This is a genomic window from Streptomyces sp. 1114.5, assembly GCF_003635085.1.
Classification (GTDB): domain Bacteria; phylum Actinomycetota; class Actinomycetes; order Streptomycetales; family Streptomycetaceae; genus Kitasatospora.
Genome location: NZ_RBXE01000002.1, coordinates 344,893 through 400,018 on the forward strand (window position 1 = coordinate 344,893; position 55,126 = coordinate 400,018).

57 protein-coding genes (2 of these 57 running past the window's edge) are annotated in these 55,126 nt (G+C 71.9%); 31 read left to right on the forward strand and 26 right to left on the reverse strand.

The features are described from left to right. From tgmC to BX285_RS24970, 4 genes are all read right to left on the reverse strand, one after another. Positions 1-857 carry the 5' portion of an ATP-grasp peptide maturase system methyltransferase gene (gene tgmC / locus BX285_RS24955; RefSeq protein ID WP_121178173.1) on the reverse strand. The gene continues 286 nt to the left of window position 1, outside the view, so 857 of the gene's 1,143 nt are visible here — the first part of the coding sequence; the start codon lies at positions 855-857; its stop codon lies off the left edge, out of view. After that, positions 854-1,135 carry a putative ATP-grasp-modified RiPP gene (tgmA, locus tag BX285_RS24960; protein WP_121178176.1) on the reverse strand — a complete coding sequence of 94 codons (282 nt, stop codon included), beginning with the start codon at positions 1,133-1,135 and terminating at the stop codon, positions 854-856. Before tgmA ends, tgmC begins: the two co-directional genes overlap by 4 nt. 91 nt (positions 1,136-1,226) lie before the next feature. After that, positions 1,227-2,177, reverse strand: a complete 951-nt coding sequence (locus BX285_RS24965; protein ID WP_121178179.1) for a hypothetical protein — start codon at positions 2,175-2,177, stop codon at positions 1,227-1,229. A 69-nt stretch (positions 2,178-2,246) separates the two neighbouring features. After that, positions 2,247-2,702, reverse strand: a complete 456-nt coding sequence (locus tag BX285_RS24970) for an ATP-binding protein (protein ID WP_183107214.1) — start codon at positions 2,700-2,702, stop codon at positions 2,247-2,249. 174 nt (positions 2,703-2,876) lie between these two features. On the opposite strand from BX285_RS24970, the gene BX285_RS24975 reads away from it, so the two are divergent. Further along, positions 2,877-4,151, forward strand: coding sequence for a helix-turn-helix transcriptional regulator (locus tag BX285_RS24975; RefSeq protein ID WP_121178185.1), 1,275 nt, complete (start codon positions 2,877-2,879; stop codon positions 4,149-4,151). After that, entirely contained in the window at positions 4,148-4,702 is a 555-nt protein-coding gene (locus tag BX285_RS24980; RefSeq protein WP_121178187.1) for a flavoprotein, read from the forward strand. Before BX285_RS24975 ends, BX285_RS24980 begins: the two co-directional genes overlap by 4 nt. Positions 4,703-4,874: 172 nt before the next feature. Here BX285_RS24980 and BX285_RS24985 read toward each other — a convergent pair whose 3' ends face one another. Further along, positions 4,875-5,855 (reverse strand): heme A synthase, encoded by a 981-nt coding sequence (locus BX285_RS24985; RefSeq protein ID WP_398901540.1) that lies wholly within the window; start codon positions 5,853-5,855, stop codon positions 4,875-4,877. A gap of 184 nt (positions 5,856-6,039) precedes the next feature. Here BX285_RS24985 and BX285_RS24990 point away from each other — a divergent pair, with 184 nt between their 5' ends. Continuing rightward, positions 6,040-7,350, forward strand: coding sequence for a choice-of-anchor A family protein (locus BX285_RS24990; protein ID WP_121178190.1), 1,311 nt, complete (start codon positions 6,040-6,042; stop codon positions 7,348-7,350). 318 nt (positions 7,351-7,668) lie between these two features. Continuing rightward, complete coding sequence (locus tag BX285_RS24995) at positions 7,669-8,358, forward strand: LPXTG cell wall anchor domain-containing protein (protein ID WP_121178192.1); 690 nt, start codon at positions 7,669-7,671, stop codon at positions 8,356-8,358. A gap of 85 nt (positions 8,359-8,443) precedes the next feature. Here BX285_RS24995 and BX285_RS25000 read toward each other — a convergent pair whose 3' ends face one another. Together BX285_RS25000 and BX285_RS25005 are read right to left on the reverse strand one after the other, a co-directional pair. Beyond that, positions 8,444-9,163 (reverse strand): ABC transporter permease, encoded by a 720-nt coding sequence (locus BX285_RS25000; RefSeq protein ID WP_398901542.1) that lies wholly within the window; start codon positions 9,161-9,163, stop codon positions 8,444-8,446. Between the two features lie 47 nt (positions 9,164-9,210). Beyond that, on the reverse strand, positions 9,211-10,137 hold the full coding sequence (locus tag BX285_RS25005) for an ABC transporter ATP-binding protein (protein ID WP_097235834.1): 927 nt from the start codon (positions 10,135-10,137) through the stop codon (positions 9,211-9,213). Between the two features lie 164 nt (positions 10,138-10,301). Here BX285_RS25005 and BX285_RS25010 point away from each other — a divergent pair, with 164 nt between their 5' ends. The 9 genes from BX285_RS25010 to BX285_RS25050 all read left to right on the forward strand — a co-directional run bounded on the left by BX285_RS25010 (position 10,302) and on the right by BX285_RS25050 (position 18,530). After that, a complete protein-coding gene (locus tag BX285_RS25010) occupies positions 10,302-11,144 on the forward strand; it encodes a metalloregulator ArsR/SmtB family transcription factor (protein WP_097235833.1) in 843 nt (280 codons plus the stop codon). 9 nt (positions 11,145-11,153) lie between these two features. Further along, positions 11,154-12,569, forward strand: coding sequence for a Fe-S cluster assembly protein SufB (sufB, locus tag BX285_RS25015; protein WP_097235832.1), 1,416 nt, complete (start codon positions 11,154-11,156; stop codon positions 12,567-12,569). A gap of 58 nt (positions 12,570-12,627) precedes the next feature. Further along, positions 12,628-13,857 (forward strand): Fe-S cluster assembly protein SufD, encoded by a 1,230-nt coding sequence (gene sufD / locus BX285_RS25020; RefSeq protein WP_097235831.1) that lies wholly within the window; start codon positions 12,628-12,630, stop codon positions 13,855-13,857. Between the two features lie 5 nt (positions 13,858-13,862). Continuing rightward, positions 13,863-14,180, forward strand: a complete 318-nt coding sequence (locus BX285_RS25025) for a non-heme iron oxygenase ferredoxin subunit (protein WP_030055938.1) — start codon at positions 13,863-13,865, stop codon at positions 14,178-14,180. Positions 14,181-14,186: 6 nt separating this feature from the next. Beyond that, positions 14,187-14,951, forward strand: coding sequence for a Fe-S cluster assembly ATPase SufC (sufC, locus tag BX285_RS25030; protein ID WP_097235830.1), 765 nt, complete (start codon positions 14,187-14,189; stop codon positions 14,949-14,951). After that, positions 14,948-16,210, forward strand: coding sequence for a cysteine desulfurase (locus tag BX285_RS25035; RefSeq protein WP_257032364.1), 1,263 nt, complete (start codon positions 14,948-14,950; stop codon positions 16,208-16,210). Before sufC ends, BX285_RS25035 begins: the two co-directional genes overlap by 4 nt. A gap of 20 nt (positions 16,211-16,230) precedes the next feature. Continuing rightward, positions 16,231-16,683, forward strand: coding sequence for a Fe-S cluster assembly sulfur transfer protein SufU (gene sufU / locus BX285_RS25040; RefSeq protein ID WP_097235829.1), 453 nt, complete (start codon positions 16,231-16,233; stop codon positions 16,681-16,683). Between the two features lie 120 nt (positions 16,684-16,803). Beyond that, positions 16,804-17,136: a metal-sulfur cluster assembly factor gene (locus BX285_RS25045; RefSeq protein WP_097239936.1), complete on the forward strand. Its 333-nt coding sequence runs from the start codon at positions 16,804-16,806 to the stop codon at positions 17,134-17,136. Positions 17,137-17,651: 515 nt separating this feature from the next. Next, complete coding sequence (locus BX285_RS25050; protein ID WP_121178198.1) at positions 17,652-18,530, forward strand: glycosyltransferase family 2 protein; 879 nt, start codon at positions 17,652-17,654, stop codon at positions 18,528-18,530. Positions 18,531-18,640: 110 nt separating this feature from the next. Here the strand turns inward: BX285_RS25050 and BX285_RS25055 are convergent, their stop codons facing one another. The 6 genes from BX285_RS25055 to amcB all read right to left on the reverse strand — a co-directional run bounded on the left by BX285_RS25055 (position 18,641) and on the right by amcB (position 23,006). Further along, on the reverse strand, positions 18,641-19,507 hold the full coding sequence (locus BX285_RS25055) for a hypothetical protein (RefSeq protein WP_259470776.1): 867 nt from the start codon (positions 19,505-19,507) through the stop codon (positions 18,641-18,643). 237 nt (positions 19,508-19,744) lie between these two features. Beyond that, the gene (locus BX285_RS25060; RefSeq protein ID WP_259470777.1) at positions 19,745-20,098 is read right to left on the reverse strand and encodes a hypothetical protein; all 354 of its coding nucleotides are present in this window, start codon (positions 20,096-20,098) and stop codon (positions 19,745-19,747) included. A 78-nt stretch (positions 20,099-20,176) separates the two neighbouring features. Beyond that, complete coding sequence (locus tag BX285_RS25065; protein WP_121178204.1) at positions 20,177-20,893, reverse strand: hypothetical protein; 717 nt, start codon at positions 20,891-20,893, stop codon at positions 20,177-20,179. 22 nt (positions 20,894-20,915) lie between these two features. Then, positions 20,916-21,602, reverse strand: a complete 687-nt coding sequence (locus BX285_RS25070; RefSeq protein ID WP_121178207.1) for a pentapeptide repeat-containing protein — start codon at positions 21,600-21,602, stop codon at positions 20,916-20,918. Between the two features lie 76 nt (positions 21,603-21,678). After that, complete coding sequence (gene amcA / locus BX285_RS25075; RefSeq protein WP_121178210.1) at positions 21,679-21,864, reverse strand: multiple cyclophane-containing RiPP AmcA; 186 nt, start codon at positions 21,862-21,864, stop codon at positions 21,679-21,681. Continuing rightward, positions 21,861-23,006, reverse strand: coding sequence for a cyclophane-forming radical SAM peptide maturase AmcB (gene amcB / locus BX285_RS25080; protein WP_121178213.1), 1,146 nt, complete (start codon positions 23,004-23,006; stop codon positions 21,861-21,863). The genes amcA and amcB overlap by 4 nt, the downstream gene beginning before the upstream one ends. Before the next feature lie 270 nt (positions 23,007-23,276). On the opposite strand from amcB, the gene BX285_RS25085 reads away from it, so the two are divergent. The 6 genes from BX285_RS25085 to BX285_RS25110 all read left to right on the forward strand — a co-directional run bounded on the left by BX285_RS25085 (position 23,277) and on the right by BX285_RS25110 (position 28,718). Beyond that, positions 23,277-24,497, forward strand: coding sequence for an XRE family transcriptional regulator (locus BX285_RS25085; RefSeq protein WP_259470778.1), 1,221 nt, complete (start codon positions 23,277-23,279; stop codon positions 24,495-24,497). Further along, positions 24,494-25,024, forward strand: coding sequence for a GNAT family N-acetyltransferase (locus BX285_RS25090; protein ID WP_259470779.1), 531 nt, complete (start codon positions 24,494-24,496; stop codon positions 25,022-25,024). The genes BX285_RS25085 and BX285_RS25090 overlap by 4 nt, the downstream gene beginning before the upstream one ends. Positions 25,025-25,292: 268 nt before the next feature. Further along, on the forward strand, positions 25,293-26,177 hold the full coding sequence (locus tag BX285_RS25095) for a glycosyltransferase family 2 protein (protein ID WP_121178220.1): 885 nt from the start codon (positions 25,293-25,295) through the stop codon (positions 26,175-26,177). A gap of 96 nt (positions 26,178-26,273) precedes the next feature. Then, on the forward strand, positions 26,274-27,680 hold the full coding sequence (gene tyrS / locus BX285_RS25100; protein ID WP_121178223.1) for a tyrosine--tRNA ligase: 1,407 nt from the start codon (positions 26,274-26,276) through the stop codon (positions 27,678-27,680). Between the two features lie 172 nt (positions 27,681-27,852). Then, positions 27,853-28,206 carry a MazG nucleotide pyrophosphohydrolase domain-containing protein gene (locus tag BX285_RS25105; protein WP_259470780.1) on the forward strand — a complete coding sequence of 118 codons (354 nt, stop codon included), beginning with the start codon at positions 27,853-27,855 and terminating at the stop codon, positions 28,204-28,206. Between the two features lie 98 nt (positions 28,207-28,304). Further along, entirely contained in the window at positions 28,305-28,718 is a 414-nt protein-coding gene (locus tag BX285_RS25110) for an NUDIX hydrolase (RefSeq protein ID WP_121178226.1), read from the forward strand. Positions 28,719-28,972: 254 nt separating this feature from the next. On the opposite strand, the gene BX285_RS25115 is transcribed toward BX285_RS25110, so the two are convergent. The 3 genes from BX285_RS25115 to BX285_RS25120 all read right to left on the reverse strand — a co-directional run bounded on the left by BX285_RS25115 (position 28,973) and on the right by BX285_RS25120 (position 31,166). Then, a complete protein-coding gene (locus tag BX285_RS25115; protein ID WP_121178228.1) occupies positions 28,973-29,407 on the reverse strand; it encodes an NUDIX hydrolase in 435 nt (144 codons plus the stop codon). Beyond that, on the reverse strand, positions 29,404-29,562 hold the full coding sequence (locus tag BX285_RS37515) for a hypothetical protein (RefSeq protein ID WP_183107216.1): 159 nt from the start codon (positions 29,560-29,562) through the stop codon (positions 29,404-29,406). The genes BX285_RS25115 and BX285_RS37515 overlap by 4 nt, the downstream gene beginning before the upstream one ends. Before the next feature lie 272 nt (positions 29,563-29,834). Beyond that, positions 29,835-31,166, reverse strand: a complete 1,332-nt coding sequence (locus BX285_RS25120; protein WP_183107217.1) for an MFS transporter — start codon at positions 31,164-31,166, stop codon at positions 29,835-29,837. 324 nt (positions 31,167-31,490) lie between these two features. Between BX285_RS25120 and BX285_RS25125 the strand changes: the two genes are divergently transcribed. Further along, positions 31,491-33,104, forward strand: coding sequence for a hypothetical protein (locus tag BX285_RS25125; protein WP_259470781.1), 1,614 nt, complete (start codon positions 31,491-31,493; stop codon positions 33,102-33,104). A 37-nt stretch (positions 33,105-33,141) separates the two neighbouring features. Here the strand turns inward: BX285_RS25125 and BX285_RS25130 are convergent, their stop codons facing one another. Next, positions 33,142-33,615, reverse strand: coding sequence for a VOC family protein (locus BX285_RS25130; RefSeq protein ID WP_121178234.1), 474 nt, complete (start codon positions 33,613-33,615; stop codon positions 33,142-33,144). A 149-nt stretch (positions 33,616-33,764) separates the two neighbouring features. Here BX285_RS25130 and BX285_RS25135 point away from each other — a divergent pair, with 149 nt between their 5' ends. Both BX285_RS25135 and BX285_RS25140 read left to right on the forward strand, forming a co-directional pair. Continuing rightward, positions 33,765-34,979: a hypothetical protein gene (locus BX285_RS25135; RefSeq protein WP_121178237.1), complete on the forward strand. Its 1,215-nt coding sequence runs from the start codon at positions 33,765-33,767 to the stop codon at positions 34,977-34,979. Positions 34,980-35,233: 254 nt separating this feature from the next. Beyond that, positions 35,234-36,733 (forward strand): alkaline phosphatase PhoX, encoded by a 1,500-nt coding sequence (locus tag BX285_RS25140; RefSeq protein WP_121178239.1) that lies wholly within the window; start codon positions 35,234-35,236, stop codon positions 36,731-36,733. Positions 36,734-36,775: 42 nt separating this feature from the next. Here the strand turns inward: BX285_RS25140 and BX285_RS25145 are convergent, their stop codons facing one another. Beyond that, positions 36,776-38,377, reverse strand: coding sequence for a CdaR family transcriptional regulator (locus BX285_RS25145; protein WP_257032360.1), 1,602 nt, complete (start codon positions 38,375-38,377; stop codon positions 36,776-36,778). Between the two features lie 282 nt (positions 38,378-38,659). Here BX285_RS25145 and pruA point away from each other — a divergent pair, with 282 nt between their 5' ends. Continuing rightward, positions 38,660-40,288: an L-glutamate gamma-semialdehyde dehydrogenase gene (pruA, locus tag BX285_RS25150; protein ID WP_121178242.1), complete on the forward strand. Its 1,629-nt coding sequence runs from the start codon at positions 38,660-38,662 to the stop codon at positions 40,286-40,288. Between the two features lie 210 nt (positions 40,289-40,498). Next, positions 40,499-41,428, forward strand: coding sequence for a proline dehydrogenase family protein (locus BX285_RS25155; protein WP_121178244.1), 930 nt, complete (start codon positions 40,499-40,501; stop codon positions 41,426-41,428). A gap of 69 nt (positions 41,429-41,497) precedes the next feature. Here the strand turns inward: BX285_RS25155 and BX285_RS25160 are convergent, their stop codons facing one another. Further along, the gene (locus tag BX285_RS25160; protein ID WP_121178247.1) at positions 41,498-42,091 is read right to left on the reverse strand and encodes a Uma2 family endonuclease; all 594 of its coding nucleotides are present in this window, start codon (positions 42,089-42,091) and stop codon (positions 41,498-41,500) included. A 148-nt stretch (positions 42,092-42,239) separates the two neighbouring features. Between BX285_RS25160 and BX285_RS25165 the strand changes: the two genes are divergently transcribed. Next, positions 42,240-42,932, forward strand: a complete 693-nt coding sequence (locus BX285_RS25165) for an RraA family protein (protein WP_121178249.1) — start codon at positions 42,240-42,242, stop codon at positions 42,930-42,932. Between the two features lie 5 nt (positions 42,933-42,937). Here BX285_RS25165 and BX285_RS25170 read toward each other — a convergent pair whose 3' ends face one another. The 3 genes from BX285_RS25170 to BX285_RS37520 all read right to left on the reverse strand — a co-directional run bounded on the left by BX285_RS25170 (position 42,938) and on the right by BX285_RS37520 (position 46,296). Beyond that, positions 42,938-43,426 (reverse strand): GNAT family N-acetyltransferase, encoded by a 489-nt coding sequence (locus BX285_RS25170; protein ID WP_121178252.1) that lies wholly within the window; start codon positions 43,424-43,426, stop codon positions 42,938-42,940. Positions 43,427-43,633: 207 nt separating this feature from the next. Further along, entirely contained in the window at positions 43,634-44,908 is a 1,275-nt protein-coding gene (locus BX285_RS25175) for a TerD family protein (protein ID WP_121179002.1), read from the reverse strand. A 212-nt stretch (positions 44,909-45,120) separates the two neighbouring features. Further along, a complete protein-coding gene (locus BX285_RS37520) occupies positions 45,121-46,296 on the reverse strand; it encodes a hypothetical protein (RefSeq protein ID WP_183107218.1) in 1,176 nt (391 codons plus the stop codon). Between the two features lie 329 nt (positions 46,297-46,625). Between BX285_RS37520 and BX285_RS25185 the strand changes: the two genes are divergently transcribed. After that, positions 46,626-47,126: an SsgA family sporulation/cell division regulator gene (locus BX285_RS25185; RefSeq protein ID WP_097235811.1), complete on the forward strand. Its 501-nt coding sequence runs from the start codon at positions 46,626-46,628 to the stop codon at positions 47,124-47,126. 42 nt (positions 47,127-47,168) lie between these two features. Here BX285_RS25185 and BX285_RS25190 read toward each other — a convergent pair whose 3' ends face one another. The 3 genes from BX285_RS25190 to BX285_RS25200 all read right to left on the reverse strand — a co-directional run bounded on the left by BX285_RS25190 (position 47,169) and on the right by BX285_RS25200 (position 50,351). Further along, the gene (locus BX285_RS25190) at positions 47,169-48,611 is read right to left on the reverse strand and encodes a helix-turn-helix domain-containing protein (protein ID WP_220783972.1); all 1,443 of its coding nucleotides are present in this window, start codon (positions 48,609-48,611) and stop codon (positions 47,169-47,171) included. Positions 48,612-48,783: 172 nt separating this feature from the next. Beyond that, positions 48,784-49,905, reverse strand: coding sequence for a M56 family metallopeptidase (locus BX285_RS25195; RefSeq protein ID WP_259470785.1), 1,122 nt, complete (start codon positions 49,903-49,905; stop codon positions 48,784-48,786). After that, complete coding sequence (locus BX285_RS25200) at positions 49,902-50,351, reverse strand: BlaI/MecI/CopY family transcriptional regulator (protein WP_097235809.1); 450 nt, start codon at positions 50,349-50,351, stop codon at positions 49,902-49,904. Before BX285_RS25200 ends, BX285_RS25195 begins: the two co-directional genes overlap by 4 nt. Positions 50,352-50,523: 172 nt before the next feature. On the opposite strand from BX285_RS25200, the gene BX285_RS25205 reads away from it, so the two are divergent. The 5 genes from BX285_RS25205 (at position 50,524) to BX285_RS25225 (ending at position 54,603) form a co-directional block, all read left to right on the forward strand. Further along, positions 50,524-51,192 carry a DedA family protein gene (locus BX285_RS25205; protein ID WP_143685687.1) on the forward strand — a complete coding sequence of 223 codons (669 nt, stop codon included), beginning with the start codon at positions 50,524-50,526 and terminating at the stop codon, positions 51,190-51,192. Continuing rightward, a complete protein-coding gene (locus BX285_RS25210) occupies positions 51,189-51,860 on the forward strand; it encodes a phosphatase PAP2 family protein (protein WP_257032357.1) in 672 nt (223 codons plus the stop codon). Before BX285_RS25205 ends, BX285_RS25210 begins: the two co-directional genes overlap by 4 nt. A gap of 184 nt (positions 51,861-52,044) precedes the next feature. Next, positions 52,045-52,560, forward strand: coding sequence for a pyridoxamine 5'-phosphate oxidase family protein (locus tag BX285_RS25215; protein ID WP_097235807.1), 516 nt, complete (start codon positions 52,045-52,047; stop codon positions 52,558-52,560). Positions 52,561-52,711: 151 nt separating this feature from the next. Beyond that, positions 52,712-53,833, forward strand: coding sequence for a TIGR03364 family FAD-dependent oxidoreductase (locus BX285_RS25220; RefSeq protein ID WP_121178257.1), 1,122 nt, complete (start codon positions 52,712-52,714; stop codon positions 53,831-53,833). A gap of 65 nt (positions 53,834-53,898) precedes the next feature. Further along, positions 53,899-54,603, forward strand: a complete 705-nt coding sequence (locus BX285_RS25225; RefSeq protein WP_097235805.1) for a phosphonatase-like hydrolase — start codon at positions 53,899-53,901, stop codon at positions 54,601-54,603. A gap of 78 nt (positions 54,604-54,681) precedes the next feature. On the opposite strand, the gene BX285_RS25230 is transcribed toward BX285_RS25225, so the two are convergent. Beyond that, positions 54,682-55,126: the 3' portion of a hypothetical protein gene (locus tag BX285_RS25230; protein WP_097235804.1), read on the reverse strand. 152 nt of this gene lie beyond the right edge of the window; only the last 445 of its 597 coding nucleotides appear in the window; its start codon lies beyond the right edge, outside the window; the stop codon is at positions 54,682-54,684.

The window sequence follows — 55,126 nt, forward strand, 5'->3', positions numbered from 1 at the left end:
GCGACCCAACTGCCCGTCCACGTGCCGATGATTTCCGGGTCGATCCGGGTCGGGCGTTCGTCGCCGGGGAGCAGGGCGAGGCTCTGGCGGGGCGGTCGGTCGTGGGGGCGGGCGATCATGAAACTGGTCGGGTCGGCGAGGAACCGACCGGTGGCCTCGCCAGGGCCGGTCACGTCGAGCAGCACGAGGGCGTTCGCGTAGCTCCACCCGGAGAGGGTGACCAGGATTCGACCGCCGGGCTTGACCTGGTGGAGCCACGAGAGCGGGATGTACCGAACCGAACAGGTGGCGATGAGTCGGTCGTACTGGCCCCCCGCCGGGTCGCCGCGCAACCCGTCACCGATGATCAACTGGGGGGAGAATCCGGCCGTCTTGACCGCCGATGCCGCTGCCGCGCCGACGGTGGGGTCGTACTCGATGCTGGTGAGGTTGGCGTCCCCGAGGCGGTGCGCGCCGAGGGCGGTCGAGTACCCGGTTCCGGTGCCGATCTCCAGCACGCGGTGCCCGGCCTCCGTGTCGAGTTGCTGCCACATGCGCAGCACCACGGACGGGAGGGTGGATGAGGATGACGGGATGCCCGTCACCGCTTCCCCGTTCACGTCCTCAGGCCAGATGCGGCCGTCGAGTTGGGTGACCAGCGTCTGATCGGCGTAGATCCCCTCCAGCCACCCGGGATCGCCCTCGCGGACGGGCCGGTAGCTGGTCGGAACGCTGCCGGCGACCGGAGTGAAGTAGGTTCCGACGAAGAGCTCTCGCGGAACGGCCCTCGCGGCGCTGTCCCACTCGCGTTCGGTCAGCGTGCCGTCCTCGGTGAGTCTGTCGGCCAGAGCGGTACGGAGTTCAGCCGGTGTGCTCATGCGTCACGGCCTTTCTGTAGCTGGTCGGCGAGGGCGTGGGCGATCACCTCGGTGGTGTCGGCGTCGGTCGGGGCGCCCGGCCTTCCGTCGGGTTGGGTCGTGGTGGGTGTCAAACCGCTGGTGCTGGTGCCGTGACCGCCCAACTCGACCGTACGGCCGTGCTCGTCCACGACCACGGCGATCTGCGTCTCCGGGTCGATCACGGGCGTGAGGGCGGGGATGGGGCTGGACTCGGGGTACGGGGCCATGCGGGTGGTGCCCCACGGTGCGGTGGTCATCTGGACTGTTCCTCCTGATCGGTGGAGCGGGTGGGCTCAACAGCCCGGCCAGTCGGCCGACTTCGGGCGGTGGTGGTTGGACCGGGGGGGCTCATCGCCCCCAGTTCCACGGCCGTCGGCGGGCGCCGCGCAGGCAGGCCACCTGGTAGTCGGCTTGTTGACGGGTGCGGGCGTCGAGGTGGGCTCGGCGTACCGTGCTCATCACCTCGGTGAGCACGATGACGTCGCGCACCACCTGGTAGTCCGGCCAGGCTCCGATGTGGCCGTAGGGCACCCCCACGTGGGCATCGGCGTGGGCGGAGTAGGCCTCGGTGTAGCCCATGGTGTCGTTCAGGTGGCCGAGGAGAAGGTCTGATCGCCAGCGTGCGGCGATCAGATCCCACTCGCGGTGCCCGTGCAGCAGCGGCTGCCGTAGGAGCAGACGCGGGAGCGTGCCGTCGGAATGGCAGCGCGCCGCGCGGTGGGCGCCGAGGATGGTGGTGGACGGCGTCGGCCAGTCGATGGCGGCCCATTCGTCGCGAAGTTGGTAGGCGCGGTCGCGAAGGAACGGCTTGCAGGGATCGAGCACCGGAGCGTTGTCGAGGCCGTCCAGCAGACCGTTGAACGGGTCGTGGTTCTCCCTCGCCAGCCACCGGACTGTGCCGGGGTCGATCCGGTGAATTCGGGCGGTCACCCGCGCGCTGGTGGCGGGGTCGTGTCGCTCACGGCCGGGGAGACGCCAGAAGGTGACGGCGCGGCCGCCTCCGGTCAGGGCGTCCGGGTAGCGCGGGGTGACGACGGGTACCCGGTGGTGTTCCAGCAGCTGAGCGCTCCTGAGCAGCGCGCGTGCCTCGGCGACGTCCGTGTGGACGAGGCCGAGCGCGTTCGAGCGGGGGAGCTCCCAGGCGTGTGTCGGGTGCTCGCTGACCAGTTCGGCCTCGACGGCGTTGTCGGCGGTGGCGACGCAGACCTGGGTCAGGGCCGAGTAGGAGGCCGTGATCGCTTGCCGGCGTGCCGTGCTGGTGGCCTTGAGCAGTGTTCTGGTGCGCGGTCCGGTGCTCACGGGCAGGGTCCTCAGGTACGGAGTCGATGGGAGGGCGGACGGCACAGGGGTGCTGGGCGTCCCCGTGCGTCAGGTGAGTCGGAGGCTGGCGTGGACGGTCTTGCCGCAGGCCTCCGGGACGATGCCCCAGCTGCCCCGGGTCAGCTTGTCGACCAGCCCGAGGCCGCGGTGGCACTCGTCGGCCTCGTCCGCCTGGAGCAGCACCGGCATGGCGCGGGAGCCGTCACGGACCGAGATGCGGATCGTCCGGGGGGTGATGCACTGGAGCCTCACGGTCATGTGCGTGAGGCAGCCGGTCTTGCAGGCGTTGGTGACCAACTCGCTGATGATCACGGCGGCGTCGTCCGACAGGTCGTCGAGCCCCCACTCCCGCAGCTTTGCGCACACGAACCGCCGGGCGGCGCCCACGGATTCGGGCTGGTAGGGCAGACGGATGGTTGCCAGTTCGGCAGGCGGGTGGACGTTCGCGTCTGGTCCCTGTCGGAGTACGGCGTCGCCTCTCACATCGTTCGAGAGGAGGGTCATCGGCGCTTCTCCTTGGCAGCGGGGTTTCTGACACGAACAGGCAACTGCACTTCGAGGCCTGGGGGCTGGGCGCCAAGCCCGCCGCGCATGATTCATGCAGATCCCGCATCACCGGTTGTCCTTGTGTGGCTACGCTCGGCATATCGGGTGTGATCGGTGCCGGCAGGAGGATCCATGTCGTGGATGGCCAAGGGGCACTCTGTGGAACTCGCGCCCGGCGAAGTGATTCGCCGGGCGCGAGTGCTCAGCGGCCGGTCCCAGGCAGCTGTGGCTTCCGAGTTGGGTTACCACCAGTCGAAGATCAGTCGGCTTGAGAGCGGTAAGGGGACGCAGGACGTGGGTGTCCTACGGGCGGTTGCAGCTGTGCTCGGGATTCCCCCGGAGAACCTCGGGCTTGCCTCTCCCGCCAGGGCGGACAGCAGGACGGACGACATGCACCGGCGTAACTTCCTGGCTGCGAGCGTTGTCGCGCTCGCAACCCCGGCGGGACCGCCCCGTGCGGGGACGGAGCTCGTCCGCGAACTCCTCCCCGGGCCGGTACTCTCCGATCGCCCACTGCAGACGCCGACGGCACTTGCGGCCCGGCTGTCTCAGGCCCGCAGGCACTTCTATTCCTGCCGGTACGCTGAACTTGAGGCGTCTCTGCCGCAACTGATCGCCGACCTCCGGCACGCCCAGAGTGCGGCGCAAGGTGATGATCAAACCCTCTCGGGCTTGCTTGCGACGGCCTATCAGACTGCTGTGAGTCTATTGCTCAAAATTGGCGATCAGGGCAACGCCTGGCTCGCGGTCGGCAGGGCCATGGCTGAGGCCGAGCGGAGCTGTGATCCGGTGGTGATGGCCTCCAGCGTTCGGGTCCAGGTCCACGTTCTCGCGCGAGACCGGCACACCGCACCCGCAATCAGCCTCATTCATCACACCGCAGACCAACTCGGCGGCGGCTATGACCGGAGATCGCCTCAGTACCTTGCCGCATTCGGGCTCATGCTCCTGCGTGGCGTGACCGCAGCAAGTGCAGGCGGCGAGCGGGCGACAGCAGCGGCACTTCTCGCCGAGGCCCGGAATGTCGCGCGCCACGTTGCCCTCGACAGCCCGGACTCCTGGGCGAACTTCAGCCCCACCAATGTCGCACTCCATGCAGTCAGCTCCGCCGTGGTCCTTGGCGATGCCGGCGCAGCGTTGGAAGCCGCCCAACCCCTGATGCGGCGCCGCATCCCCGTTCCTGAGCGGCGGGCCGCACTCTGGGTGGATGTCGCACGGGCCTACAGTCAACAAGACAAGCTGGTCGAGGGATACCAAGCACTCAGAATCGCGGAAAGGTGTGCGTCTGAGGACATCCGCCGACGTCCCAGCGTGCTGGAACTGGTCGGTGACATGGCCGCGCGGGACCGGCGCGGTACAGTCCCGGAACTCCGCCGTTTCTGCCACGAGTTGGGAGTTCGGATTTGACTGAGAACCACGATCCTTTCCTCTACGTCATCGTCTGTGCTTCGGGAATAGCCGACGGTGTGGGCGAACTGATCACGGCAGCCCATGCCGACGGCTGGACGGTTGGCGTGATCGCCACCCCCAGTGCTCTCGGCTTCATAGACCAGGAAGCCATCGAGGACCAGACCGGCTATCCGATCCGCTCCGCCTGGCGTACGCCGAGCATCCCGCAACCGTTGCCTCCCGCAGACGCCATCGCGGTAGCCCCCGCGACGTTCAACACCGTCAACAAGTGGGCCGCCGGTATCTCCGACACGCTTGCGCTCGGCATTCTCTGTGAGGCGTACGGGCTCGGCATCCCCGTTGCCGTCCAGCCCTACGTCAACTCTGCCCAGGCCGCTCACCCGGCCTATTCGGAGAGCCTGGCCCGACTGAGCCGCATGGGCGTCTTGATCGGCGACTACGTGCCTCACAAGCCCAAGTCCGGCGGAGGACGCGACAAGTACAGCTGGACCCACGTCCTTGACCTGCTCAGGCCTGCTCGCGGAAGCCGTCTGGAGTCGGCCACGTGACGAGGTGGCGGACCTTCGCGAACTGCTGGCCGCCGAGGCGCCGGCCCTTGCACGTCAGGGGCGTCGGCGGGCGCTGTCAGGAGTTGATCTCGACGGGCGTGGCGGGCGCCATCCTGTCAGAGCCGGGTACGGCGAAGGCCCCCATCCAGCGGATGGGGGCCTTCGCTGAGGGTCAGACGGCGGCAGTTTGTGGGGCCTGGGTCGGCAACTGTTCGGGGGTGTCCTCGGCCTTGCGGGTGCGGAGGGCGAGGGGGATGCGGAGGGCGGCGATCCAGGTCAGGCTGGCTCCCAGCATGTGGAGGCCGACCATGAGCTCGGGGGCATCCGTGAAGTACTGGATGAAGCCGAGGACGCCCTGGAGGAGCAGCACCGCGAGGAGTTCCTTGGTGCGGGACTTGGCGGGCTGGGGGGCCTTGATTGCGGCGAAGACGAAGATCATCGCAATGGTCAGGCCGACCGAAATGAACGCGAAGTCGGCGTGGAACTGCGCCAGGCGGTCGTAGTCCAGCGGGATGCGGGGGACGATCTTGTTGTCCCTCGGGGTGCCCGGGTGGTGGCCGGCGCCGGTGACCAGGGTGCCGGCTGCGACCAGCAGGCCGATGACCGTGACCAGGACGTAGGAGAGCTGGTGGATCGGGCGGGCCACCGCGAGCTTCGGCGCGGCGTCGCCCTCCTTCGCCCGCTCCCACATCAGCAGGGCGACCCAGACCAGGGCCATCGCGGCGATCATGTGCAGCGCCACGGTGTACGGGTTGAGGCCGGTCAGCACGGTGATGCCGCCGAGGACGGCGTTGCTCATCACCAGCCAGAACTGGGCCCAGCCGAGCTTGGTCAGGCTGCGCCGCCACGGCCGGTGGCAGCGGGCGGCCAGGATCGCCCAGCCGACGGCTGCGCTGAGCACGTAGGTGAGCATCCGGTTGGTGAACTCGACGATGCCGTAGTAGCCCATCTCGGGCGTCGGCGTCAGGCTTTCCGGGGTGCAGCGGGGCCAGGTGGAACAGCCGAGGCCGGAGGCGGTGAGCCGGACGGCGCCGCCGGTGACGACGATCACCACGCTCATCACCAGCGCGGCGAACGTGGCGCGCCGGACCATTGCGGCGGAGGGCTGCCAGCGCTCGGCGAGCAGGGAGAAGGGGGTACGCACGGGGTCAATCGTAGGTGGCCTTACAGGCGATCTTGGGGCGGGGCGCGGGCGGGGGTGGCCGGGACGTAAACGGATTGTTCGGACACGCCGGTCAATGGTCTTGACCAATTGCCCGTCTGGCCGAAAGAGTGCGGATTGGTCCATACCTGTTCTGGGGCCGCTTCCACTCCTCCCGTAAGCGGAGATCCTGCACATGCGCATATCCACTTCCGCCGCCGCGCTCGCGGTCGGCGGTTCGCTCGCCCTGGCCGGCCTCGTCGCGCCGGCTGCTCAGGCCGTCGGTGCCGATCAGGAGTGCCGCGGCCTCGGGGTCGCCAACCTCTACGGCGAGTTCATCGAGGGCGACGACACCCACACCCCCGACGCCGAGGGTGCGGTCGCGGTCGGCGGCAACGCCGACTTCACCGGTGGCTTCTCGGTCGGCCAGGAACTCACCCCCGCCGAGGTCGACGCGCTGCCCGGCAAGAACGCGCTGGTCGTGGCCGGCCGCATCACCGGCCACAACACCCAGGTGATGAAGGGCAACGGCGTCTACGGCTCCAAGGCCGACGGCGCGGTCGTCCAGGCGCACGCCGGCACCGTCAGCCAGGGTGCCTCGCCGATCGACTTCAAGGCGGAGTTCGCCAAGCTGCGCGCCGCCGCCACCTCGCTGGCCGCCGTGCCGCAGACGGTCGGTGCCACCGTCCAGGCCCAGGGCCCCAAGCTGACGTTCACCGGCGGGGACGCGAAGTACAACAGCTTCACCGTCGACGCGGCGACTCTGCAGGGCGCCAAGGAGGTGTACCTCAAGGTGCCGGCCGGCGCCGTGACCGTGGTCAACGTGACCGGTGGGTCGTACGACATGGCGGCAGCCGGGACCAGTGGGTTCTTCCTCTGGGATGCGGGCAAGTCGGCCTTCGTGCTGGACGACAAGGCGCAGAGCGCATCCGGCGGGGCGATCAGGGCCAGGCTGCTCTGGAACTTCCCGACCGCGACGAAGGTCGTGAAGAAGAGCGACGCCGCCTGGGCCGGCACCGTGCTCGCGCCGAACGCCGCCTTCGACCTGGGTAGCGGCGGCCCGGTCAACGGCTCGGTGATCGCGGCCTCGCTGACCGGCAAGGGCGGCGCGGAAACGCACCACTACCCGTTCACCGGCTGCCTGCCGGGCACCGTCGTCCCGACGCCGAACCCGACGCCGACCGGTACGCCGACCGTTCCGCCGGTGGTGACGCCGAGCGGTTCGCCGTCGGTGACGCCGAGCGGTTCGGCGAGCCCGTCGGTGACGCCGAGCGGAAAGCCCAGTGCGAGTGGTTCGGCGAGCCCGTCCGCCTCCGCCTCCGCCTCGACGACGGCGCCGGTGGCCTCCGGCTCGGCGAGCCCGTCCGCCACGGCGAACGGCGGCGGGAACCTGGCGCACACCGGCTCGGGCCCCGTGGTGCCGCTGGCGGTCGGCGGTGCGGTGGTGATCGCGGCTGGTGGCGGGATCGTGGTGGCTGCGCGGCGTAAGGCGGCCAAGAAGGCCTGACGGGAGGCCTGACGGGTCGGGAAGCGCTAATGATCGATGCGGCGCCCCGGGTGATTGAACCTGATCACCCGGGGCGCCGTTCTGTCTGAAAGGTGACGAAGTTCATTCAAGTCTGCCGAATCCGCATTCTGCGAGGTGGCGACTGTGATGGGCTGGTCATGCACATCGGAGAACGGACGGACAGACGAAATCCGGTCGTACGGCGGGGTGTGGCGGGATGCGGGAGTGCCGGTAGAGTCCCCCGGACAGTTCGTAGCGGGCCACCGCGATCCACTCAACACGCCTGCTGCGCAAGACCGTTCGGAGGGGAACAGCGTAATGGCGCGACAGCAGCGGCACATCGGGATCGGCGCGGCGGCACTTGCCGGTACAGCGGCGGCCGGTTTTCTACTTCCCTTGGCGCTGGCCACCGACGCCTCGGCGCACGTGCCGACGTGGTCGGTGACCTGCGACAAGGTCGTGGTCGATCTGATCAACTACAGCCCCAAGGCCGACGTGAAGAACACCGTCAGCCTGACCATCGACGGCGAGAAGGTCCTGGACGCCAAGACCTTCCCCGCGGAGTTCCACGGCACCTTCCCGGTGAAGGACCACGCCGCCCCGATCAAGGCGAACCTGGTGGTTTCCACCACGGAGAACCCGAACGAGAAGGGCTGGAACATCAACGAGACCAAGACCATCGAGCCGTGTCACACGCCGACTCCGACTCCGACCCCCACCAAGACCCCCACCCCCACGCCGACCCCGACCCCCACGCCGACGCCGACCGTGACGCCGACGAAGACCCCGACCCCCACGCCGACGCCGACCGGGACGCCCACCGTGAGCCCGTCGGTGCCCGCGCCGACCACCGCCGCCCCGGCGCCCACCCCCAGCGGCCCGGCGCTCGCCCAGACCGGTAGCAGCGACGCGACCCCGATGATCGCGGCGGCCGGCGGCGGCGTGCTGCTGATCGGCGGCGCGCTCGTGGTGCTCGCCCGCAAGCGCCGCGGCGGCAGCCAGGGCTGACGCCCCGTGCGCTGAACGAGCCGAACAGCGCGACGCCCCCCGGCCTCAAGTGGCCGGGGGGCGTTGTGCGTTCGTACGTCGCCGGTCACTCCCAGCGGAAGAAGCGGGCCGCTGCGGCCAGGCCGAGCACCGACCAGCCGGCCAGGATCCCGAGGTCCGACCAGGGCACCCCGGCGCCGCCCTGCAGCACCGAGCGCAGCCCGTCCGAGAGCGCCGAGATCGGCAGCAGCTCCAGCACCGACCGTACGGCGTCGGGGAACTTGCTCAGCGGCACGATCACCCCGCCGGCGAGCAGCAGCAGGATGAAGACCAGGTTGGCGGCGGCCAGCGTGGCCTCGGCCTTCAGGGTGCCGGCCATCAGCAGGCCGAGCCCGGAGAAGGCGGCGGTGCCGAGGACCAGCAGGGCGACGACGGCGAGTGGATTCCCGTGCGGGGACCAGCCCAGCGCCAGCGCGATCACCGACAGCAGCGCGACCTGCAGCGCCTCCGTCACCAGGACGCAGCCGGTCTTGGCGGTCAGCAGCGTCCAGCGCGGCAGCGGGCTGGCGCCGAGCCGCTTCAGCACGCCGTAGCGGCGCTCGAAGCCGGTGGCGATGGCCTGCCCGGTGAAGGCGGTGGACATCACGGCCAGCGCGAGCAGGCCGGGGGCCAGGAAGTCGACCCGCTTGCCGGGGCCCTCGACCGCGACGATGTCCACGGCGGAGAACAGCACCAGCAGCACGGTCGGGATGACCACGGTGAGCAGCAGCTGTTCGCCGTTGCGCAGCAGCATCCGGGTCTCGAAGGCGGTCTGGGCGAGCAGCATCCGGCCGACCGGTGCCGCCCCCGGCTTCGGGGAGTAGTCGGTCGAGGTCACGAGCGGAGCTCCCGTCCGGTCAGGTCGAGGAAGACGTCTTCGAGGCTGCGGCGCTGGACGGACAGCCGTTCGGGCAGGACGCCGGCGGCCGCGCACCAGCCGGTGACGGTGGCCAGCAGCTTCGGGTCCACCGGCGCCTCGACGCGGTAGCTCCCGGGGGTGGTCTCCACGGCGGTGGCGCCCTCGGGCAGCTCCTTGAGCAGCGGGCCCAGGTCGAGCCCGGGCGGGCCGTCGAAGCGCAGGGAGTCCTCGGCGCCGCCGCGGCAGAGCTCCTCGGTGGTGCCCTCGGTGATCACCTTGCCGCGGTCGACGATGGCGACGCGGTCGGCGAGCTGCTCGGCCTCGTCCATGTGGTGGGTGGTGACGACCACGGTGACGCCGTCCCGGCGCAGGTCGCGGACCAGGTCCCAGGTGGCGCGGCGGGCCTGGGGGTCGAGGCCGGCGGTGGGTTCGTCCAGGAAGACCAGTTCGGGGCGGCCGACCACGGCCATGGCGAGGGCGAGCCGCTGCTGCTGGCCGCCGGAGAGCCGCCGGTAGGTGGTGCGGCCGCAGGAGCCGAGGCCGAGGCGTTCGACCAGGGCGTCCACGTCCAGTGGGTGGGCGTGCAGCTTGGCGGTGTGCCGCAGCATCTCGACCGCGCGGGCGCCCGCGTACACGCCGCCGGACTGCAGCATGACGCCGATCCGGGGGCGCAGGGCGGCGCTCTGGGTGACTGGGTCGAGGCCGAGGACGCGGACGGTGCCGGCGTCGGGGCGGCGGTAGCCCTCGCAGGTCTCGATGGTGGTGGTCTTGCCGGCGCCGTTGGGGCCGAGGACGGCGGTGATCGTGCCGGCGGCGATGGTGAGGTCGAGACCGTCCACGGCCGTCTTGTCGCCGTAGCGCTTGACCAGCCCGGCGACCTGGACCGCGGGTACGGGGTTCATACCGGCGAGTCTAAGAGGCGCTGACGCGGGGGCCGGACGGCGCCCTCGGTGATCGTTTCCGCAGGCCAGGTAAGGCTTACCTGCGTGATCGATGACACCGGTGAGGCCTGGATCACGGCTTGTCCGGACGGAAGTAATTACGCAACACTGGTGTTGTGAAAAACATGCGCGAGCACGCCACGCAGCAGGAGGCCGAGTCGGCCCCCGGCTGTGACGTGCCCGTGACGGCGGCCGAGGTGCTGCTGGAGGGCCACCGCGCCACCCGGGACCGGGTCGCCCGCTCGATCCTGGACCACGGCCCCTCCTCCGCCGCCGACCTGGCGAGCCGGCTCGGCCTCACCGCCGCCGCCGTCCGCCGCCACCTCGACGGACTGGCCGCCGCCGGCCTGGTCGAGTCCCGCGAACAGCGGGTCTACGGCAGCCGCGGCCGCGGCCGTCCGGCCAAGGTGTTCGCCCTCACCGACGGCGGGCGGGACGCCTTCTACCAGGCCTACGACCAGCTCGCGGCCGACGCGCTGCGCTGGATCTCGGACTCGGTGGGCGGCGGCAAGGCGGGCGAGGAGGCGGTCGCCGCCTTCGCCCGGGCCCGCTTCGGCAAGCAGGGCGAGAAGTACCAGGAAGCGCTGCGCCGGGCCGACGAGGCCGAGCGCACCGAGGCACTCGCCGAGGCGCTGAGTGCGGACGGGTACGCTGCCACGGTGCGGCGTGTCCCGTCGGCCGCGGCCAAGGCCCCGGCGGGCGCCCAGCTCTGCCAGCACCACTGCCCGGTTGCGCACATCGCCGAGCAGTTCCCGCAGCTCTGCGAGGCGGAGACCGAGGTCTTCTCGCGGATCCTGGGCACCCATGTGCAACGGCTGGCCACCATCGCCCACGGCGACGGGGTCTGCACCACCTATGTGCCGGCACCCGGTGCCGCATCGTCGTCCGCCCGCCACACCGCGGGCCGGAACTCCGATGCAGTGCCGACTGCCGGTACGTCCACCGAAGATTCTGCGTCCGCGCGTTAGGAAGCTCGCATGACTGACACCGTTTCGCACCCGGAGCTTGAGGGCCTGGGCAACTACGAGTACGGCTGGGCCGACCCGGACGCTGCCGGCGCCGTTGCCAAGCGCGGGCTCAGCGAGGAGGTCGTGCGCGACATCTCCGCGAAGAAGAACGAGTCCGAGTGGATGCTGAACCTGCGGCTCAAGGGCCTCAAGCTGTTCGGCAAGAAGCCCATGCCGACCTGGGGCTCCGACCTCACCGGCATCGACTTCGACAACATCAAGTACTTCGTCCGCTCCACCGAGAAGCAGGCCGAGTCCTGGGAGGACCTGCCGGCGGACATCAAGGCCACCTACGACAAGCTGGGCATCCCGGAGGCGGAGAAGCAGCGCCTGGTCGCCGGCGTCGCCGCCCAGTACGAGTCGGAGGTCGTCTACCACCAGATCCGCGAGGACCTGGAGGAGCAGGGCGTCATCTTCCTGGACACGGACACCGCGCTGCGCGAGCACCCGGAGCTGTTCAAGGAGTACTTCGGCACCGTCATCCCGGCCGGCGACAACAAGTTCGCCGCGCTGAACACGGCCGTGTGGTCCGGCGGATCGTTCATCTACGTGCCGAAGGGCGTGCACGTCGACATCCCGCTGCAGGCCTACTTCCGGATCAACACCGAGAACATGGGCCAGTTCGAGCGGACGCTGATCATCGTCGACGAGGACGCCTACGTCCACTACGTCGAGGGCTGCACCGCGCCGATCTACTCCTCCGACTCGCTGCACTCCGCGGTCGTGGAGATCATCGTCAAGAAGGGCGGCCGCTGCCGCTACACGACCATCCAGAACTGGTCGAACAACGTCTACAACCTGGTCACCAAGCGCGCCGTGGCGTACGAGGGCGCGACCATGGAGTGGATCGACGGCAACATCGGCTCCAAGGTCACCATGAAGTACCCGGCCGTCTACCTGATGGGCGAGCACGCCAAGGGCGAGACCCTGTCGATCGCCTTCGCGGGCGAGGGCCAGCACCAGGACGCCGGCGCCAAGATGGTCCACATGGCGCCGAACACCTCCTCGCACATCGTCTCCAAGTCGGTGGCGCGCGGCGGCGGCCGGACCTCCTACCGCGGTCTGATCGAGATCGGCGAGGGCTCGCACGGCGCCAAGTCCAACGTGCTCTGCGACGCGCTGCTGGTCGACACGATCTCCCGCTCGGACACCTACCCGTACGTGGACGTCCGCGAGGACGACGTGTCCATGGGCCACGAGGCGACCGTCTCCAAGGTCAGCGAGGACCAGCTGTTCTACCTGATGAGCCGCGGCCTGACCGAGACCGAGGCCATGGCGATGATCGTGCGCGGCTTCGTCGAGCCGATCGCGCGCGAGCTGCCGATGGAGTACGCGCTGGAGCTCAACCGGCTGATCGAGCTGCAGATGGAGGGCGCGGTCGGCTGACGTCCGGCCGAGCACCCGCCATCCACTGATTCCGAGGAAGAGAGCACTACGAACAGCCATGGCTGAGCAGAACACCACCGGCTCCACCACCGCCGGCTCGATCGAGGTCGGCACCGCCGGCGCGGGCGCGCAGCTCGCCGGCCCCGGCACCGGCCGTGACACGGTCAAGCAGCCGATCGACGCGCGCGTCGCGGTCAAGCCGTCCTTCGACGTGAACGACTTCCCGGTGCCCACCGGCCGCGAGGAGGACTGGCGGTTCACGCCGCTGCACCGCCTCGGCGGGCTGCACGACGGCACGGCCGCCGCCGCCGAGCGGGGCGGGACCAAGGTCGAGTTCACGCTGCCGGACGGCGTCACCGCCGAGACCGTCGGCCGGGACGACGCCCGCCTGGGCAAGGCCGGCACGCCCGTCGACCGGGTCGCCGCGCAGGCGTTCAGCGCCTTCGACGAGGCGCTCGTGGTCACCGTCCCCAAGGACGCGGTGCTCACCGAGCCGGTCAAGATCGACGTGCACGGCGAGGGCGGCGTCCGCTTCGGCCACGTGGTGATCGACGTCAAGCCGTTCGCCGAGGCCGTCGTGGTGCTCAACCACACGGGCACCGGCATCCGGGCCGCCAACGTCGAGCTGCTGGTCGGCGACGGCGCGAAGCTCACCTTCGTCTCCGTCCAGGACTGGGAGCGCGACGCCGTCCACGTCGCCCAGCACAACGCGCTGGTCGGCCGGGACGCCACGTACAAGTCCGTGGTCGTGACCTTCGGCGGCGACCTGGTCCGCCTGCACCCGCGGGTCAACTACGCGGGCCCCGGCGGCGAGGCCGAGCTGTTCGGCCTGTACTTCGCCGACGCCGGCCAGCACCTGGAGCACCGTCTGGTCATCGACCACGACACGCCGCACTGCCGCTCCAACGTGGCGTACAAGGGCGCCCTCCAGGGCCAGGACGCGCACGCCGTCTGGGTCGGCGACGTGCTGATCCGCGCCGCCGCGCTCGGCACCGACACCTACGAGCTCAACCGCAACCTGGTGCTCACCGACGGCGCCCGGGTCGACTCGATCCCGAACCTGGAGATCGAGACCGGCGAGATCGTCGGCGCCGGCCACGCCTCGGCGACCGGCCGCTTCGACGACGAGCAGCTGTTCTACCTGCAGGCCCGCGGCATTCCGGCGGACGAGGCCCGCCGCCTGGTGGTGCGCGGCTTCTTCGCCGAGCTGCTGCAGCAGATCGGCGTCGCCGAGGTCCAGGACCAGCTCATGGAGAAGATCGACGCCGAGCTCGAAGCGGCGGTCTGAACGCGATGACCTTCCTCCGTGCCTGCGCGCTCAGCGACCTCCAGGAGGACGTCCCCAAGCGCGTGGACCTCAACGGCGTGCCGGTCTCCGTCGTCCGCACCGACGAGGGGGTGTTCGCGATCAACGACATCTGCTCGCACGCGAACGTCGCACTCTCCGAGGGCGAGGTCGAGGACTGCATGATCGAGTGCTGGCTGCACGGCTCCAGCTTCGACCTGCGCACCGGCAAGCCCTCCGGCCTGCCCGCCACCAAGCCGGTCGCTGTCTACCCCGTAAAGATCGAAGGGGACGATGTGCTCGTCTCCGTCAACCAGGAGTCCTGAGTACACATGGCAACCCTTGAAATCCGCGACCTGCACGTCTCCGTCGAGGCCGAGAACGGCCCGCGCGAGATCCTGAAGGGCGTCGACCTGACCGTGAAGCAGGGCGAGACCCACGCCATCATGGGTCCGAACGGCTCCGGCAAGTCCACCCTGGCCTACTCGCTGGCCGGCCACCCCAAGTACACCGTCACCGGCGGCTCGGTGCTGCTGGACGGCGAGGACGTCCTGGAGATGTCCGTCGACGAGCGTGCCAAGGCCGGCGTCTTCCTGGCCATGCAGTACCCGGTCGAGGTCCCCGGCGTCTCGGTCAGCAACTTCCTGCGCACCGCCGCCACCGCCGTCCGCGGCGAGGCCCCGAAGCTGCGGCTGTGGGTGAAGGAGGTCAAGGAGGCGATGGCCGCCCTCCAGATGGACCCGGCCTTCGCCGAGCGCAACGTCAACGAGGGCTTCTCCGGCGGCGAGAAGAAGCGCCACGAGATCCTGCAGCTGGAGCTCCTCAAGCCGAAGATCGCGATCCTCGACGAGACCGACTCCGGCCTGGACGTCGACGCGCTGCGGATCGTCTCCGAGGGCATCAACCGGGTCCGCTCGACCGGCGAGGTCGGCACCCTGCTGGTGACCCACTACACCCGCATCCTGCGGTACATCAAGCCCGACTACGTCCACGTCTTCGCGGGCGGCCGCATCGTCGAGTCCGGCGGTGCCGAGCTGGCCGACAAGCTGGAGGACGAGGGCTACGAGTCGTACGTGAAGGGGGGCGCTTCCGAGTGACCCGTACCCCGCTGTCGGGACTGCTCGACACCGATGCGATCCGCAAGGACTTCCCGGTCCTGCAGCGGCTGCTGCACGACGACAAGCCGCTGGTCTACCTGGACAACGCGGCCACCTCGCAGAAGCCCCGCCAGGTGCTCGAAGCGCTGAACGCCTACTACGAGCGGCACAACGCCAACGTCCACCGCGGCGTGCACGTGCTCGCCGAGGAGGCCACGGCGCTGTACGAGGGCGCCCGGGACAAGGTCGCGGCGTTCATCAACGCGCCGAGCCGCAACGAGGTGATCTTCACCAAGAACGCCTCGGAGTCGCTCAACCTCGTCGCCAACATGCTCGGTTGGGCCGACGAGCCGTACAAGGTGGACGCCGACTCCGAGATCGTCATCACGGAGATGGAGCACCACTCCAACATCGTCCCGTGGCAGCTGCTGTCGCAGCGCACCGGCGCGAAGCTGAAGTGGTTCGGGCTGACCGACGAGGGCCGGCTCGACCTGTCGAACATCGACGAGCTGATCACCGAGAAGACCAAGGTGGTCTCCTTCACCCTGGTCTCCAACCTGCTCGGCACCGTCAACCCGGTGGAGACGATCGTCCGCAAGGCGCAGTCGGTCGGCGCGCTGGTCGTCATCGACGCCTCGCAGGCCGCGCCGCACGCGGTGCTGGACGTGCAGGCGCTGGAGGCCGACTTCGTCGCCTTCACCGGCCACAAGATGCTCGGCCCGACCGGCATCGGCGTGCTCTGGGGCCGCCAGGAGCTGCTGGAGGACCTTCCGCCGTTCCTCGGCGGCGGCGAGATGATCGAGACCGTCACCATGGGCTCGTCCACCTACGCCCCGGCGCCGCACAAGTTCGAGGCCGGCACCCCGCCGATCGCCCAGGCGGTCGGGCTCGGCGCGGCCATCGACTACCTGACCGGCATCGGCATGGACCGGATCGCGGCGCACGAGCACGCGATCACCGAGTACGCGGTGGAGCGCCTGCTGGAGATCCCCGACCTGCGGATCATCGGCCCGCGCACGGCCGTCGACCGCGGTGCCGCGATCTCCTTCACGCTGGGTGACATCCACCCGCACGACGTGGGCCAGGTGCTGGACGAGCAGGGCATCGCCGTGCGCGTCGGCCACCACTGCGCACGGCCGGTCTGCCTGCGGTACGGAATTCCGGCGACCACGCGGGCGTCGTTCTACCTGTACTCGACGCCGGGCGAGGTCGACGCGCTGATCGACGGCCTGCACCACGTCCGGAACTTCTTCGGCTGACGGGACGGGGCAGGACGACCATGAAGCTCGACTCGATGTACCAGGACATCATCCTGGACCACTACCGCAACCCCCACGGCAAGGGGCTGCGGGACGGCGACGCCGAAGTGCACCACGTCAACCCGACGTGCGGCGACGAGATCACCCTGCGGGTGAAGCTCGACGGCACGACGGTCGCCGACGTCTCGTACGAGTCCCAGGGCTGTTCGATCAGCCAGGCGAGCGCCTCGGTGCTGAACGACCTGGTCGTCGGCAAGTCCGTCGGCGAGGCGCAGGCGGTCCAGGAGGCCTTCCTGGAGCTGATGCAGAGCAAGGGCCAGGGCGAGGGCGACGAGGAGGTGCTGGAGGACGCGGTCGCGTTCGCCGGCGTCTCCAAGTACCCGGCCCGGGTCAAGTGCGCCCTGCTCAGCTGGATGGCCTGGAAGGACGCCACCGCCCAGGCGCTCGCCCAGCACCCCGCCGTGAACGACTGAACCTGCAGAGGAGGACAAACCATGAGTGACGAGAACACCACCGTCGACGCCACCGCCTCCGCTGCGGCCGACGCGACGGCTACTGCTGCGGCTTCGGCTGCCGACGAGCAGCCGGCCGGCATCATCGTCGGCACCACGGCCGGCACCGTCTCGGTCGAGGACCTGACCGAGGCCCTGATGGACGTCGTCGACCCCGAACTGGGCATCGACGTCGTCAACCTGGGCCTGATCTACGGCATCCACATCGACGAGTCCGACGTGGCCACCATCGACATGACGCTCACCTCGGCGGCCTGCCCGCTGACCGACGTCATCGAGGACCAGGCCAAGACGGCCACCGACGGCCTGGTGAAGGACCTGCGGATCAACTGGGTCTGGATGCCGCCGTGGGGCCCGGACAAGATCACCGACGACGGCCGCGAGCAGCTTCGGGCGCTGGGGTTCAACGTCTGAGGCATTGGCCGGACGATCGTTTTTCCGCTGCCGCGTGCACCCTTGGGGGCGCGCGGCAGCGGCGTTTCCGGGGTGAATACCCGCGCGTGATCTGCTGTGTTGGGCGGGTTCTCCGCCGTTCCCCACCATCCACCCCCCACCCGCCTGCCGGCGGGTGCCCGCCCCGGGCCTCGCCGCTTGCCGGCCGGCCGGGCGGCACGCGGCGCTGATGGTGAAGGGCGACTTACCTGTGGGCGAGCACCTGGGCGCCGTGGCGTACGCCGTGGATCGAGGCGGCCGTCTCCGTGCGGGCGAACCAAAAGCCATCCGGTATCAGCAGCAGCGGCCGGTGTGGCACTCTGGCCCGGCACCCGGACCAGCGGGCCGGTGGCGGGCGATCCAGTCCGGCGTCGGCTGGTCCATCACCTGGTGGTCCGACAGACAGCCGGTACTGGCCAGCTTTCGCAGCGACGGTACACCGCCGGACCGGGGTGTCGGCGAGATCATGAGGGGTTCCTCGATTGGGATCGGGTGCGATGGGCGTCACGCTGGGCGTGGTGGTGCTGACGATGGGAAACCGGCCTGCGGAGCTGACGGCGCTGTTGGACTCGGTACGGGCCCAGGACGGCGGCGACAGCGGCGTTCGGACCGTGGTGCTCGGGCAGGGGGTGAAGCTCCCGGAGCTGCCGGAGTGGGTGGACGCCGTGGAACTGCCGGAGAACCTCGGCATCCCGGGTGGCCGGAACGCCGGCGTCGAGCGGCTGTGCGAACTCGGCGGGGTCGACGTCCTGGTGGTCCTGGACGATGACGGCCTGCTTCCTCGGACCGACACCTTCGGGCTGATCCGCGAAGCCTTCGGGCAGGACCCTCGACTCGGGGTGGTGAGCTTCCGGATCGCGGACGAGACCGGGTTCACCCAGCGCCGCCACGTGCCCCGCCTCGGCGCCTCGGACCCGCTGCTGTCCGGCGAGGTCACCACCTTCCTCGGCGGCGGCCACGCCATCCGCATGAGCGTGATCGAGCAGGTCGGCGACTTCCCCGCCCCGTTCTTCTACGCGCACGAGGAGACCGACTTCGCCTGGGGTGCGCTGGACGCGGGCTGGCGCATCGACTACCGGGCCGACCTGGTGCTCCAGCACCCCCGCACCGACCCGGCCCGGCATGCCGCCTACAACCGGATGACGGCCCGCAATCGGGTCTGGCTGGCCAAGCGCCACCTTCCCGCCGTCCTGGTGCCGATCTACCTCACCTCCTGGGCGCTCTACACGCTGGTCCGCCGGCCGCCGCTGTCCGGGCTCAAGGCGTGGTGGTCCGGCTTCTTCGAGGGCGTGCGAACCGGGTGCCCGCCGCGCCGGCCGATGCGCTGGGGCACGGTGTGGCGGATGACGAAGCTGGGCCGACCGCCGGTGTTCTGACTGACCGCCGGCCCAGCGCGGCGCGGTCAGGTCCAGGCGGCGTGGAGAGCGTCGATGACGCGCTGCACGTCCGCACTGGTCATGGCCGGGTAACCAACGGGCCGCTTGTCTCAGGCTGCGACGTGTGCGGGCCGACTGCCGGTCATGGCAGAGCGCAGGGCGGTCCGGACGCGGGCGGCGCCTGCGGTTGCCACGTCCGCCGCGTTGTTGATCGTGGGGGTTCGGGTGGGCAGGCCGGCGCATGGGCGGCAGATGCCCGGTCGGGGCACGGGGTCGTGGCACTTGGCGCACTCGGCGTAGCGGGCCCTTGGCCGTGCGGTGGGCCGTGCGGGCGGCATCTTGTGCTCCAGCCGGTAGCGGAGCACGGCCGCCGCCGAGTGCATCGGCGTGGGCAGGCCCGGCAACAGCGCGTTCGCAAGGTCGACGTGGGTCGCGCCGCGCTGCAGCCACTGCGCGACGAGGGGCGCGAGTTCGGCGGCTTCGGCCTCGCCCAGGCGCAGGCGCGGTTCAGGCCGGATCACCCGGAACAGGGTGGCCACGGCTTCGCGGACCTCTTCGGTCGCGGAATCCTCCTCCCGCCCGTCCGGTTCGACTTCATCGGCTGGACTGCCGGGGAGGGTGGGTTCTTGGCGCCGGTTCTTTACAACAGGCGTGTCAGCGCTGCGGGTAGCCGCTCCACCGGGCGCCGGACGGGTGGCATTCGGCGCGAACCACGGAGTGTCGTACACGTGGGTCTCGGTGCGGATGGTGCCGTCCGGCAGGCGGATCTTCTCGACGCGATAGAAGCCCGCGTCGGTCAGTTCCTTCAGGGCCTTGCGGATCGCGCCTCGGCCCTGCGGGCTGGAGTCGGCCATGTGCCGACCGTCCTCACGCCAGCCGTCGGGGCGGGAGAGGAGGTCCGCGAGCAGGCCTCGGGCGGTGTAGCTCAATCGCCGGTACTGGAGCAGGGCGTTGGGCAGTACGGTGAAGTTGCGCACGTGGGCGCTACGATGGACGCGCATCGGGAGTTCTGGCTCCTGCTGCCGGACCCCGGGGTGTTGGTAGCACCGCCGGGGTCGCCTATGTTCGGTTGGATTACGGAACGTACCACGGCACTTGACGCAAGGTGAGACGTTTACGACATTCGGTCCGCGACCAACGCGGGCCAACCCCGGTTGGGCTGCCCCGAGCCCGCCGCGTCCGTCACGGCCCGCTCGCGTCAGCAGGCCAAAAGATCAGGTGGCTTCGGCCCGATCCACTGCTGCTCCACTCGGCTGTGCGAGCCAGACCAGCCGCGCGGTGATCCCCGGTCGCCCGGCGAAATGGCGCAAGGCCCGATCGGGAGACGTGAGGGTCATTCCCGCCTTCCCGTCGATGCTGACCACGTGCGCTCGCCCGCTGTGGTCGGCGACCCCCCAGGCCGCGACCCACCCGTCGACGTCCGGCAGGCCCTCGCCCCAAATCTGGACGACGGCGAACAGGCGGGGTGCGGTGTCGAGTACGAGCCCGCACAGCTCCTGGTCGAAGGTCCGGCCCGTCGGCGGCCGAGGCGTGACCGGACGGGGGCTTTGCTGCGGCGCAGCAGCCATGGAAGTCTCCTACGTGAATGGGGATGGGACGCGGCGCTGCCATCGCCACCTGCAGCGGACAGCTCCCACGGGCCGGTGTCAGATCAGCGAGGCCAGGACGCCGCGTGGCCAGTGGCCGAGCCAGAACGCGGCGGTGGACGGTTGGGGCTGGTCCTCGGTGGAGCCGTCGTGGGGCAGCAGCTCGGTTGGGGCGATGTAGCCCTCGCCGGGGCCGATCCGCAGTCGGAAGACGCGCAGGGGCAGCCCGAGGGCGGCATAGGTCCGCAGGTCGTCGGTGTGCGGATAGCGGTCCTCGGGGTCGGCGTGGAGATCGTGGCAGACGGCGCGGATGTCGCGGCCGCCGAGCAGGAGGTAGCGGGTTCCGGGACCGAGGTTGAAGCACAGACGTCGGCGACCGGTGTGCTTGGCCTGGTAGCGGAGCCTGTCCCAGTTGTCGAGGTGCAGGCCGATGCGCCGGCCGTCCTGATCATTGGCAGTGGTGGTGAGGGCGTTGGCCGGGCTCCTGGCTTGGCCGAGGTGAACGGCGTCGGGGTCTCCGAGTTGGTCGGCGAGGGAGGCAAGGGTGGCCGGTGGCGGCCCATCGGGAAGCTTCACCAGTTCCACGAGCGTGCTGTCGGCGCTCCGCTCGGTCGGGCGGAGTTCTGCCGCCAGCACGGTGGTGATGGGATGCCAGGGGGCGGCAGGGAGGACAGCCCCGTCCTCGTAGTCGGCCTCGCCGCGAGCGGTGCGGACGCCGGTGCTGTCACACCTGGCGATGAGGGCAGCGGGATCGGTGTGGGCGATGGCGAGAGCCACGCGGATTCCTCCAAGTTTGGGTCTACCGGTCGTCGAGGTTGTCGGCGAAGGTCACGTCCAGCTCGGTGACGAGGGCTTCGGCGAGTTCGGCCTGCTGGGCGCGGTCGATGAGTACCTTGCCGAGGTTGGCGACGCCCCGCAGCGCGGTGAGGTCGTTGCCCCGCAGGTCGAGGCCCTGGTACTTGCCCCGGCCGAACTCGGTCTGCCGCAGGTTGCAGGTGTCGAGGACCGCGCCGCCGAGGTCGCAACCAGTGAACGACGCTTCGGTGAGCGCGCACTTGGAGAAGATGACCGCGCCGGTGGCGCGGATCTGCTCGAACGTCGCGTAGTCGAGCTTGCAGTTGTCGAAGAGGACGTTGTCCAGGGTCCCGCCGATGAGACCGGCGCCCATGATCTTGCAGTTACGGAAGACGACCCGGGAGAGCTTGCTGTCGGCAATGCGGGCGGCGGCGAGGTCACAGCTATCGAACTCGACGGATTCGAGGCGAACTTGATCGAGCTGCATGCGGTCGACCCGTAGGTTGGAGACGCGGCCGGTGATGAGGCGGGTCTCGGCGAGATGCAGATCCCGCAGGTCGGCGTCACCGTACTGGAAGTCCTGGACGATGCCCCGAGCGGAGTCGAGGGTGGTGACGTGGGACAGGTACAGGCCGGGCTCGTCCAGGTTGGGCAGGGTCACGGCGACCCGGCCGAAGCTGATGCTGTCCATGAGGGGCTCCGCTCTCTCGAGGGTCGGGCCGGGCCCGCACCGCTGGTGCGGGCCCGGGGAGGTTCGGGGGGTGGCGCTACTTGCCCTTGTTCTTGTTCGACCAGTTGTCCCAGGTGGGCCGGTTGTCGAACTTCGGCCCGTTGTTGTCCCAGGTGGGCCGGTTGTCGAACGGCCCGGCGGTGGGGTCGGTCACGGTGGCGACACCGGTCAGGTCGGCGACGACGGCGGTGTTGCTGGCGGCCAGCAGTTCGAGCAGGGTCATGCGGCTTTCTCCTCTTGGACGGTATCGGACAGGGCGGTGACCAGGGCCTGTCGGGACACGCGGCAGTAGTTCGTCTCCGTGGTGTCCAGGCGGCCGTTCTCGAAGTAGCGATTGCCGGCCTGGGCTCCTCGGCAGAAGTCGAAGATGTCGCAGGTGGCCTCGCACGCGTCCAGGCCGGTCAGGAACTCGCGCACATAGCGCAGGCGGTGGGCGCGGTCCAGCATCGAGCCGATGCTCCGCTCCAGGACGTTCCCGGCGCGGAAGTCCTCGTAGGCCGAGTCGGTGATCCCGGCGAGTTCGGGCGAAAGCAGGACGACGTCGCCGTTGGAGGCGATGGTCGGGATCGGGTCGATCAACACGTGGCCCCAGGCGGCCTGGTGTCCGGCGCGGACATCCCGCAGGTAGCCGCCGAGCCGGTCGATCTCGCGGATGGTCAGGTCGCGGTTGCGGCGTGACCAGGCGATGGTGCGGCGCCAGAACGCGCGGGCCTGCTCGGGGGTGGGAACTGCCCGGTCGGTGTTGACGCCTTCCCTTTCCTCCGTGTTCAGACCCACCGTGTGGCAGCCGAGGTCGGCCATGAAGTCCAGCAGGCCCTCGGGGTCGCCGATGCTCTCCGAGGTGACGACTGCGATCGCCGAGAACCGTACGCCGTACTCGCGCAGGCACCCAATGCCCTTCATGATCCGCTCGAAGGCCGGACGTCCGGCCCAGTCCACGCGCCGACGGTTGAGGGCGAAAGGGCCGTCGATGCTCACCCCGACGCGGAACCCGTACGCGGTGAGGAAGTCGCACCAGGCCCGTGTGATCAGTACGGCGTTGGTCTGCAACGAGTGCTCGACCAACCCGGCCTGCCGCAACGGCTCGAACGGGGCCAGCAACTCGGCGAGTCGCGTTCGGCCGACGGCCAGCGGCTCGCCGGCGTGCCAAACCACCTCGACCGGCTCCGGCGATGCGGTATCGGCGAACTCGGCGACGGAACGGGCCACCGCCTCGGCGATCGCGACCGACATCGGGGCCCGCCGCTTGCGGTCGGGCAGGTAGCAGTAAGCGCAGTCCAGGTTGCAGAAGGAGTCAGCCTGGACAACGACCGTCCTCGGACGACGGGCGATGCGGCGCTGATAGCGTGCCGGGGAGTGCATCATGCTGCTCCTCCAAGGGCGGAGACTGGGCCGGCGCAGGGCCGTTCACGGGGCAGGATCCTGCGCCGGGTCCGCTTGGGCAGGCGGCGTGCAATCAGTGAACGACAGTCATGAGCTCTACGGTGAGGCAAAGTTGCTCGCACGCTGGGCCCATTCCGACCGGAAAATTTGACCGTCCCATTACCCGGCTCCATGCACGGCACGTGACAACGCGACTACGTTGACCTCATGCTGGCAAATGTTCCGCTCCGCCTCCGGATGTCCGAACGTCGCATGACCAAGGCCGAGTTGGCACGCGAAGTGAACGCCGAGATCAGGACCCTCACGGGAAAGCTCGGTTCCGTGTCAGAGCGCACGGTGCACAACTGGCTGACCGGCGCGACCCGATGGCCGCCGGTGAAGATCCGCCTCGCACTCAGGGCAGTATTCGCATGTACGCCCGAAGACCTGGGCTTCGTCCCGACCGGACGGGCCCGCACCACACCGGAGGACGACGTGAGGCGACGCGACTTCATCGCGGCGGCCGGAGGCGCGGCCGTGACGGTGCTCACGAGCCCCCCTGCCGTGGCATCGAGTCGCCGGATCGGCGTCGGTGACGTGCGGAGGCTGCAGGCCCGCTTCGCCGAGGTCATCGCCAGCGACCACCGCCACGGCGGTCGGCTCAGCCTCGAGACCAGGGCGACCGCGCTCGCCGAGGACGCTCTCGACCTGCAGAAGAACGGCATCGCGACCCAGCGGGTCCGGGCCCAGCTGTACGCGTGCGCGGCATCGTTTATGTCCTCGGCGATGTGGGCTGCGATCGACGGCCGTCGCTTCGACGCAGCCCTCGAACACCACCAGATGGCTGCCATCCTCGCGGCGATGTCCGGCGACTCCGGCATCCAGTTCCGTATCTGGTCCCACGCGGGCAGCCTGTACCGGCACCTCGGGCAGGCAGGCGACGCGCTCGCCGCCAATGAGGTCGCCCGCAGCCTGCCGATCGCCAGACGCGACCCGCTGTTCGCCTCTCTGGGACACGCCCGCCACGCGGCGATCCACGGGCTGACCGGGGACTCCAACGCGGTCCGCCGGTCCATCGGGCACGCACAGGACGCCCTTGACCGAGCCGACCTCGATGCCTCCCGGCCAGTGTGGATCACCGCCTTCTACGACCAGTCCGAACTCGACTCCCTCGCCCTTGCCGCCCACCTCGCGGCCGGGAACTGGGAAGACGCGGAAGCCCACGCGCACCGCAGCATCGGACAGCGGCGTGACACCATGCAGAGGTCCCGAGCGATCACCACCGTCCGGCTTGCCCGCGCCCAGCTCGGGCAGGGCGATCTCGAGCCCGCGGTCGCCACTGCCATGTCCCTCCCGGCCGAGGACTTCGCACACCCCCGCGTCTCCCGGATGCTGGCCGCCTTCGGCAGCTCGCTGCACAAGCTGGCCGGCGGCAGCGGCCCGGACCGCACCTGGACGGCATACGCCCACGACAGCTGGAGGACCACCGCGTGACCGTCGAACTCCGCCACCACACCGCCCTTCCCCCCGATGTCCGGCAGGACCTGCTGGACGTGTACGCCGATGTGCGGGCCCCCCTGTTGCACCTGCCGAACTACCGCGTCGACGTGTTCGCGGAACGCCTCGACCGGCATGCCACCGAGCCCGGTTTCGAGCTCGTCCTCGGCTACGACGGCGAGGTACCGGTCGGCTACGCGTACGGCAACACGATTGAGTCGGGTGACCGGTACTGGAAGCGCATGACCGAGCCCCTTCCGGTCGGCTACACCGAGGCCCCGGCTCTGGCCATCAAGGAGATCGGCGTCCGGACCCGTTGGCGGGGCACGGGAGCCGCCCGCCGGATCCACGACGACCTGCTGCGCTGCCGCGTCGAGGGCCGTGTCACCCTTCTGGTCAACCCGCTCGCCGGGGACGGCAAGGTCCGGCGGCTCTACGAGACCTGGGGCTACCGGGCGTTCAACGCTCAACAGCCCTCTCCGGACTCGCCCCGGCTGACCGCGATGATCCGCCCGATCCACTGAGCCTGCGGCGGCGGCGCCTGGTCGTGCACGACGCCGGGTGAGCCGTTTCATCGACGCCGATACGGCCTCCCCTGGCCGTCCTGGATCCTCTCCCAGGCCCAGCGCGCGGTGCGCATGTACGAGGGCGATCAACAGCAGCAGGCCAGGGCGTTGCTCGCTATAGCCTACCAAGGCGCCGCGATGGTCCTGACGAAGATAGGCGAAGCCGACCGAACGCCGAGTACCGCACCTGCTCGAAATTGCCCGTGCCCGCAGTGCGCAGAACCGTATGGGCGAAGCGCTCGCCCTCATGCTGGACGCCGGCAACTACACCCTCCACGAGATCGTGGTCATCGACGACGGCTCCACCGATGACACCCCCGAGATCTGCCGCCGCCACCAGGACCATGTCCGCATCGTGCGCCGCCCCCAGCGGGGGTTCGCCCAGACCCTCACCGACGCCGTGCTCCTCGCCGAGGGCGACTGGATCGCCCCACTCGACGCCGATGACTGGTTCCACCCCGCCAAACTCCGCACCTGCGCCGAGGCCATCACCCCCGATCGCCTCCTGATCGACCACTGGGAGACCGTCGTCGGCGTCGACGGGCGCCCTCTGCTGCCCGAGCCCCACCCCGGCGGCAACACCAGTAGCCTCCTCGTCCACCGTGACGCCGCTCGCAGCCTCCTCCCCGTGACGAACGAGATCCACTTCCACGCGCTGCGCGACGCCGGCCACGGGCACACCCTCACCGAGCCGTTGGTGAACTACCGGCTCCACCCGGCGAGCATGACCGACCGGACCCTCAACGGTTCCTCCCAGCACTACCGCGCTGATGTCTGCGTGGACCTCGCCGACCGCCTCATCGCCCTGACGGCCGCCCCGCCCGCCTGGGCCACCGCCGCCGCACTGCGCCGCATCTCCCACCGCTACCGCGCCCGCGCCGCCGGGCACCGCGTGGAAGCCCACCTTCAGCAGGGCCAGCGCCTCCGCACCTTCCGCCCGCTCGTTGCGATGCTCCGCCACTCCCTCCGCGGCCGGGCACCGCTCTCGGCGTGGCTGCGCAGTCTCTGGAGCGTCGCCCGTGACCGCCCGCTCGCCCCACCGCCGCCGACCTCAACTGCCGCTCCGGCCCTGGCGGTTCTCCACGCCGCCACCGAAGTGCACGGTAACTAAATGAACGCGATTCCGGATACGCCGGTGCTAAAATCACCTGCTTCTCCCATGCCCGCTGGCCACGCCAGCCAACAGATCCAGGAGCGTAACGACGCCATGAGCCGTCTCAGCGAGTCCGTAGTCCGCGCCATGGAGATCCTCAAGGGATCGGACCTGGCCGCGGACTATACGGTCGCCCGGCTCTTGGAAGAGACCTATCGCCGGCGCTCGCTGGACCTGTCCGACCTCTCGCCGGCCGAGCAGGCCGCACTGGTCGAAGGCCGTGCGATCAACGTCATCCCCTCCGCCTCCGGGCTCGCGGAGAAGATCGCCGCTGCCCAGCGGGAGGGGCGCTCGCTCGTGGTCAAGTACGGGATCGACCCGACGTCCCCGGACGTGCACCTGGGCCACTCGGTGCCGATCATCATCGCGTCCCGGTTCCAGCGGATGGGGCACCACGTCGTTTTCATCATCGGCGACGTCACCGCCAAGATCGGTGACCCGTCCGGGCGCTCCTCGGAGCGACCGCCGCTGACCGACGCCGACATCGCTCACAACCTCAGCGGCTACCAGCAGCAGGTCACGCCGTTCATCGACTTCACACGTGCGGACCTGCGCTTCAACGGCGAGTGGCTGAACAAGGTCAGCCTGCCCGAGCTGGTGGGCATCCTGGCCCACGTCCCGGTCTCGATGACGCTCCAGCGCGACGACTTCCGCAACCGCCTCGCTGCGGGTGATGGCCTGTCAGTCGCCGAGTTCGTCTACTCCGTCGTGATGGCCCTCGACTCCGTGGCCATCACTGCGGACGTCGAACTCGGCGGTGTGGACCAGCTCCTGAATCTCCAGATGTGCCGCAAGGTCATGGAGATCCGCGACCAGACCCCCGAGATCATCATCACCACTCCGCTCATCGAGGGCACCGACGGCACCGGCGCCAAGATGAGCAAGTCCAAGGGCAACTACGTCGGACTCTCATCCTCCGCGGACGAGATCTTCGGCCGTGTGATGTCCATCCCGGACCACCTCATCGAGCCCTACCTCAAGCAGCTCACCGAGTGGACCGACGAGGAGATCACGACCGTCACCGGCCGGATGGCGGACGGCACCGCGCACCCCATGGCCGTCAAGCGCATCCTGGCCGGCGAGGTGACCGCAGCCCTGCACGGCCTGAAGGCCGCCGAGGCCGCCCGTGCCGAGTTCACCGCCCGTTTCTCCAAGCGGACCTTCGGCGAGGCGCAGAACCTCCCGGCCGTCTCGTTCCAGGAGCACGCCGAGACCCCGCTGGTCACCCTGCTTACTCAGGTCCTGGGCTTCGCCGCCAGCAACTCGGCCGCCCGCCGAGTTGCTGCTCAGAACGGCCTCCGCCTGATCGCCGAGGGCGTCGACGGCGATCAGCACACCACTCAGCTCGACGAGGTCAGCACCCAGCAGGCGCTGTCCGCGCTCGTAGGCGAAGCTGAACTCGCCGGAGAGGCGACCTTCTATCTCAAGGCGGGCCGGAAGATCGCCCGTATCGACGTCTGACCAGTGGTGTGGTGGTGGGGCCGGGCCCGGCCCCACCACCACACCACATGCTGACGAGTGGTGACTCGCCGTTGTGATCGTGGGTGGATGGTCCTCGCCCGGGATTCGGTCTGGATCGGGCTGGGCCGGGCGGCGGACTGGCTGGGCGGTTGATCATCTACACGCGGAGCAGATGATGGATATTCGTGAACTACAGGAATGCGCTCTGCGGATTCACGATCTATACGGTTCGTTGAACCAGCATGAGCGTGGCCGGACCTGGACGCGTGAGGAGTTCATGCTGGGGTTCGTCGGCGACGTGGGCGATCTGGCGAAGCTCGTTATGGCCCAAGAAGGTGCTCGGGAAATGTCGGGCGGGCGGGCGGCGTTGGAGCACGAACTCGCCGACTGTCTATGGTCAGTCCTGATCCTGGCGCACTGCTACCAGGTCGATCTTGAGTCGGTCTTCGACCGAGAAATGAACAAGCTCGGCCAGGCGATCAGCGCCAAGTTGCCGCCTGGAAATCCGGGAGTTGTGGGTCAGTAGGCTGCAATTCGCGAGCGTCTCGTAGTCCATGAGCTACGGCTGGCTCATCGGCGAGGAGGACCGCATCGAGGCCGACACCGCATCCTGGAGGAGTAGACGTGACACAGCAGACTGCGGAAGATCGCCCGGGTATTGCCGCCGCGATCGTGGTCCAGATGGGCCGTGTTCTGATGGTCCGGCGGCGGGTGAGCGAGGGCCAGCTCTCCTGGCAGTTCCCGGCCGGCAAGATCGAGCCCGGCGAGTCGCCCGAGGAGGCGGCTGTCCGCGAGACTGCGGAGGAGACGGGCCTGGGCGTGGCCGCGGTCAAGCTGCTGGGCGAGCGCGTGCACCCGAAGACCGGGCGGCTGATGTCGTATACGGCCTGTGAGGTCGTGAGCGGCACTGCCGAGGTGGTGGACACGGACGAGCTGGACGCCCTCGCGTGGGTGGCCCTTGCCGAGATCTCCGAGTACGTGCCGTACGGGCTCTTCGAGCCGGTGCAGGCGTACCTGGACATTGCGCTGACTGCCTGACCCCCGGCTCCATGGCTGGCCACCCATGGAGCCGGAGGTCGCACCGGCGCCGCCATGGACCTTGTGCGCATCAACGCCTGGGGCGCCGACACACCCCGCGCCCACACCTCCCGGCTGGCGGCACTTTTGCCCGCTGGATCACATCCAGTGGGCGGAGGCGGAACCCACCCTTTTTGACTCGCAGCAGGTGGTCTTGACCGCAGTGTGGCGGGGCCCCTCGGGGAATCCGACGGGCCCCGCCACTCTCGTACATCTCAGCGTGTGATCAGCTCGCGAACCGCGTCGCTCACCTCGGGCAGGTCGCTGGGGAGGGCCCACTGGTGGGTGTCGTGCTCGGTGAGGACGACCGGTTCGGTCTTCTCGACGGTGACTGCGAAGTTGAATTGGCGGGTGGTGCCGCCGCGGCTGTTCTCGTAGTCGAAGTGCCCGATGTAGCCGGTGACCTGGTCGATGGCCAGGCCGGTCTCCTCGGCCGTCTCCCGGTGGAGGGCGTCCAGGATGGTCTCCCCGGGCTCGACCGTTCCGGAGGGGATCTCCCACAGGCCGCCCATGTAGTCGTCGGGGTTGCGGCGCACGAGCAGGATGCGGCCCTCGTGGTTGATCACGGCGGCGGCGACGAACCCGGTGATCCCGGCGGTTTCGGCCTCGGCTGACAAGCCGGCGGCGAACTCGGGGGAGGTGACGGTCACAGCAGCTCCTCGTGGTGGTCGCTGATCTTGATGGCCGCGCGGACGGACTGCTCGGCCGGCTCCAGATCCTGTTCACGATGCCAGACCGGGAGCTTGATCGTGTGAGCGTGGGCGTGCTCGGCGACCGGGAGGCGGAACCCCCACCCTTTCGCCAACGGCATCTGGTAGTTGGAGCGGCCTACGGGCGTTCCTCCGACGGGCAGCTCGCCTTGCTCCGGCGTCTCCGCGCGCCGCCCTGCGGGGTGGCGCGCGGAGAGGCCCGGGGCGGGCACCCGCCGGGAGGCGGGTGGGGGGTGGATGGTGGGGAACGGCGGTAGCCCTGCTCAACGAAGCAGCTGATGCGCGGGTGTTCACCCCGGTGGCGGGAACGCCGCTGCCCGGGACTTCCCCTTCGGAAGTCCCGGGCAGCGGCGTTCGGGTGTGCGGGTCAGGCTGCCTTGGGTTTGCGGGCGACGGCGACTGCCAGGGCCGCGCACAGGACGGCCGCGAGGGTGGCGAAGCCGCTGACGGCGGGGAGGAGGCCGTAGTGCTGGACCAGGGCGCCGACGATGACGATGGGGAGGGAGCTGCCGAGGTAGACGATGACCCAGAGGGCGCTCAGTTCGGAGCCGCGGCGTTCCGAGTTGAGGGCGGCGACGGCGGTGGTGAACAGGGAGCGGAAGGCCACGCCCTGGCAGGAGCCGCCGAGGACGCTGCCGATGAAGAGGAGTGCGGGGGTGCCGGTGTAGCCGGCGGCGACGACCAGGCCCAGGCCGGTGGCCAGGCCGGTCATGCCGAGGGCGATGACCAGGCGGTCGGAGGTCGGGGGGACGAGCAGCTGGGCGGTGGCCGAGGAGCCGAGCAGCAGGGCGGCCACGACGGCGCCGACCAGGTGCGAGGGGGTGTGCAGCAGCTTGGCGGCGAAGGCCGGGGCCAGGCTGAGGTAGACGCCGAAGACCGCGTAGGAGATGAAGCCGGCCGTGGCGGCGAGCAGGAACTCGCGGCGGCCGGTGCGCGGCAGTCGCAGGCGCTGCGGGCGCAGGTGGGCCGGGGTGGTGATGCGGGGCGGGGAGGCCGGCGGGCGGTTGCGGCCGGGCATCCGGGGGTGGACGACGGCCAGCGGCACGCACAGCGCCAGCAGCGCGATGGCGTGCAGCAGGAAGGGGGTGAGCAGCGGGTCGGAGCCGCCGGAGAGCAGGGCGCCGACGATCGGGCCGAGGGCGACGCCTCCTGCGGAACAGGCCAGGGTGAGCTTGGCGGCGAGCGTCGGGTGGTCGGGCAGCAGGTCGCCGAGGGCGGCTCCGGCGGCGCCGGTGGAGAGGCCGACGGCGATGCCCTGGATCGCCCGGCCGGCGGCGAGCTGCCAGAAGCTGCCCGAGGTCGCGAACACCACGTCGCCGGCGGCGGCCAGGCCGACGGCAGGCAGGATCAGGGCGCGGCGGCCGAGGTGGTCGGACCAGTGGCCGACGATGGCCAGCACCGGGACCAGGGCGAACACGTAGATCGTGAAGAGGATCGTGGTGTCGAGCGGGCCGAGGCCGAGGCGCTGCTGGAGGAGCGGGTAGATCGGCGTCGCCAGGTTGGCACCGATGAGCATGAACAGCAGGGCGGCGGCCACCAGGCCGACGCGGACGCCGCGCAGCGCGTTCCAGCGGCTGATCGCGGCGAGCTGGAGCTGGGCGCGCGGCGCGAGCTCCAGGGGGAGCAGGGCCTCCGACAGTCGGCGTCCGTCGAGCTGCGCGGTGCGCAGGCCGGAGCCGGCGGGGGAGAGGTCCGCCATCTCAGGGGTCTCCTGTGGCTGGGCCCCACCGGGGCGGCAGGGTGTGCCGGCGCGCCCGTCCTGAGGCGCTGTGGTGGTGGCCGCGGTGCGGGCTCCCTGATGGAGCGGATGAGTGTGGCAGGGGGCTTCGTTGCCCGAGTGGCCCGCGCGGGGTGTGCGCGGTACCAGATCGAAGGATAAGGGGTGGGCGCACGGATACGCCGCGCGCCCCTGTGCGCGCCCCTTGAGGCCGGGCATCGGAGGTGCCCGGCCTATACGCTGAGGTGGTGGATCGGGTACGCGGCGCTGTTGGGCTGACCGCTGGCTGAGGGAGAGCGCACAACGATGGCCGGACGACGTCGGAAGAACGCCGGTGCTTCAGGGGGAGAGGGTGCGGTCGAGGCGGTCCTGCCCGCCGACCTGGAGCTCCAGGACCTCTACGGGGCCTTCGCCGCGCACGGGCTGGATGACGAGGACCTGGACGACGCGGCCGTGCTGGTACCGCCGGTGAAGCTGCCCCCGGAGGAGGAGCTGGCCGCGCAGGCGAAGGCCGTCCCGATGCTCGGGTACGCGCTGGCGCTGGCCCGCTGGGCCGCCCCGCACCGGACGGTGGACGAGTTCGGTGACCTCGTGGAGGAGGACCGGGCGCCCGCGGCCCGGCTGCTGGGCCTGGCCCCGGCCGAGGGCGAGGTGCCCGAGGAGGCCGAGGTCGAGGCCCTGCGCGCCTGGTCGCTGGCCTGCGACCTGGACCTGGTGGAGCTGGGTACGACCGCGGAGGGCGAGCACGTCGCCGTCCCCGGGCCGGACCTCGAACCCGCCGAGCAGGGCGACACCGAGACCGTCCTGGAGCTGTGGCTGACCGCTGCCGGAATCGTCCGGGAGCTCGCCGTGGAGGCGGACTCGCTGCCGGAGGAGGACGGCGAGCCCGGGGAAGCCGCGGCGGAGGAGGACGAGGACGGCCTGAACGAGGTCGAGGAGGCCCGGGACGCGGCTGCCGAACTGCTGGACGAGGCCCTGCAGGTGCTCTACGAGACCACCGCCTTTGCCGAGCCGGGCAACGAGACCGTGCCGCTGGGCGTGCTCGCCGCGCTGCTGGTGGTGCCGGAGGGCGAGGAGCCCGACGAGGAGCTGCTGGGCGACATCACCGACGTGATGGTCGCGCTCGACCCGATGCTGGGCGACCTGGCCGAGCTGGGCCTGCTGGAGTACCGCCCGATCGACCCGGAGCTCTTCGACGAGGAGGACGGCGAGGAGGCCGCCGTCGTCGGCGAGGAGCCGCTGGACGAGGAGGAGTCGGCCCGCTTCGGCCTGGTCCGGCTCACCCCGCTCGGCCAGTACGGCATCCGGCAGTGGCTGCTGGAGGACGGCTACGACGCGCCGCTGGTCGGCGACCTGGCCCAGGGGGACGCGGCCGAGCTGCTGCGCGCGGTGTGCGAGTCGGCCAACGTGCTGCCGGAGGAGGAGCTGCGGGTCTGGACCGCCGGCCGGGAGCCGGTGGCGGCGGCGCGCGAGCTGCTGGCGGCCGCACGGGGCAGCGACGCGTACGGCCCGCTGCGGCGGATGCTCTGCGTCTCGGCGCTCAACCTGCTGGGGCCCGGCTCCGAGCCGGCCGTCCGGGAGGTGCTGGACGACCCGGAGCTGGGCGGCTCGGCCCGGGCCTGGCTGACCGCGCAGGGCGCGACGGACGTGCCGGTGCCGGACCGGACGATGGCGCTGTGGACGGTGGTCGACACCTTCGCGGCCCAGCTGCTGGACAACGGCGGCGACGCCGAGTTGCTGCGCGAGCTGATCACCGACCTGCCGGTGACCGACGACCCGGCGGGGTGGTTCGGCGAGCTGTGGCGGGTCGACCACCCGTACACGGCGGACGTCCTGGAGGCGATCGGGGAGCTGCACCCGGAGCGGGCGCTGGCCAAGGAGGCGCGCAAGGCGGCCTTCAAGGCGCGGTCGAAGAACTGAGCCGAGGAACCGAGTCGGCGGCGGGCAGAGCTCAGGCTCAGGGGAGGTCCAGGGAGCCGTCCTCGGTGAAGGGGAAGAACGGGTTGTGGGCCAGCTCCCAGAGGTGGCCGTCCGGGTCCTCGAAGTAGCCGGAGTAGCCGCCCCAGGCGGTCGGGACCGGCGGCTTGACCACCACGGCGCCGGCCTCGACCGCCGTCGCCAGCGCGGCGTCCACCAGCGCGGGGGACTCCAGGTTCACCGCGAGGGTGACGCCGCGGAAGGTGGGCTCGCCGGTGGCGGGGACGCCGGCGTCGGCGGCCAGCTCCTCGGTGGGGAAGAGGCCGAGCACCGAGTCGGCGGTGCGGAACCAGACGATCTCCGGGCTGGAGGCGGTGGAGCGCCGCCAGCCGAGGGCCTCGTAGAAGGCGGTGCTGCGGTCGAGGTCGGACACCCCGAGGGTGACGATGCTGATCCTGGCGGGGAAACCGGCCTGCGGCGCGGTGCCCTCCGCCGTGCTGCTCTGTGCTGTCATGCCGCCAGGTTAGGGAGGGCGGCTGACAACGGGGCCTCCTGACACGACTGTCGCCGGCGTCCACCGCCCCGGTCCGGCAGCCGAGCTGATGACCCGGCAGCGGCGGGCACGTAAGGTGGCGTCAGCGGTGCGGGCGCGAGGACTCGGGGGTGCGGCACAGGATGATGCGGGAGAGCGGCGGCAGGCACCAGGAGTGGAACACCGGGCCTTCGGGCCCCGCCCCGGACGGGACGGTCCGGGAGGATCGTTTCGCCGACCAGGAGGAGTTCTCCCGCCGGACCCTCGCCGCGGCCGACTTCCCGGTGTACGGAGTGACCGACGGGCCGGCCCGTACCGGGGAGGCGCTGGCCGCCTTCGAGACCTCCAGCGGGGTGCTGCGCTGGGTCGAGGTGCAGTGCGGCGAGTGGCGCTCGGCGGCCGGACCGTACGTGACCGTGCGCACCTACCGGCCGGGGGCCGAGCGGTGCGAGCCGCTGCCCGAGCTGGAGGACGTGGTCGAGGACGAACGGGACCGCGTGTACGAGCAGTTGGGCGTGGACGAGGGCGACGGGCCGGGCCGGGTGCGGGCGCTGCGCGAGTGGATCACGGTGGACGGCGAGCCCTGCGCGGTGGAGGTGCACGAGGACCGGCCGGTGCTGCGGCCCGGCTGCCCGGTGGGCGCCGGAGCCTCGGCGGGCGGCGTCGCCGTGGACGGCGCCGGGCCGGTGTGGGCCGGGCGGCTGCGGGTCGGCGGGCTGACCGTGACGGTGTGCGGGCGCGGGGTCGACCCGGGCCGGGTGGAGCTCGGCGGGATCACGGACTTCGAGCGGTACCTGCGCGGGCGCACCGACCTGCTGCGCGACCTCGCCACCCGGCAGGCCCGGTACGTCCCGGTCGAGGAGCGTGAACTGCCGCCCGCCGTCGGGCTGGAGACGCACCGGGCGCTGATCGCCCAGAGCATCGCGGAGACCGCCGCGATCGAGGCGCAGGTCCGGGCCGGGCGCACGCCGAGGCTGCCGCGCGGGCTGCGCGGGGATGCCTGCGCGGTGCGCTGGGAGGCGGCGGTGCGCCAGCAGATGCGGCTGGCCACCGAGACCCGGGAGGAGGCCGCGGCGGCGGTGACCTCGATGGTCAACCACCTCAACCGGCTGTCGCAGCAGACGCACTGGCTGGTCGGCACGGCGGAGGGCGAGGCGGCCGTCGAGGAGGTCGTCCGGTACACGGTGTTCGCCAGCGAGGTGGCCAGCCTGCCCGCGCAACGGGCCTGGGAGCAGTTGTGGCGGGAGCGGCCGGGCGGCGGCGGGGCGGGGGTCTGGGAGGAGCACGCGCTGGCCGAGCAGTTGTGGCTGGCGGCCTGGGAGCAGTGGCGGGCGGCGCGGCGCTGACGGTCGGGACGGCGCCGACGGGCGGGACGGAGTTGCGCTGACGGCGGTCGGCGAAGCGACGGTTTGGCAAAGCCGGTTTGGCAAAGCGGAGGTCATGCGTCGGTCATCGGTTGGCAAATGGCCGCCTCGGCGTGAGGTGGACGTCATGCCGGGTTCACCCGCTCGGCGGAGCCTGCTGGGCGTCGGCATCCCGCCGATGACCTGCCCCGGACACCCCGCCCGGACGCCCCGTTCATCCCCCAGGAGTTGCTGCCATGTCGCTGTCCCGCCGGGACTTCGTCAACCGTTCCACCATCGTCGGGGCCGGTGTCCTGATCGCCGGTAGTGCCGAGGCCCTGGCCAGCGCCCCCGGCGCGATCGCCGCCCCGGCCGGCGGTGAGGCCCCGGCCGCCGCGACCGCCACGGCCGCCGGGACCAACGCGGCCGGCGGCACCGCCGTCGGTTACGGCCCGCTCGTCCAGGACCCGGCCGGCCTGCTGTCGCTGCCCAAGGGCTTCGCGTACAAGGTCCTCAACCGGGCCGGCGTCACCAGGCTGCGCACCGGCGAGTTCACCCCGAGCAACCACGACGGCACCTCCGCCTTCGAGGACGAGCACGGCGGCAACTACATGGTCGTCAACCACGAGCTGTCCGGCGCCCGCGCCAACTGGCCGCACCCGGTGCCGCTGACCGAGGGCCACGTCTACGACCCGGGCGCGGCCGGCGGCTGCACCATCGTGCACGCCAAGCGGGACGGCACGGTCGAGCAGTGGGTCGGCATCGCCGGCACCGCCACCAACTGCGCCGGCGGCATCACCCCGTGGGGCACCTGGCTGTCCGGCGAGGAGACCGAGGACAGGGCCGGCAAGAACGGCTTCACCAAGGACCACGGTTACGTCTTCGAGGTCGACCCGTTCGACGACGACTACAACCGCGACCCGCAGCCGGTGAAGGCCTTCGGCCGCTACGCGCACGAGGCCGTCGTGGTGGACCCCAGGCGCGGCCACGTCTACCTGACCGAGGACGCCTCGAACCCCAACGGCCTGCTGTTCCGCTGGACCCCGCCGGCCGGCTTCGAGCACGGCCGCTACCGGCTGCGCGCGCTCGCCGCCGACGCCGGCACCCTGGAGGCCTTCAAGGTCTTCGACTCCCGGGGCAAGCTCGTCGACGACCTCTCCCGCGCCACCAAGGTCGGCACCACCTACGGCGTGGACTGGGTCAAGGTCCAGGACCGCGACGCCAGGACCGTCTCCGTCCGCAAGCAGTTCAAGGACGGCGAGGTCACCCGGGCCCGCAAGCTGGAGGGCATGTGGTGGGGTGACGGCGGCTTCTACTTCGTCTCCAGCTACGCCCGTTCGGAGAGCCCGCTGCAGCACGACGGCCAGGTCTGGTTCTTCAACCCGGCCCGCCGCACCATCACCCTGAAAGTCCTGCTGGGCGTCAACACCGACGTCTGGGGCGACCACGACAACTTCGACGGCCCGGACAACATCACCGTCTCGCCGTACGGCGGCATCGTGATCTGCGAGGACGGCGAGGGCGTCTCGCACCTGTTCGGCGCCACCGAGGACGGGCTGGTCTACCCGATCGCCCGCAACGAGCTGAACATCGGCACCGCCGAGAAGCCCGAGTTCAGCGAGTTCACCGGGGTGACCTTCTCGGACGACGGCAGGACCCTGTTCGCCAACATCCAGACGCCGGGCATCCAGCTGGCCATCACCGGCCCGTGGCACCGGCTGAACGAGCACAAGCGCGGCCAGGGCTACGGCCGGTGACCCGCTAGACCTGCGCAGGCTGCCCGCGGACCAGGGGGTGTCCTACTCGTCCGCGGGCAGCCGCAGTTGCAGCATCGCCAGCAGCCGCTGCTGCGGCTGGGCGAGGTCGATGCCGGTCAACTGCTCGGCGCGGCGCACCCGGTAGCGCAGGGTGTTGGGGTGGATGTGCAGGGCGTCGGCGGCCACCCGGACCTCGCCGAGCGCGTCCAGCCAGGCCAGCACCGACTCGGCGAGCCGGGTGCCGTGCCGGCGGTCGTACGCGGTGAGCGCGGTCAGCCGGGGGTCGCGCAGGCCCCCGCGCTCCTGCAGCAGCGCCAGCACCTCGCTGACCAGCACCTCCGCCTGGACGTCGATCAGCGCCGCGACGTCCAGGTCCACCCCGCCGCGGCCCATCGCGTCCAGGATGCGGTCCGCCTGCGCACGGGAGTCGGGCACCTGCGCCAGGCCGTCGACGGTCGAGCCGATCGCGGCGCGCAGCGGCACGCCGAGGTGCTCCCGGGCGGCCGTCACCACCTCCGAGGCCCAGCCGCGCACGGTGGCCATCGGCAGGCCGGGCGGCAGCTCGGGCAGCAGCACGTACACCCGGGACTCGATCGGGGCGAGCAGCGCGGTGCGGTGCCGGGCGGCGGTGTGCACCGAGATCAGGCCGGTGACGTCGGCGCGGTGCAGCGCCTCGGTGGTGTGCGCGCCGTACGCCAGCACGGTGGCCGGGCGGCGCACGTCCAGGCCCAGGTGGGTGGCGAGCGACTGGGGGCCGGTGGAGCCCTCCAGCAGACCGGTGAGCAGCGTCCGGGTGAGCCGGACGTCGGCGGACAGCTCCCGGCGGCGGCGCACCAGCTGGGCCGCCGCGACCCGCGCCGCACCGACCAGGGCCTGCTCCGCCAGCGGGGCCAGCGGCTGCGCGCCCTCCTGCACCCAGATGGTGCCGAGCGGCTGCGCCCCGGCCCGGATGCCGACGGCCAGCCGGCGGCGCAGGCCGAGCTCGGGGTGCGGCTCGACCGCGATCGGGGCGTCCGAGCTGCGCAGGTGCTGGAAGATGCCCCACTCGCGGAGCTTGGACAGGTATGGCTCCGGGCCCTGCCAGCCGAGGATGGAGAGCCGGCGCAGGTCGTCGACCTCGTCGGAGTCGGAGGAGCGGGAGTAGGCCAGCACCCGGCTGGAGGTGTCCTCGATCGAGACGATGCCGTTGGTGAGCACGGCGACGGTCTGGGCGAGGGAGAAGAGGTCGCCCGCGTTGGGTTCGGGGGCGCCGGGCGCGTCCGGGGCGTCCGGGCCGGCGATGATCGCCCGGGCCAGGGAGTCCAGGTGCTCCCAGCGGGTCTCGCGGCGCACCGAGAGCAGGGCCACGCCCGCCTCGGTGGCGGCTTCGCGCAGCGCGTCGGCCTGGCCCGGGCCGTCCAGCTTGACCGCGACGGCGGCCGCGCCCGCCCGGCCGGCGGCGCGCAGGGCGGGTAGGGCGGCGCGGCCGCGGGCGCCGATCGCGAGGACGAGTTCGCCGGGGGCGGCGGTCGGTGGGTCCTCCGGGTCGAGGATCGCGACGTCGCGCACCGGGACGTCCAGGCCCTGCGGGGCGGCCTGGAGTTCGACCAGGGGCTCGCCGAGGGACATCAGCAGCTGGCGGAGCGGCAGGCCGGGGGTGGTCACTCCGGGGCTCCTTCATCCGCTCGGACAACGGCGTCCGGTCGATTTTAGCCGTGCGGACAGCCGTGCGGCTCGGCTTCGGCGGCCGTGGTGGTGCCGGTGCTCGTGGCCGCCCCCGTGACCGCGGTGTGACCTCCTTGGTCGGGCCGGACAACGCCGTACGGGGGAATTTAGCCGCCCGGCCAATCAAGTGGCCCGGTGGCCAGGAATAGCGTTCGTGCTGTGGCCGGCGTGCGACCCGCGCCGGCAATCCCCCCGCATTGAACGAAGGAGAGCGTGCGCTCTATGGACGCTGTGACCCAGGTCCCCGCGCCGGTGAACGAGCCGGTCCACAGCTACGCCCCCGGGAGCCCGGAACGGGCCCGTCTGGAGGCCAAGCTGAAGGAGCTGGGCGGCCAGGAGCCGGTCCAGCTGACCATGACGATCAACGGTGAGCGCCGGATGGGCGGCGGCACCGAGATCCACGTCGTCCAGCCGCACAACCACGCGGCTCGGCTCGGCACCCTGCGCAACGCCACCCAGGCCGACGCGCAGGAAGCCATCGACACTGCCCTGGCCGCTGCCTCGGCCTGGCAGGCGCTCTCCTTCGACTCCCGCGCCGCGATCTTCCTCAAGGCCGCCGACCTGCTGGCCGGCCCCTGGCGCGAGACCCTGGCCGCCGCCACCATGCTCGGCCAGTCCAAGACCGCCCAGCAGGCCGAGATCGACACCCCCTGCGAGCTGGTCGACTTCCTGCGCTTCAACGTGCACTTCGCCCGCCAGATCATGGTCGAGCAGCCGATCTCCTCGGACGGCGTGTGGAACCGCAGCGACCACCGCCCGCTGGAGGGCTTCGTCTACGCGATCACCCCGTTCAACTTCACCGCGATCGCCGGCAACCTGCCGACCGCGCCCGCGCTGATGGGCAACGTGGTGCTGTGGAAGCCGTCCCCGACCCAGCAGTACTCCGCGCACCTGCTGATGCAGCTGCTGGAGGAGGCCGGTCTGCCCAAGGGCGTCATCAACATGGTGACCGGCGACGGCCTGGCCGTCTCCGAGGTCGCGCTGAAGCACCCGGCGCTGGCCGGCATCCACTTCACCGGCTCCACCGCCACCTTCCAGCACCTGTGGCGCGAGGTCGGCAACAACATCGCCGGCTACCGCACCTACCCGCGGATCGTCGGCGAGACCGGCGGCAAGGACTTCCTGGTCGCCCACCCGTCCGCCGACCCGGCCGTGCTGAAGACCGCGATGACCCGCGGCGCCTTCGAGTTCCAGGGCCAGAAGTGCTCGGCGCTCAGCCGCGCCTACGTCCCCGCCTCGCTGTGGGCGGGCCTGAAGGACGAGTTCGCCGCCGAGGTCGACGGCCTCACCATGGGCGACGTCACCGACCTGTCCAACTTCATGTCGGCCGTCATCGACGAGCGCGCCTTCGCCAAGAACAAGGCCGCGATCGACCGCGCCCAGGCCGACCCGCAGGTCGAGGTCATCGCCGGCGGCACCTACGACGACTCCGTCGGCTACTTCGTCCGCCCGACCGTCCTGGTCTGCCAGGACCCGGCGAGCGAGTACTTCCGCGACGAGTACTTCGGCCCGATCCTCGCCGTGTACGTCTACGAGGACGAGAAGTACGAGGAGATGCTGGCTCAGATGGAGTCGGTGTCGCCGTACGGCCTGACCGGCTCGATCATCTCCCAGGACCGCGCGGCCGCCCAGGACGCGATGCAGAAGCTGCGCTTCGCGGCCGGCAACTTCTACATCAACGACAAGCCGACCGGCGCCGTCGTCGGCCAGCAGCCCTTCGGCGGCGGCCGGGCCTCCGGCACCAACGACAAGGCCGGTGCCAAGCAGAACCTGGCGCGCTGGACCTCGACCCGCTCGGTCAAGGAGACCTTCGTCCCGCCGACGGACTACCGCTACCCGCACATGGGCTGACCAGCCCCCTGAACCGTCGGCTCGCCCAGTAGCCATCGGTCACCCGCGACGCCCGGTCCCGCAGCCGGGCGTCGCCCCGCCGGGGCGGCGGCCCTTCCCACCCGTCGCCCACCGCCACCCTTCTTGGGACGCGCTACGCGCGGCACCCCTGACGCCGCCGCCCCGGCCCCCTTTCTGCCACCCTTGGAAACACCAGCTCCAGGAGTCACGATGCTCCGTTCCGCCCTTCTCGCGGCCTCCCGGTCGCCGCAGGTCCGCACCGTGGTCGAGAAGTTCCCGCCGACCCACGCGATAGTCGAGCGCTTCGTCGCCGGCGACGTCCTCGACGACGCGGTCACCGCCACCGACGACCTGATCGCCACCGGCCGCAAGGTCACCCTGGACCACCTCGGCGAGGACACCCAGGACGCCGCCCAGGCCGCCGGCACCGCCGAGGCCTACGAGCACCTGCTCAAGGCCCTCAAGGAGACCGGCCTGGCGGCCGGCGCCGAGGTGTCGGTCAAGCTTTCGGCCGTCGGGCAGTTCCTCCCGGTGGACGGCGAGAAGATCGCGCTGGAGAACGCCCGCCGCATCTGCGAGGCCGCCGCCGACGCCGGCACCACGGTGACCCTCGACATGGAGGACCACACCACCACCGACTCCACCCTCGCCATCGCGCGCGAACTGCGGGCGGACTTCCCGTGGCTGGGCGTCGTGCTGCAGGCCTACCTGCGCCGCACCGAGGCCGACTGCCGGGAGTTCTCCGGCGCCGGCTCGCGCGTGCGGCTGTGCAAGGGCGCCTACAAGGAGCCCGAGTCGGTCGCCTTCCAGGGCAAGCACGAGGTCGACCTCGCGTACGTCCGCGCGCTGAAGATCCTGATGGCGGGCGAGGGCTACCCGATGATCGCCTCGCACGACCCCAACATGATCAAGATCGCCGGCCAGCTGGCCCAGTGGAACGGCCGCAATCGGGACTCCTTCGAGTACCAGATGCTGTTCGGCATCCGCCCCGAGGAGCAGCTGCGCCTCGCCGGCGAGGGCAACACGATGCGGGTCTACCTCCCGTACGGCCAGGAGTGGTACGGCTACTTCATGCGCCGCCTCGCCGAGCGCCCGGCCAACCTGACCTTCTTCCTGCGCGCCATGGCCACCCGCGGCTGACGCGGCGGCCACCAGGTCCGAACGGCTCGCACCCCCTGTGTGGGAGGGGGTGCGAGCCGCTTCGCGTTCTCAGAGGAAGGGCTTCGTGTCCAGCTCGAAGCCGAAGGGGTCGGGGAGGACGAGGGGTTCACCGAATGCGGCGAGATGCACCTCGGTGTACTCGTCGCGGTGCGGCTTGCAGAAGAGGCTGACCTGCGACTTCTCGCGGTCGATGAGCAGGTAGAGCGGGATGCCGGCCCGGGCGTAGCAATGGCGCTTGGCGATGCGGTCCTGGTCGGGCTTGCTCGACGTGACCTCGGTGACCATCGCGACCCCGTCCGGTTCCATCCAGGACGGCGCGCCGCGGAACAGGCGGAGTTCCTCAGGAGCGAACGTGGCATCCGGGATGACGTGATTCTTCGGGAAGGCGCCGCCGCTCACGAGCCGGAGGCCCTTACTGCCGGAAACGCTCATGTCGGTCTTGGAACGCCGGATCACCTGCTTGATCAGGTGGCTGATGTAGTCCTCGTGATCGCCGTCCGGCGGTGGTGCCACGATGATCTCCCCCTCGATGAGCTCGGCTCGGAAGCCTTCGGGGGAGTGCAGGCTCAGGAAGCTCTCCAGCAGGATGTCGGCCTGTGATGGGGAGTCCGTGATCGGTTGCTCATGCGCCACAGCACTCATGATGCCCCTCCTTCAGATGGGCGTCACGCTATTCGCTGTTTGACCGGGTTATGCCGTATACGGCGGACTTTCACCCGATGGTGTGAGTTTGAGTCCCGTCCTAGGATCTCAGGGTGGTGAACTGGGGCTTCGGTGGGAGGAGTTGGGGATGCTGAAGGAGTTCGCGGAGCTTTCTACGCCGTTGGTGGCGGATGCCTGTGTGCGGCTCGGGGTGGGGCTGCGGGCGGCGCCGGCGGGGGTGTCGGGGGTTGTCGTGGGGGCGCGGGCCGCGGGGCGGGCGCTGCCGGTGCGGCACTACGGGAGTGTGGACGTGTTCCTGGAGGCGTACGGGGGCGCGCGGGAGGGGGACGTGCTGGTGATCGACAACGGGGGGCGGACGGACGAGGCCTGCATCGGGGACCTCGCGGTGCTGGAGGCGCGGGCCGCCGGGGTCGCCGGGATCGTGGTGTGGGGGCTGCACCGGGACACGGCCGAGCTGCAGGCGATCGGGCTGCCGGTGTTCAGCTACGGTGCGCTGCCGCTCGGGCCGCTGCGGCTGGACGAGCGGGAGCCGGAGGCGCTGCTGTCGGCGCGGTTCGGGCCGCACCGGGTGAGTGCCGAGGACGTGGTGTTCGCCGACGCGGACGGAGTGGTGTTCGTCCCGGGCGAGCGGGTCGGGGAGGTGCTGGAGGCGGCCGCGGCGATCGCCCGGACCGAGCGGGCGCAGGCCCAGCGGATCGCCGCCGGGGACACGCTGCGCCGGCAGACCGCCTTCGACGCGTACCTGGAGCGCCGCGCCGCCGACCCGTCGTACAGCTTCCGGCAGCACCTGCGGCGGGTCGGCGGGGCGATCGAGGAGTAACCGCCCTACAGCTTCCGGTACATGACGTGCAGGCCGACGTACCCGTCGACGGGGTGCCGGAAGGCCTCGGGGACGGTGCCGACGATCTCGAAGCCGAGCGACTGGTAGAGCTTCACGGCGTGCTGGTTGTTGGCGACCACCGCGTTGAACTGCATGGCGCGGAAGCCGGATCGGCGGGCCCAGTCGAGGGTGTGCTCGACCAGGGCCCGCCCGATGCCCTTGCCGTGGTGGGCCGGGTCGACCATGTAGCTGGCGCTGGCGACGTGCGCGCCGTTGCCCGGGCGGTTGCGGTTCATGTTGGCGGTGCCGACGATCCTGCCGTCCTCGTCCACCGCGACCACCGTGCGGTCGGGGGCGGCGAGCATCCACCACTCCCGGCCGAGCTCGGAGGGCATGTCGAGGGGGTACGGGAAGGTCTCGCCGGCGGCGACGATGGTCTGGAAGAACGGCCAGACGGCCGGCCAGTCCTCGGGGGTGGCTTCGCGAATGATCATCCGGACAAGATGGTCCGCGACGGGCGGCCGGTCCAGCGGTTTTCGACCGGTCCGAAGGATTTCGGTCCGCCGGTCCCTCCTCAACGGGTGCGGGGGAGCGTGCGATTCACCCCCCTGAGAGGCAATCGAGCCGGGGTGTGGACGACTTGATGCCTCAGGAGGGTGAATTCGCGGGCGTGGCCGCCGTGTCGATGGAGACAGGCGGCGCTACAGCAGGGCGGCGGCGGGCTCGATCATCGCGCGGGCGGTCTTGCCGTCCACGTACTCGCCGAGCGCCGTCATCTCCCACTCGCCGCCGGGGCGGCGGACCAGCTTGCACATCACCACGCCGGTGCGCGGCTCGGAGTGGGTGAGGTCGAAGCGGACCAGTTCCTCGTCCGTCCGGGCGTCCAGCAGGCGGCAGTAGGCGTCGCGGACGTCGGTGAACTTCTGGCCGGAGAAGGAGTTGACGACGAAGACCAGGCCGTGGACCTCGGCGGGCAGGCCGTCCAGGTGGACGGTGATCTGCTCGTCGTCGCCGCCGGCGCCGCCGATCAGGTTGTCGCCGGAGTGGGCGATCGCGCCGTTGAAGATGTTCAGCTTCATGAACCAGGCCGTCTCCAGCCGCTTGTGGCGGGCGTCGAAGGCGAGGCAGGAGGCGTCCAGGTCGATGTCGCGGCCGCGGGCGGCGGACTTCCAGCCGAGCGCCATCCGGACGGAGGAGAGGAAGGGGCGGCCGTTCTTGACGAGGGAGACGGAGCTGCCCTTGACCAGGTTGACCCGGCCCTTGTCCAGGGTGATCTTGGCGGGCGCGGCCGGGGCGGGGGGCGTGGACGGCGGCGCGGGCGGGGCCGGGGGCAGCAGGTGCGAGCCGGTGGCGAGGGCGATCCGCGGGTCCACCGGGGCGGCGGGGGGTACGGGCGGAGCTGCGGGCGGAGTGGCGAGCTGGACGGTCGGCGCGGCCGGGGCGGGGGCCGCGGCTGGAGTCGGTGCGGCGGCCGGGGCCGGGGAGTCGTCGACGGTGACGCCGAAGTCGGTGGCGATGCCCGCGAGGCCGTCGGCGTAGCCCTGGCCGACCGCGCGCACCTTCCAGGCGCCGTTGCGCAGGTAGACCTCGACCACGATCAGTGCCGTCTCCAGGCCCAGCCGGGGCGGGGTGAAGGTGGCCAGGACCTCGCCGGTGTCGGCGTCGCGGACGGTGGCGGTGGGCTCCATCCCGGCGAAGGTGGAGCTCTGGTCGGCCGGGCTGGCGGTGACCACGATCTTGGTGATCGCGGCGGGGACAGCCCGGGTGTCGACGGTGATCGCGTCGGGAGAGCCGGCGGCGGCCGGGCGGTGGCTGACGCCGGGGCCGTTCGGGGCGTTGAAGAAGACGAAGTCGTCGTCCGAGCGCACCTTTCCGGCGTCGGTCAGCAGCAGGCCGGAGACGTCCAGCGCCTTGGGCGCGGTGACCTCGACGGTCACTCGCGCGGCGGTCAGTGGTGCATTGCCGCCTTGGGTCAGGACGGTGGGCACGGACTCCTCCTCGGGTGCGGAACGACGGCCCCGGTCGGGGGCTGCGGGGGAGCCGGGCCGGGTGGTGCCCACAGTAACGAACGAGGGTGCGGGGATGCGCCCGTCGGGGCAGCTCAGCTGTCGGATCGTCGGATTGTCGAGACGTTGTCACCGTGGGGCTACAGCCGGCTGCCGGGGCGGCCGTCGGGTGGTCGGGACGGTCAGCGCGAGGCGGGGGCCTGCGGGGCGGGGGCGAAGCCGCCGAGTGCGGCGACCGCGCGCGGGTGGCCGATGGCGAAGGCGGAGGCGCTCCAGCTCTCCGCCGGGGCCGCCGGGGGTGCCGGGACCGACTTGCGGACCGTGGACGGGTCGGTGGCGGCCGGGCGGGTGCCGCGCACGCCGAAGCCGTAGTGGCCGGGCCGGACGTCGGTGCCGGGCGGCGTGGTGAAGCGGTAGACCAGGGTGCCGCGCTCCTGCTGGGCGGTGACCACGGCGCCGGGCAGGTCGGTCCAGGCGGTGCCGGGGCCGGGGGCCGAGTCGCCCGGGGCGAGCCGGAACTCGGTCTGCAGCGCGGTGACCGGCTCGGTCACGGTCAGCACGAGTTCGTGCCGCAGGCCGTCGCGGCCGAGCGGGGCGACCAGGGAGGCGCCGGACAGCGCGTGGTCGGCCTCGGGGTCGGTGCCGTCGGGGGAGTCGGTTCCGGCGGGTGCCGTGGAGCAGGCGCCCGGGACGGTGGCGGCGGGCGGCGGCCCGGGGCGGGCGGGTGCGGTGGGCTTCACCCCGGGCAGGTTCGGCGACTGGCCGGGCGCGGGCTGGTCGGCGGTCGGCGCCGGAGGCTGGGCGGAGGGCGAGGGCCCGGCCGGCGCGCCCGCCTCGGTGCCGGCGAGCTGCGTGCCGGGCGGCGGGGCGTCCTGCTCACCGGAGGTCTGACCTCCGGAGGTCTGCCCTCCGGCGCTGTGACCGCCGGCCGGGGCCGACGGGTCGGCCGAGCGGTTGGCGGGCGGGGTGGCCATGACCGGCGCCGCGCCCGACGGGTGCGTGGACGGACGGCCCGAGGGGCGGGCGCCGGACGGCCCGCCGGTGGCAGAGGCGTTGGAGGAGGAGCCGGTCGGGGTCTGCGCGGCGACCGCCTCGGCCTGGTCGGTGGCGCCCGGGGTGGGCGGCGGGGTGGTGCCGACCCGGGCCACGCCGGCCCGACGGCCGATCCCCTGCTGTTCGTTGAGCAGGAGGGTGGTGGCGATGCTGATGCCGACGACGGTGGACATCGCCATCGCGGCGCCGGAGAAGCGCAGGGTGGGCAGTCGGAGCCGACCGCCGAACGGGCGGGGCCGTCCGTGTCGGCCGTGCCGTGCGGGTTCGTGCTGCACGTCCCGCGCGGTGTCCTCGCGCGCAGCCAACCGGACCCCTCCCTCCCCGAAGCCGCCGTCGCGTCGCCGTATTCTCCCACGCGCTGCCGCCGGGCCCGGCTCCGGCCGTCGGGGGCCGGTCCGCCGCGGGCCCGCGTCGGGGAGGGGGAGAGCGTACCAGCGGGCGGTCGCACCGTGGACGGGTTCCATCCATTTCGTGGACATCCGTTCGACACAAGGAAGTTGACGTTCCGTCCGACAGGCGCGGCGGGGTCGAGGGGTGCCGGACCGGGGCTGTTGCAACCCCCTTGCAACCCTTGCCCGCCCGGTCCGGGGTGGCGCAGGCTGAGTCCATCCCACGCCGTCCCGGAGAGACCGTCATGCCGCCCGACCCGCTGTCCGCAGCCTCCAGTGCACCCCTCGCCGCCACCCCCACGGGCGGCGATGGGGACGGCTCCACCGCCGCTCCGGCGGCGGTGGAGGACGTGCTGACGCTGCGGATCTCGCTGGGCGAGGAGGTCGTCGGCGAGGTGCGAACCCGGTTCCGGTACGAGACCGCCCGCCCGTACGAGGTGCTGCTGACCTTCCACCTGGGGCGTCCGGACGAGGCCGACTGGGTGTTCTCGCGCGAGCTGCTGCGCGACGGCCTGCGCATGCTGAGCGGCCAGGGCGACGTCAAGCTGTGGCCGGCGTACTGCCCGTGCCACGGCTCCACGCTGCACCTGGCCCTCGAATCCCCGCACGGCAGCGCGCTGCTGGAGGCCTCCAAGCCCCGGGTGCAGGCCTGGCTGGACCGTACCTACGCGCTGGTCTCCGAGGAGCAGGAGCGCGACTGCGGCCCCACCGACGACCAGCTGGCCGCGCTGCTCGCGGACGGCTGAGGGCGGCCGGTCGAGGGCGGCCACCGCTGACGCCCGGTCGGCTCAGCAGCCGAGCGGGCTGTCCCCGGGCGTGCGCGGCGCGGGGACGGGCGGCGCCGCGCCGGGCAGCCGGGCCGTGCCCGCGGCCAGCGCAGCCCGCAGCCGCCGGACGGCCGGGGCCGAGGAGGCGGGCAGCAGGTCGTACGGGTCGTCCGGCGCGTCCACCGTGACCAGCACCGACTCGGCGATCCGGTACGGCCGGTGGGCCAGCAGTCCGCCCAGGTAGCGGCGCAGCCGGGACAGTTCGGCGCGGACCGTCACCGTCCGGCCCGCGTCGCCGAACAGCGCCTCGGCGAGCTGGGCGGCGGTGCGGCCCTCGCGGCCGGTGGCGAGCAGGAGCAGGAGTTCGGCGTGGCGCGGGCTGAGCGGGTGGGACCAGCTGCCGACCGCGCCCCGGACGGACAGTTCGGGGCGGTCCGGGCGGCGCAGGTCGAGCCGGAGCCGGGCGCCCTCGACCTGTTCGGCGGTCACCGCGCCGGAGCCGTCCTCGCCGGGCGGGCGCACCGGGCGCACCAGCCAGCCGTCGGCCAGCGGTTCCAGCACGCACTCGCCGAGGCCGGGGACCCAGTGCACGGCGGCCGGGGCCCAGCCCTCGCTGGGCACCCGCAGCCGGTTGGGCGGCGGCAGTCCGGCTGCGGCGGCGGTCCAGCCGGCCGCGTCGACCACGAGGGCCGGGCCGCCGACCCGGGCGAGCACCGGGGCGGCCAGGGTGCGCAGCTGGTGCAGCGCCTCCAGCCGGTGGGCGCGCAGCTCGGTCTCGGCGAGCCGGGCGGCGGTGGCGGTGAGCTGGAGCAGGTAGGGGCGGATGCTGTGCGCCGGGCCGCTCAGGTTGACGGCTCCGACCAGCTGCCCGGTGCCGGGGTCGTGCACGGGCGCGGCCACGCACGTCCACGAGTGGTGGCTGCGCAGGTAGTGCTCGGCGGAGTGGACGTGCATCGGGCGCTGGGCGCGCAGGGCGACGGCGATGCCGTTGGTGCCGACGCTCTCCTCGGTCCAGCGGGCGCCGGTGATGAAGCCGATCCGGTCGGCGCTGCGGCGCAGCCCGCGCTCGCCCTCCTGCCAGAGCACGTGGCCCTCGGCGTCGGCGATGGCGAGGATCAGCGGGAGGGCGCCGGTCGGTTCCAGCAGGGTCTCGCGGAGCACCGGCATGATCGCGTCGAGTCCGCTGGTGCGGCGGCGCTGCTCGATCTCGCCCGGGCCCAGCAGCACGGTGGCGGCGCCGGTGTCCGGGTCCAGGCCGAGGCGGCGCAGCCGGGCCCAGGAGTCGTCGATCTCGGGGCGGGGCCGGAGCAGGCCGGGGGCGCCGGCGTCCTCGGGGGAGGCGGGCCCGGCGAACTCGCGGGCGGCGGCGTCGGCGAGCGTGCGCTCGTGGACCTTGGCCAGCTCCGCCGCGGTCGGCGGGGTGCGGCGCTCTGGTCGTCGGGACTGCCGTCCGGTCTGCCGCACTCGGTTCGCTCCTCGCCGCCGTTCGAGGTCGCGCCGGGGTTGACGCGCTGACGAAAGAGTACGGGGGCGGTGGGCCCGTGGGGATGGGGTCTGCCAAGTCGGCATACCGGACGGTACGAACGGGCCGGGCCCGGCTCGGACCGCGCGCGGTCCGGGCCGGGCCGCGCCCCGGTCAGGGCTGTTCGCCCGTGCCCTGCTGGGCGGCCTCGACGGTGTGGTGCAGGTCGGCGGTGGCCTCCAGTGTGGCGGCCGTGCTCAGCGCCAGGCAGACGGCCAGGGCCAGCCCGACGGCCCGCAGCCCGGTGCCGGGGGCGGCGGCAGGGCGGGGCCGGAGCAGCGCGGCGACCCGGCGCGGCACCGGGCCGGAGTGGGCGGCCGGGGCCAGCCGGGGCCGGGCCGGCCAGGGGGAACGGCTCGCGGCGAGGGCGGCCCGGCCGACCGCGCGGGCGGTCACGGCGCGGTCGCCGACCCGGGCCGCCGCCACCTCGTCGGCCCAGCGCTCCAGGTGGTACCCGAGGGGCGTGCGGAGCGGGCGGAGCGCCGGGTGGACGGCGGCGGCGTGCTCGGCGAGGGCGAGGAAGACGTGGTGGCGAGCGGCCAGGTGGGCCCGCTCGTGCGCCAGCAGGGCGGAGCGCTCGGGCCCGCTGAGGGCACGCAGCATGCCGGAGGTGACCACGATCCGGCCGGGCTCGCCCGCGCGGCCGGGGCGGGGCAGGCGGCCGGGCAGGGCGAAGGCGTCGGCGCGCTCGTCGTCCAGGACGGTGAGCGGGGGCTCGCCGGGCCGCAGCAGGGCGCCGAGCGCGGCGCCGGTGCGTCGCAACGGGGTTCCGGTGGGCGGCAGTGGGGTTCCGGTGGGCCGCGGCGGGGTGAGCGGTTGCGGGGTGCGCGCCCGGCGCACCTCCGGATGCCGGTCGTGCCGGCCAGGCCGGGCCCGGCTCGGCAGGGCGGCCCGGGCCGCGCGCAGCTCCCGCCGCCGGCGACGCGCGGTGCGCACCGCGAGGGCGGTGAGGGCGGCCAGCGCCAGGGCGGCCGCGACGGCGGCGAACGGGGCGGCCGGTGCGGCCGAGCTGAGCCAGGGCAGCGAGAGGTGGCCGAGGGCGGCGACCGGTGGCAGCTGGAGCAGTCCGGCGGCGGCGAGCAGGCCCAGCGAACAGAGCGTGCCGCCGGCCAGGACGGTGGCGCTGCCGGCCAGCATCCAGGCCGCGGCCCGGGGCGACAGCGCCTCGGCGAGGCGGCGGGCCAGCGGGGCGGCCAGGAAGGGGAGCAGCAGCGGGGCCCAGACGGCGATCATCATCGGCCGGCCGCCTCCGGTGCACCCGCCTCCGGCCGGTTGCCGTTCGGGGCTCCGCCGGTACCGGGGCCGCCGTCGGTCGCGCCGTCGCCGAGCAGGTCGCGCAGCAGCTGCTCGTCCTCGGCGGAGAGGTCGGAGACGAAGCGGGCCAGCACGGTGGAGCGGTCGGCCTCGCGGCCCAGTTCGGTGTGCATCCGGCGGGCGGCCAGACCGGCGGTGTCCTGGACGGTCGGGGTGTAGGCGTAGGCGCGGCCGGCCCGGGTGCGTTCGACCGTCCCCTTGTCGTGCAGCCGGGCCAGGATCGTCGCGATCGTGGTGCGGGCGAGGTCCCCGCCGAGTGTCGCCTGGACGTCCTGCGGCGTCATCGGCTGCCGGGTCGACCAGAGGGCGGCCAGCACCTCGGCCTCCAGCTCCCCGGCGGGCCGGCGGACGGACGGTACGTCGGACATGGCGGCGCTTCCTCCAGGTTTCGTCTACAGTCATGTAGACCGTCTACGTCACTGTAGACGGTCCGGGCGGGTTCGGCCGGGCACCGCCGGGCGGGGCGGCTCCGTGCGGAGCCCCCGGTCCGGGCGGGTCGTGCCGGGAACCGCCCCCCAACGTACGGGAGGTCCGCCAGCCTTGCTCCAGTTCCCCGGCGATCCGGCCGTTCACCTCGCGGTGAACCCGCTGGACGCGTCCTCACTGCTCGCCGCGTTCGGCGCGCTCGGCATCGCCGTGGTGCTGTTCGCCGAGACCGGCCTGCTGGTGGGCTTCTTCCTGCCCGGCGACTCGCTGCTGTTCACCGCCGGACTGCTCTGCGTCCCCGGCGCCACCAAGGGCCCGCAGCTGGAACTGTGGCAGGTGCTGCCCGCCGCCCTGGTCGGGGCGCTGGCCGGCGCCCAGGTCGGCTACCTGCTCGGCCGGCGCGGCGGACGGGCGCTGCTGCGCCGCTCGCAGCGCCGCAGCCTGCGGGAAGGCGTCGCCCGGGCCGAGGAACTGCTGGCCAGGTACGGGCACGGCAAGGCGATCGTGCTCGCCCGGTTCATCCCGGTGGTCCGAACGGTGCTGAATCCGCTCTGCGGCGTGCTGGACGTGCCGGTCCGCTCGTTCACCGTCTGGCAGGTCGCCGGCGGGGCGGTCTGGACGGTCGGCGTGGTGCTCGCCGGGTACGGGCTCGGTTCGTCGATCCCCGGCATCGACCGATATCTGCTGCCGATCATCGGTCTGGTAGTAGTTGTCTCCGTGCTCCCCATTGTTCTCGAACTGTTCCGTGCCCGTCAGGCGCGCCGTCACGGAGGTGACAAGTGACGTCCTCCCGGATCCTCGCCGTCTACGACGGCAGCGGCATCGACGGCAGCCTCTACACCCAGGTGAACAAGTGGGCCGAGGCGGCCCCGCACTGGCTGGACGAAGTGATCAAGGTCTGGTCGGCGATCGGCCTCGGCCTGTTCGCGCTGTTCATGCTCTGGGCGTGGTGGCGGGCGCGCGGCGCGGACTCGACGGTGATGGCCAGGGTGCTCGCCTCGCCGGTGATCGTGGTCGTCGCGTACGCCGCCAACTCGGTGCTCAAGGGCATCGTCGAGGAGCTGCGGCCCTGCGCGCAGATCCCCGGCAGCGTCTCGCTGGAGACCTGCCCGGCCACCGGGGACTGGTCCTTCCCGAGCAACCACTCGGTGATCGCCTTCGCCGCCGCGGCCTCGCTCTGGTTCGTCAACCGGCGGCTGGGCTGGATCGCCGGGCTGTTCGCGGTGCTGATGGCCGCCTCCCGGGTCTGGGTCGGCGTGCACTACCCGCACGACGTAGCGGCGGGCGCGCTGGTCGGCGTGCTGGTCGCCGTGGTGCTGGCGCCGCTCGCCGGGCGCTGCGGGCCGCTGGTCGGCCGGATGCGGTCCGGCCCGCTGCGGCCGCTGCTCGGGCCCGGGGAGCTGCCGGCCGTCGCGCCCGGGTACGCCCCGTACGGCGCCGGGCGGCACTGACCCCCGACCCGATCGACCCCTGTCGCGACTGCCGGTACGGCCTTTGCTGCGGCCCTTGTTGCGACTCGGGCGGCGGGTAGAGCATGTGAGCCGGGCGTGGGGCCTCCCCCGGGAGGCGCCCGCCCGGCTCAGTCGTGCCCGGGGCGCGAGGGCTCCGGGGCGGTGCCAGCGGAGGGAGTGCCGAATGCCGTACAGACTCGACATCACGCAGGGGAACTGGCCGGGCGACCTGCTGCACAAGGGCGTGGAGGGGCTGCTGGCGGAGGCCATGGTGCTCACCCTCGCCACCGCCGGCCACGAGCACGGGCCGCACGCCAATCTCGCCTTCTTCGCGTACGACGACGACCTCGTCCTGTACTTCGTCAGCGAGCGCTCCACCCGGCACAGCCACCACCTGGCCGAGGAGGCCCGGGCCGCGGCCACCGTCTTCCTGCCGCCGCCGGTCTTCGGCGAGCAGCTGCGCGGGCTGCAGCTGACCGGCAGCGCGAGCGAGGCCTGGGGGCGGCAGGCGGAGGCGGCGCTGGCCGCGTACCAGGGGCGGTACCCCTCCTTCGCGCAGGACGAGGAGGTCCGGCGGCAGTTCCTCACCGGGGGCGGGGCGGCGGCGCTGTACCGGTTCCAGGTGGAGGAGCTGACGGCCGTGGACGAGCCGAACTTCGGGCGGCGCAACTACCTGCGGGCGCGGGTGGCGCGTTCGTAGCGTTCGTAGCGGGCGTGGCTGCAGGCGTCGGGCGGGCGCTCGGTTGCGGCCTCCGCCTACTCGCGGGTTGGCTATACAACTTTTCAGGTGGTTCACCTGCGGGACGGCGTTCCGACGCCCCGGGGACACCTGGGCGCACCACTCTGGCCGCATGAGAGTCATCGTCGTAGGAGCAGGCGTGCTCGGCACCATGCACGCCTGGCAGGCCGTCGAACGCGGCCACGAGGTCGTCCACCTGGAGCGCGAGACCGAGGCGCGCGGCGCCTCGGTCCGCAACTTCGGCCTGGTCTGGGTCAGCGGCCGGGCCCGGGGCGAGGAACTGGAGACCGCGCTGCGCGCCCGCGAACTGTGGGAGCGCATCGGCGCCCGTGTCCCCGACCTCGGCTTCCGGGCCAACGGCTCGCTCACCGCCATCCGCACCGAGGCCGAACTCGCCGTCGCCGAGCAGGCCCTGACCCTGCCCGACGCCGCTGCCCGCGGCTACCGGCTGCTCGACGCCGACCAGGTCCGGGCCGCCGAGCCCGCCCTGCGCGGCAAGCTGCTCGGTGCCCTGCGGTGCGAGCGCGACGCCGCCGTCGAACCCCGCACCGCCCAGCCCGCGCTGCGCGCCGCCCTCCAGGCCACCGGCCGCTACACCTTCCTGCCCGGGCGCGAGGTCCGCGACGTGATCGGCGAGAACGCCGTCCGCGACGACCACGGCGACACCCACACCGGCGACCTGGTCGTCCTCTGCACCGGCGCCTGGCTCGGCGGCCTGGTCCGCGAACTCGCCCCCGCCCTGCCCGTCCGCCGAGTCCGGCTCCAGATGATGCAGACCGACCCGCTCGGCGAAACCCTCACCGGCTCCGTCGCCGACGGCGACAGCTTCCGCTACTACCCCGCCTTCGCCGGCACCGCCCTGGACCGGCTGCGCGAGGTGCAGCCGCAGCCCGAGACCGCCGCCGAGCACAAGATGCAGCTGCTGATGGTCCAGCGGCGCGACGGCGGGCTGACCATCGGCGACACCCACGAGTACGACCAGCCCTTCGGCTTCGACGTGGTCGAGGACCCGTACGACCACCTGGTCGGCGTCGCCGAGGACCTGCTCGGCCGCCCGCTGCCGCGGATCCGCCGCCGCTGGGCCGGGGTGTACGCCCAGTGCGTCGACACCACCCGGGTCGTCCACCGCGAGCGGGTGCGCGACGGCGTCTGGCTGGTCACCGGCCCGGGCGGCCGCGGCATGACCTGCTCGCCGGCCATCGCCGAGACCACCGCCGAACTCGCCAACCTGTAAGGAACGTCGACGTGACCGATGTGACCCCTGTGACTGCTGTGACCGATGTGACCGCTGTGACTGCTGTGACCGATCCGAACCGGACGACCGCCGACATCCGGCTGGTCGTGCTCGACATGGCCGGCACCACCGTGGCCGACGGCGGCCTGGTCGAGCAGGCCTTCACCGCCGCCGCGGCGACCCTCGGCGTCGAGGCCGGCAGCCCCGACTTCGAGCCGATGCTGGCGCACGTGCGCGCCACCATGGGCGAGTCCAAGATCTCCGTCTTCCGGCACCTGTTCGGCGAGGAGGAGAAGGCCCAGCGGGCCAACACCGCCTTCGAGGCCGCCTACCACGACCTGGTCGACGCCGGCCACTGCGCCGCCCTGCCCGGCGCGGCCGAGGCCATCGCCGAACTGCGCGGCCAGGGCCGCAAGGTGGTCCTGACCACCGGCTTCTCCCGGGCCACCCAGGACCGCATCCTCACGGCCCTCGGCTGGCAGTCCGTCGCCGACCTCACCCTCTGCCCCGCCGAGGCCGGGCGCGGCCGCCCGTACCCGGACCTCGCGCTCACCGCGCTGCTGCGCACGGGCACCGAGTCGGTGCGGCAGATCGCCGTCGCCGGGGACACCGGCTACGACATGCTGACCGGCGTGCGGGCGGGCGCCGCGGTGGTCGCCGGCGTCCTCACCGGCGCCCACGACGCCGCCCGGCTGCGGGCCGACGGCGCGACCCACGTGCTCGGATCGGTGGCGGAGCTGCCGGCGCTGCTGGGGCCCGTCCGGGGCTGACCGGGGCAGTCCGGGCCCTGGGGGAGCAGGACGTCGGGCGGAGCAGGAAGTCGGGCCGGCCGACTTCCTGCTCCGAGTTCAGGACGACGCTTCGGTGAGCGCACCCCTGCGCCGGCGGGTGGCCTGGACGCCGAGGTAGCCCACCCCGCCCATCAGCGCCGCGTTCAGGGCGGCGGCGATCGCGAGGTCCGTCGGCAGGCTCAGGTCCTGCGGGCGGTGTACGGCCGCCCGGCGCCCGGGATCGTAGCGGACCGTCACCCGGTCGCCGACGGCCAGCGCGTGCAGGTCCTGGACCAGCACGCCCAGCGGCGCGCCGTCCACGCTCGTCACGTCGTACTCCGAACTCGGGTGCTTGCCCTCGGGGTGGTCCCACGCCGCCGTGACCACGGCGGTGGTGTCCACACCGGAGAGATCGAGGATCACGTCGTCCCGGGCGTGCGACACCGCCGCGGTGGCGGTCGCACCCACGGCGACCGCGAAGAACGCCACGAAGCACCCGAACATCCGCCCGGCCAGCCGGACC

What these genes read in the sequence shown, in the direction of transcription:
- tgmA (WP_121178176.1), bottom strand. Translation starts at nt 1,135, where the DNA reads ATGACCACCGCACCGTGGGGCACCACCCGCATGGCCCCGTACCCCGAG.
- BX285_RS24970 (WP_183107214.1), bottom strand. Translation starts at nt 2,702, where the DNA reads ATGACCCTCCTCTCGAACGATGTGAGAGGCGACGCCGTACTCCGACAG.
- BX285_RS24975 (WP_121178185.1), top strand. Translation starts at nt 2,877, where the DNA reads ATGTCGTGGATGGCCAAGGGGCACTCTGTGGAACTCGCGCCCGGCGAA.
- BX285_RS24990 (WP_121178190.1), top strand. Translation starts at nt 6,040, where the DNA reads ATGCGCATATCCACTTCCGCCGCCGCGCTCGCGGTCGGCGGTTCGCTC.
- BX285_RS24995 (WP_121178192.1), top strand. Translation starts at nt 7,669, where the DNA reads ATGGCGCGACAGCAGCGGCACATCGGGATCGGCGCGGCGGCACTTGCC.
- BX285_RS25000 (WP_398901542.1), bottom strand. Translation starts at nt 9,163, where the DNA reads ATGCTGCTCGCCCAGACCGCCTTCGAGACCCGGATGCTGCTGCGCAAC.
- BX285_RS25005 (WP_097235834.1), bottom strand. Translation starts at nt 10,137, where the DNA reads ATGAACCCCGTACCCGCGGTCCAGGTCGCCGGGCTGGTCAAGCGCTAC.
- BX285_RS25010 (WP_097235833.1), top strand. Translation starts at nt 10,302, where the DNA reads ATGCGCGAGCACGCCACGCAGCAGGAGGCCGAGTCGGCCCCCGGCTGT.
- sufB (WP_097235832.1), top strand. Translation starts at nt 11,154, where the DNA reads ATGACTGACACCGTTTCGCACCCGGAGCTTGAGGGCCTGGGCAACTAC.
- sufD (WP_097235831.1), top strand. Translation starts at nt 12,628, where the DNA reads ATGGCTGAGCAGAACACCACCGGCTCCACCACCGCCGGCTCGATCGAG.
- BX285_RS25025 (WP_030055938.1), top strand. Translation starts at nt 13,863, where the DNA reads ATGACCTTCCTCCGTGCCTGCGCGCTCAGCGACCTCCAGGAGGACGTC.
- sufC (WP_097235830.1), top strand. Translation starts at nt 14,187, where the DNA reads ATGGCAACCCTTGAAATCCGCGACCTGCACGTCTCCGTCGAGGCCGAG.
- sufU (WP_097235829.1), top strand. Translation starts at nt 16,231, where the DNA reads ATGAAGCTCGACTCGATGTACCAGGACATCATCCTGGACCACTACCGC.
- BX285_RS25050 (WP_121178198.1), top strand. Translation starts at nt 17,652, where the DNA reads ATGGGCGTCACGCTGGGCGTGGTGGTGCTGACGATGGGAAACCGGCCT.
- BX285_RS25060 (WP_259470777.1), bottom strand. Translation starts at nt 20,098, where the DNA reads ATGGCTGCTGCGCCGCAGCAAAGCCCCCGTCCGGTCACGCCTCGGCCG.
- BX285_RS25070 (WP_121178207.1), bottom strand. Translation starts at nt 21,602, where the DNA reads ATGGACAGCATCAGCTTCGGCCGGGTCGCCGTGACCCTGCCCAACCTG.
- amcA (WP_121178210.1), bottom strand. Translation starts at nt 21,864, where the DNA reads ATGACCCTGCTCGAACTGCTGGCCGCCAGCAACACCGCCGTCGTCGCC.
- amcB (WP_121178213.1), bottom strand. Translation starts at nt 23,006, where the DNA reads ATGATGCACTCCCCGGCACGCTATCAGCGCCGCATCGCCCGTCGTCCG.
- BX285_RS25085 (WP_259470778.1), top strand. Translation starts at nt 23,277, where the DNA reads ATGACCAAGGCCGAGTTGGCACGCGAAGTGAACGCCGAGATCAGGACC.
- BX285_RS25095 (WP_121178220.1), top strand. Translation starts at nt 25,293, where the DNA reads ATGGGCGAAGCGCTCGCCCTCATGCTGGACGCCGGCAACTACACCCTC.
- tyrS (WP_121178223.1), top strand. Translation starts at nt 26,274, where the DNA reads ATGAGCCGTCTCAGCGAGTCCGTAGTCCGCGCCATGGAGATCCTCAAG.
- BX285_RS25105 (WP_259470780.1), top strand. Translation starts at nt 27,853, where the DNA reads ATGATGGATATTCGTGAACTACAGGAATGCGCTCTGCGGATTCACGAT.
- BX285_RS25120 (WP_183107217.1), bottom strand. Translation starts at nt 31,166, where the DNA reads ATGGCGGACCTCTCCCCCGCCGGCTCCGGCCTGCGCACCGCGCAGCTC.
- BX285_RS25125 (WP_259470781.1), top strand. Translation starts at nt 31,491, where the DNA reads ATGGCCGGACGACGTCGGAAGAACGCCGGTGCTTCAGGGGGAGAGGGT.
- BX285_RS25130 (WP_121178234.1), bottom strand. Translation starts at nt 33,615, where the DNA reads ATGACAGCACAGAGCAGCACGGCGGAGGGCACCGCGCCGCAGGCCGGT.
- BX285_RS25140 (WP_121178239.1), top strand. Translation starts at nt 35,234, where the DNA reads ATGTCGCTGTCCCGCCGGGACTTCGTCAACCGTTCCACCATCGTCGGG.
- pruA (WP_121178242.1), top strand. Translation starts at nt 38,660, where the DNA reads ATGGACGCTGTGACCCAGGTCCCCGCGCCGGTGAACGAGCCGGTCCAC.
- BX285_RS25155 (WP_121178244.1), top strand. Translation starts at nt 40,499, where the DNA reads ATGCTCCGTTCCGCCCTTCTCGCGGCCTCCCGGTCGCCGCAGGTCCGC.
- BX285_RS25160 (WP_121178247.1), bottom strand. Translation starts at nt 42,091, where the DNA reads ATGAGTGCTGTGGCGCATGAGCAACCGATCACGGACTCCCCATCACAG.
- BX285_RS25165 (WP_121178249.1), top strand. Translation starts at nt 42,240, where the DNA reads ATGCTGAAGGAGTTCGCGGAGCTTTCTACGCCGTTGGTGGCGGATGCC.
- BX285_RS25170 (WP_121178252.1), bottom strand. Translation starts at nt 43,426, where the DNA reads ATGATCATTCGCGAAGCCACCCCCGAGGACTGGCCGGCCGTCTGGCCG.
- BX285_RS25185 (WP_097235811.1), top strand. Translation starts at nt 46,626, where the DNA reads ATGCCGCCCGACCCGCTGTCCGCAGCCTCCAGTGCACCCCTCGCCGCC.
- BX285_RS25195 (WP_259470785.1), bottom strand. Translation starts at nt 49,905, where the DNA reads ATGATGATCGCCGTCTGGGCCCCGCTGCTGCTCCCCTTCCTGGCCGCC.
- BX285_RS25200 (WP_097235809.1), bottom strand. Translation starts at nt 50,351, where the DNA reads ATGTCCGACGTACCGTCCGTCCGCCGGCCCGCCGGGGAGCTGGAGGCC.
- BX285_RS25215 (WP_097235807.1), top strand. Translation starts at nt 52,045, where the DNA reads ATGCCGTACAGACTCGACATCACGCAGGGGAACTGGCCGGGCGACCTG.
- BX285_RS25220 (WP_121178257.1), top strand. Translation starts at nt 52,712, where the DNA reads ATGAGAGTCATCGTCGTAGGAGCAGGCGTGCTCGGCACCATGCACGCC.